This is a genomic window from Streptomyces sp. NPDC001744 (assembly GCF_042892575.1).
Classification (GTDB): Bacteria; Actinomycetota; Actinomycetes; order Streptomycetales; family Streptomycetaceae; genus Streptomyces.
This window is the reverse complement of sequence record NZ_JBIAUG010000005.1, coordinates 170,041-227,711: the sequence shown is the minus strand read 5'-3', so window position 1 is coordinate 227,711 and position 57,671 is coordinate 170,041. Positions and strand designations below refer to the sequence as shown.

Below are 57,671 nucleotides of genomic sequence, written 5' to 3'. Positions count from 1 at the left end.
GGGAACGCCCGCCCCGGACCGGGGCGGGCGTTCCCGCACGGCGTGCCGCCGGGCCTCAGTCCTCGCTGGAGGCGGCCGGCAGCTGGGTCTGGATGAGGGACATGACCGAGGAATCGGTCAGCGTGGTGACGTCGCCCAGCTCCCGGTTCTCCGCCACGTCGCGCAGCAGACGGCGCATGATCTTGCCCGAGCGGGTCTTCGGGAGTTCCGCCACCGGCAGGATGCGCTTCGGCTTGGCGATCGGGCCGAGGGTCGCGCCGACGTGGTCGCGCAGTTCGCCCACGAGGCCGTCGGCCTGGTTCGCCGTACCGCGCAGGATCACGAAGGCGACGATCGCCTGGCCGGTCGTCTCGTCGGCGGCGCCGACGACGGCCGCCTCGGCCACCGCCGGGTGGGAGACGAGCGCCGACTCGACCTCGGTGGTCGAGATGTTGTGGCCCGAGACGAGCATGACGTCGTCGACCCGGCCGAGCAGCCAGATGTCGCCGTCCTCGTCCTTCTTGGCGCCGTCGCCCGCGAAGTACTTGCCCTCGAAACGGGACCAGTACGTGTCCACGTAGCGCTGGTCGTCGCCCCAGATGGTGCGGAGCATCGACGGCCACGGCTCGGTGAGGACCAGGTAACCGCCACCGCCGTTCGGCACCTCGTTGGCCTCGTCGTCCACGACGGTGGCGGAGATGCCCGGCAGCGGGCGCTGGGCGGAACCCGGCTTGGCCTCGGTGACGCCCGGCAGCGGCGAGATCATCATCGCGCCGGTCTCGGTCTGCCACCAGGTGTCCACGACCGGGGTCCTGCCCGCGCCGATGTGCTCGCGGTACCAGACCCACGCCTCGGGGTTGATCGGCTCGCCGACCGAGCCGAGCACGCGGAGGCTGGACAGGTCGAACTTCGCGGGGATGTCGTCGCCCCACTTCATGAACGTGCGGATCGCGGTGGGCGCCGTGTAGAGGATGGTGACGCCGTACTTCTGCACGATCTCCCAGAACCGGCCCTGGTGCGGGGTGTCCGGGGTGCCCTCGTACATGACCTGCGTCGCGCCGTTGGCCAGCGGGCCGTAGACGATGTACGAGTGGCCGGTGACCCAGCCGATGTCGGCGGTGCACCAGTAGACGTCGGTCTCCGGCTTGAGGTCGAAGACGGCGTGGTGGGTGTAGGCGGCCTGGGTGAGGTAGCCGCCGGAGGTGTGCAGGATGCCCTTCGGCTTCCCCGTGGTGCCCGAGGTGTAGAGGATGAAGAGCGGGTGCTCCGCCGGGAACGCCTCCGGGGCGTGCTCGGCGGACTGGCGGGCGACGATGTCGTCCCACCAGACGTCGCGGCCCTCGGTGAAGGCGGTGTCCTGGCCCGTTCGACGGACCACGAGGACGTGCTCGACCTGCGGGCACTTGGCAACGGCCTCGTCGATGGCCGGCTTGAGGGCGCTCGGCTTGCCGCGCCGGTAGCCGCCGTCGGCGGTGACGACCAGCTTGGCGTCGGCGTCCTGGATGCGGGAGGCCACCGCGTCGGCCGAGAAGCCGCCGAAGACCACCGAGTGGGCGGCGCCGACACGGGCGCAGGCCAGCATCGTGATGGCCGCCTCGGGGATCATCGGCAGGTAGACGGCGACCCGGTCGCCCTTGCGGACGCCCAGCTCGATCAGGGCGTTGGCGGCCCTGGAGACCTCGTCCTTGAGTTCGGCGTAGGTGATCGCGCGGCTGTCGCCCGGCTCGCCCTCGAAGTGGATGGCGACCCGGTCGCCGTGACCGGCCTCGACGTGCCGGTCGACGCAGTTGTACGCCACGTTCAGCTCGCCGTCCGCGAACCACTTGGCGAACGGCGGGTTCGACCAGTCGAGGGTCTCGGTCGGCGCGGTGGCCCAGGTCAGGCGCTTGGCCTGCTCGGCCCAGAAGCCCAGCCTGTCCGCCTTGGCCTGCTCGTACGCCTCCGCCGTCACATTGGCGTTCGCCGCCAGCTCGGCGGGCGGCGCGAAGCGGCGCTCCTCGCGAAGCAGATTGGCCAGGCTTTCGTTGCTCACGACATCTCCCTTTCCCAGGGCGTCCTCATGTGCGTATGTGTCCCGCGTCATAGCTCATCAGTCAGATGCCCGGGTGACAAGAGCAACCAGGAAATTGGTTTAGACCTATGAGTGCCTGGCGTGGGTGGCCCCTTCTGCCCGAGCGGGGGGAGAAGGGGCCACACGGTTCCACGGACGGACGGAGCCGATGGTTCAGGGCGCGTGCCCCGGGGCGCGCGCCCCGGAGGGGGCGCCCGCTCAGGAGGCGCGCGTCGTCTCCAGCCGGACCGCCGGGTCGGCCGGGGGGGCGACCAGGGGGCCGGCCGGGGGGCGGGCAGTCGGTCCGGCCTCCGGTGCGGCCGGGAGCGCGGTCGGCATGACGCGCGTGAAGACGTCGTCGTAGGCGTCGTGGCCGTGCGGCCCGTCCGCGCCGTCGAGCAGATACGCCTGCGCCTCGCCCACATGGAAGTACATCCCGTGCAGCGTGAGACTGCCGTCGGCGAGCCGGCGCGCCACCGACTCGTACGCCCGCAGGTGCTCCAGCTGCTGCACCACGTTGGTCAGGCAGAGCTGCTCGACCGCGTCGGCCGGGAGGCGTCCCGCGATCCGGGCCCAGACGTGACGTCTGCTCGCCATCCGTTCCAGGCTGGGTCTGCCGTGCCGGAGCCAGCGGCGGAGCGGGGACGGAGGGTCGTCCGGACCGCCGTTCAGGAGGGCCTGCATCGCGCCGCACCCCGAGTGGCCGCAGACGGTGATCGACTCGACCCGCAGCACGTCCACCGCGTACTCGATGGCCGCCGCCACGGAGTCGTCCCCGCTCTCCTCGCCGGGGAGCGGGACGAGGTTGCCGACGTTGCGCACCGTGAAGAGGTCGCCGGGTCCGCTCGCCGTGATCATGCTGGTGACCAGGCGGGAGTCGGCGCAGGTCAGGAAGAGCTGCGAGGGGCGCTGGCCCTCCCGGGCGAGCCGGGCGAGCTCGTCCCGTACGAGCGGGGCGGTGTTCCGCTGGAAGTTGCCGATGCCGCTCGCCAGCTTCAGACCCGGCGCGGCCCGGGACGCGGACCGCTCGCCACCGGAGCCGGCCCCCTCGCCCTCCTCCCCCGGTCGCTGCCCGCACTGGTGGTTGTGCCACGGGTTCCAGGGACGGCAGCAGGGGTGCGGGGCGGTGCCGGGGGAGGGAGCGGCGATCCGGGTGCCGGAGGGGCCGGTCGTCTCGACCGTGCCCCCGTGGGCGAGGTGCCCGGCCGTCCAGTCGCTCAGCGCCTCGTAGGCCGCGTGGTCCATGAAGGAACCGTCCAGTTCGACCACCACGTCGGAACCCTGCGGCAGTTGGTGCAGCGCCCGGCTCAGCCGGGGTACGGCGAGGAAGGTCAGCTGGCCCCGGACGCGCAGCAGTTGGCGTCCGTCCCGTTCCTCACGGGTGATCCGGGTGCGGGAGAGCCGGTGGAGGGCGACCGCGACCGCCACGGCGATGCCGAGGGCGACGCCTTCCAGGATGCCGACGAGGACGACTCCGGAGAGCGTCACGGCGTAGACGACGGCCTCGCGATGGCGGGTGACGGTGCGAATGTGGGTGATGCTGACCATCTGGATGCCGACGACCATGACGAGCGCGGCGAGCGCGGGCAGCGGGATCAGGTCGAGCACGGGCACGAGCAACAGGGCCGCGAGCACGATCCACAGGCCGTGCAGCATGGTGGAGGCGCGGCTCACCGCGCCTGCCGAGACGTTGGCGACGCTGCGGACCGCGACTCCGGCCACCGGCAGTCCGCCGAGCGCGCCGGAGACCACGTTGGCCGCGCCCTGGCCCGCGAGTTCCCGGTCGAGAGCGGTGCGGGGGATGCCCAGGCCGTGGTCGGGGCGGGCGGCGACGAGCTTGTCGACCGCGACGGCGGAGAGCAACGACTGCACGCTGGTGACCAGGGTGATCGTGAGGACGCCGGCGGCGATGCCGAGGACCGGCCCCTCGGGCGTTCCGGGCAGGGCGTGGCTGCTCCAGGACGGCAGGTCGACGCGGGGCACGGCGAGTCCGGCGAGCGTCGCCACGGCGGTCGCACCCGCCACCGCGACGAGTGCTGCCGGGGCCTTCCGTGCGTATCTCCCCGTCCGGCCCGGCAGTCGGGGCCAGCACAGGAGTACGGCCACGGTGAACGCGCTGACGGTGAGGGCGGCGGGCTGGACGCGCGCCAACTGGGCGGGCAGTCCGAGGACGTTGTCCACGGCGGAACTCTGGGGGGTGCCGCCGAGCACGATGTGCAGCTGGGCCAGGGCGATGGTGACGCCGATGCCGCCCAGCATGCCGTGCACGATCGCGGGTGAGACGGCGAGCGCCGAACGGGCCACGCGCAGTGCGGAGAGGCCGAGTTGGGCGAGGCCGGCGAGAACGGTGATGACGCAGGTGGTGCGCCAGCCGTAGAGCTGGATGAGTTCGGCGGTCACGACGGTGAGTCCGGCGGCGGGGCCGCTCACCTGGAGCGGGGAGCCGCCGAAGCGGCCGGCGACGAGGCCGCCGACGGCGGCGGCGACCAGACCGGCCTGGAGCGGGGCTCCGGTGGCGAGTGCGATGCCGAGCGAGAGCGGCAGCGCGATCAGGAAGACGGCGACGGACGCGGACAGGTCGGCGCCGGCGACACGGAAGCGGCGCGGCCCGCCCGGGGGGCTGTGGGGCCGCTGGACGCGGGGCCTGGTGGTCGTGCGGTCAGGGGGGCAGAGAGTCATGTTCCCGTCTCCTCCGGGGCAGCGCGGTCGCGGCTCGTGCGGGACGAGCGCGGGGGGCTCGCGGCCGTGGGATCACGGCGTACAGCGGCGGGATTCCCGGCGGGATCTCTCGAATGGAAGATCAACGCTCGGTAAATGAATCGTAATGGAGAGTAAAGATCCGGGTGCGACTTTACGGGCAAATAGGGCAACGGTTCACCCGATCCGGTGGTAGGTGGCCGTTCTTCAGCTTGTCGTTTCATCTCTCCGGCTGTCGCGGTGCGACGTTGACGCCGCTCGCACGGAATCGAGGAGAGGTGGGCGGATGACAGCCGCCGGGAGAAGGACCACTGCTCAGAAGAGGACGCTCGCCGCCGGTGCCCTCACCGTCGCCCTGATCACCGGTCTCGCCGGGTGCTCGGGCTCCGACGACGCCGCGCGGGGCACACCCGCCGGTGGCGCGGGCGCCAAGAAGGGCCAGGCCGCGGCCCCGCGAACGGCGCCCCGTCTGATCGGCGACGGATCGACCGCCTTCACCGGCGCCCAGCCCCGCCAGCCGGTGTGGCAACGCCTCAAGCCGGGGGAGACGCCACCGCAGTTCGTGGTCTTCTCGTGGGACGGCGCGGGCGAGGACAGCCAGAAACTGTTCTCCCACTTCCGCGAGGTGGGCAAGAAGTACAACGCCACCATGACCTACTTCCTCAGCGGCGTGTACCTGCTGCCCGAGGAGAAGCGGAACCTCTACGACCCGCCCCAGCACGGCGCGGGCCGCTCGGACATCGGATTCAACGATGTCGAGGGCATCCGCGCCACCGTCCACGAACTCCGCGGGGCGTGGCAGGACGGCAACGAGATCGGCACCCACTTCAACGGACACTTCTGCGGCGCCGACGGCGGTGTGGGCACGTGGTCCGTCGAGGAGTGGAAGAGCGAGATCAACCAGGCCAAGTCCTTCGTCAAGACCTGGAAGACGAACGCGGGCCTGCGTACCGAGCCGCCGCTGCCCTTCGACTACGACAAGGAACTCGTCGGCGCCCGCACCCCCTGTCTGGAGGGGCGGAAGAACTTCGTCCGGGCGGCGGCACAGATGGGCTTCCGCTACGACACCAGCGGCGTCAACGACCAGATCTGGCCCAAGAAGGACATGGGTCTCTGGGACCTGTCGCTGCAGCTCGTGCCCGTCCCGGGCCGCGCCTTCCAGACGCTGTCCATGGACTACAACTTCCTGGTCAACCAGTCGCCCGGCACCACCCAGGGCGACCCCTCCCAGCACCGGTACTGGGGGGACCAGATGCGGGACGGCCTGGTCCAGGCGTTCGAGCGCTCCTACCGGGGCAACCGCGCGCCGCTGATCATCGGCAACCACTTCGAGTCCTGGAACGGCGGCACGTACATGCGGGCCGTCGAGGAGACGATCGCCAAGGTCTGCGGGCAGAAGGACGTCAAGTGCGTCTCCTTCCGCCAGCTCGCCGACTGGCTCGACGCCCAGGACCCCGACGTCATCGCCAAGATGCGGACCCTCAAGGTCGGCGAGGCCCCGGCGGCCGGCTGGAAGAACTTCCTCGCCCCCCAGCCGGCGAAGCCCGTCTCACCCGCGTCGCCCGCGGTCCCGGCGGGTGCTCCGGCGGGCACGGCCCCCCGGTCGGAGGGCTGACCGGCGCCGCACCCCCGGGCGGAAGCCGTCAGCCGGACTGCGGGACGGCCACCGGCTCGCCGAGCACGAAACCGGGGTCGACCTGCGCCGCCAGGTCGGCCCCGGTCCTGGCGTTGCCCCAGCTCTCCGCGTTGCGCAGGTGGAAATGGACCATCTGGCGCGTGTAGCGCTCCCAGTCGCGGTGGGCGTACGAGTCGTCCGCCGCGTCCTGGAGGGCCTGGAGGGCCATGCGGTTCTCCGCCTCCAGGAGTTCGAAGCGGGGCGGGCGGCCCTTCTCCATCGCGCGGACCCAGTCCGAGTGGCCCACGGTCACGAGCAGGTCCTCGCCGACCTCCTCGCGCAGGAAGTCGAGGTCGTCCTGGCCCTGCACCTTGTTGCCGACGACCCTGAGCGCGACGCCGAAGTCCCGCGCGTACTCCTTGTACTGGCGGTAGACCGAGACCCCCTTGCGGGTCGGTTCGGCGACCAGGAAGGTCATGTCGAAGCGGGTGAAGAGACCGGACGCGAAGGAGTCCGAGCCCGCCGTCATGTCGACGACCACGTACTCGTCGACGCCGTCGACCAGGTGGTTGAGGCAGAGTTCCACCGCTCCCACCTTCGAGTGGTAGCAGGCGACCCCGAGGTCCGACTCCGTGAAGGGGCCGGTCGCCATCAGCCGGACCTCGCCGTCGTCGAGGGGGACCGGACGTGCGCACGCCTCGTAGACCGGGTTGTCCTCGCGGACCCGCAGCAGCCGCGATCCCTCCCCGGGCGGCGTCGTCTTGATCATCGTGTCGGCGGAGACGATCCGCGGGTTCGTGCCCCGGAGGTACTCCTTGATGAGGGGCAGGTGCGCGCCCATCGCGGGCAGTGCGGCGGCTTCCGCCTCGGAGAGGCCGAGGGCGGCCCCCAGGTGCTGGTTGATGTCGGCGTCCACGGCGACGACGGGGGCTTCGTTGGCGGCGAGGTGGCGGATGAAGAGCGAGGACAGCGTGGTCTTGCCGCTGCCGCCCTTCCCCACGAAAGCGATCTTCATGTTCACCTAGGGTAGCGGCATGGTCGCGCCTCGTGGTCGGTATGCGTGAAGAAGACCACTCCATCGTGGGGCGGGGCCCCGGGGCGCGTAGCCTCCCTCCTTATGAGTACGCACGCCTCTGACCCCTTGGCCGCCCTCGGTTCCCTGCCGGGCGTCGCCGAAGCGGTGGACTCGGTACGCAAGGCCGTCGACCGGGTCTACGGCCACCGCGTGATGCGCCGCCGCAGCAACGAGATCTCCTCCGAGGCGGCGCTGCGCGGGGCGCGCGGTTCGGCGGCCCTGTCCGGTGCCGACTGGGCGCTGGAGGAGGTCCGGCGGCGCACGGACTTCAGTGGTGATCCCGAGGCCCGCGCGGTCGGCGCCGCCCTGCGCCTGGGGGCCGAGGCCGGGCAGCTCCTCTCCATCTGGCGCCAGTCGCCCCTGCGGGTGCTCGCCCGGCTCCACCTGGTCGCCGCCGGTGATCCGGGCGACTCGGTGGGCCGGCCCCGGCTGGACGGCGAGACGGTCGACGAACCGCTGCTCGAAGGCCCCGTTCCGACGCCCGCGGAGGTGGCCGGGCGACTCGACGGCCTCGCGGAGCTGATCGTCGCGGGCGGCGAGGCCCCGGCGCTCGTGACGGCCGCCGTGGTGCACGGCGAGCTGCTCGCGCTGCGTCCCTTCACCTCGTACAACGGCCTGGTCGCCCGGGCCGCGGAGCGGATCGTGCTGGTCGGCAGCGGTCTCGACCCCAAGGCGATCTGCCCGGCCGAGGTCGGTCACGCGGAGCAGGGGCGGGCGGCGTACCTCGCCGCGTTCGAGGGGTACCTGTCGGGGACCCCGGATGGCGTGGGCGGCTGGATCGCGCACTGCGGGCGCTCGGTCGGGCTGGGGGTCCGGGAGTCGACTGCCGTCTGCGAGGCGCTCCAGCGCGGCGCGGCCTGAGGAACCCTCACGGACCTTCCGGTCAGGGGCCCCGGGTCCGCTCCGGGTCCGTCCCCGGAAAGGGGTGCGGCGGTACCCCTTCAGGTACCGCCGCCGGCACGTCCGTCCGGTTACCAAGCGTCCTCGATGGATGCCCATCAGGCCGGGTGCTTTGCCCGTGGCCTGGTGCGGCTGGCCCGTAATCGACGGGTCGACGTCGCGTGGGTGCCGGATTTCCGTGCTAGGTCCGTGGGGCCTTCTTGCTCAACAGGAGATCCTCTCGGATGCCTCAGGTCTCGCGGGCCTGATTCCTTTTTACTCCTCCCGAGGTAGAAGCGAAAGTGCTGGTTCCGCTTCTCTTCCTCAGGGTCGGATCCGGGCGGAAGCGGCGGCTCGGTGGGCGGCGGGGACGGCCCGCCGGCGCCGGGCGGCGTACCAGACGATCCCGGCCCCGACCGCCGCCGCCCCCACGGCCGCCGCGGCGACCAGGGTGGGCCGGGGCGGCATCCGGAACGTGGGAAGCCGCTGCTTGAGCCGGACCGGCTTGTCGAAGACAAGGATCGGCCACTCCCGGGCGACGGCCTCGCGGCGCAGGGTCCGGTCGGGATTGACCGCGTGCGGGTGGCCCACGGCCTCCAGCATGGGGATGTCGGTCGCCGAGTCGCTGTAGGCGTAGCAGTGCGACAGGTCGTAGCCCTCCGACTCCGCCAGTCCCCGGACCGCCTCGGCCTTCGTCGGCCCGTAGGCGTAGTACTCCACCTCACCCGTGAAGCACCCGTCCTCGCCGACCACCATCCGGGTGGCGACGACCCGGTCGGCGCCGAGCATCTCGCCGATGGGCTCGACCACCTCGGCGCCGGAGGTCGAGACGATGACCACGTCCCGGCCGGCGGCGTGATGGGCCTCGATGAGGGAGGCCGCCTCGTCGTAGATGATCGGGTCGATCAGTGCGTGAAGGGTCTCGGCGACGAGTTCCTTCACCTGGGCGACGTTCCAGCCTTTGCAGAGCGCGGAAAGATATTCGCGCATCCGCTCCATCTGGTCGTGATCGGCCCCGCCCACCAGGAAGACGAACTGGATGTAGGCCGTCCGCAGGGCGGCGCGGCGGCTGATCAGCCCGCCCCGGTAGAAGGACTTGCTGAAGGTCAGCGTCGAGGACTTCGCAATGACCGTCTTGTCCAGGTCGAAGAAGGCGGCCGTGCGTGGCAAGGAGTGGTTTTCCACGACCCCGAGCATAGGTGCCCGCCATTCGGCGTACGCTGGAGCGCGTGGGTTTGCCTGAGAAGCCTCTCGGGTACACCATGGAAGTCACGGATCGTTCGCGACCGTGCTACCCCGGTCCGACTCCTCCCCCCCCCCGAGTCGGCCGGAGAAGACGACCCCCGCTCTCCCCCCCGGCGGGGGTCGTCGCATGTCCGGAGCCGTTTCCGGCCGGTACGGCATCGCCTTCTCCCTTCTTTCCACCTCCTGGCCGTGGATCGGCCTGTAGGGCGACATGGCTCTGATTTCTCACTCAGAGTAACTGTTGTGCTGCGTTCCGGACAGGCTCCGGCAGGGTGGCGAAGTTATTCACAGGGCCGCCCTTATCCACAGTTTTTCGGTGGGGCCCCCATGATTTCCGCGGTGACCCCACGGTGATTCCTGTCGCGCGTTCGCGGACGGCAGGAATCACGAGAGGAGCATGTGCCATGGGGGCATCCAGGACTTCCGGCGTCGGGACCACGGGGACCGAGGGCGCGAGGTGGGGCTCTCCACCGGGCCCGGCGCCCGGCGGGGCGTCCTCGGCGAGGAGGCACGGCACGGCGGAGGGAAGCCCGGGAGCCCGGCACACGGGAGCGCGCGGGGAGCCCCGGGCCGACGAGACGCACCGGGCCGGGCCGCTGATCGTCACCGAGGATCTCGAACTGCTCGACGACCTTCTCCGGCTGTGCGCGGCGGCCGGGGTCGATCCCGAGGTGCACCACCGGGTGCCCGAACGACGGGCGAACTGGACGGACCCGCCCCTCGTCCTGATCGGCGACGACTCCGCGGCCCGGTGCCGGGGAGCCGTGCGGCGGCCCGGGATCGTCCTCGTCGGCCGTGAACGGGACGATCCGGAGATGTGGCGGCTGGCCGTCGAGATCGGCGCGGAGTGCGTGCTGCGGCTTCCGGACGCCGAGAGCCTTCTCGTCGACCGCATCGCCGACGCCGCCGAGGGTGCGGGCCGACAGGCGCTGACGGTCGGCGTCGCCGGCGGCCGGGGAGGAGCGGGCGCCTCCACCCTGGCCTGCGCCCTCGCTCTCGCCGCCGCTCGGGCCGGGCAGCGCACCCTGCTCGTCGACGGCGACCCGCTGGGCGGCGGTCTCGACGTGCTGCTCGGCGGCGAACGCGAGGAGGGCAGGCGCTGGCCCGACTTCGCGGCGTCGAAGGGCCGGCTGGCGGGAGGCGCCCTGGAGGAGTCCCTGCCGTCGGTGCGGGGGGTCCGGATGCTCAGCTGGGGAAGGGAGCCCACGGCACCGGTGCCGCCCGCGGCCGTACGGTCCGTGCTCGCCGCCGCACGACGCCGTGGCGGGGTCGTCGTGGTCGACCTGCCGCGCGGGGGCGGCGAGCCGACCGCCGAGGCCCTCGCCCAGCTCGACCTCGGACTGCTCGTGGTCCCCGGGGAGCTGAGGGCCGTCGCGGCGGCCCACCGGACGGCCTCCGCCCTCGGCGTGACCGTGCGCGACCTGCGGGTCGTGGCGCGCGGTCCGTACGCGGCGGGACTCGACGAGCGGTGGATCGCCGACGCGCTGCGGCTGCCCCTCGCCGGCGAGCTTCCCTACGACCCGGGGGCCGTGGCGGACCAGGACGCGGGGGTGCCCCCGGGCGCCGAGCCCCGGGGACCGCTCGGTCGGTTCTGCGCCGCCTTCTGGGAGCGCGTGCTCACGCCCGGCGGTGCGGCGTGACCGGGGTCTGGGGCGAGGGCGGTGGCGCGGGGCTCCTTGACGCCGTGCGGCAGCGGCTCGCGGCGAGTGGGGCCGAGCCCACCCCGGCCCGGGTCGCGGCGGCGCTGCGGGCCCAGGGCCGGTTGCTCGGTGACGCGGAGGTCCTCGGAGCCGCCGAGGAGCTGAGGTGCGAGCTGATCGGTACCGGACCGCTGGAACCCCTGCTAGCCGACCCGGCGGTCACCGACGTCCTGGTCTCCGCGCCCGACCTGGTGTGGGTGGACCGGGGGACCGGCCTCGAACGGGCCCCGGTGTCCTTCCCCGACGCCGCCGCCGTGCGCAGACTCGCGCAACGGCTCGCGGCCGTCGCCGGACGGAGGCTCGACGATGCCCGGCCCTGGGTGGACGCCCGGCTCCCCGACGGCACCCGCATGCACGCGGTGCTGCCGCCGGTGGCGGTCGGCTCCACCTGCCTGTCGCTCCGGGTGGTGCGCCCGCGCGCCTTCACCCTGGAGGAGCTGGCCGAGGCGGGCACGGTGCCGCCCGGAGGAGCTCCGGTCCTGCGAGGCCTGATCGACTCCCGTGTGTCGTACCTGGTCAGCGGCGGTACGGGAACGGGGAAGACCACGCTCCTCGCCTCCCTCCTTGGCCTGGTCGGGGAGCGGGAGCGGATCGTGCTCGCCGAGGACTCGGCCGAGTTGCGACCGGACCATCCGCACGTGGTCCGTCTTGAGGCGCGGCCCGCCAACCAGGAGGGCGCCGGTTAGCTCAAGGGTTTGTAGATGTCTCGGTGTCTCAGCGGTACACCACGGGTGGCTGTTAGGTTCAAGTGACTGTTGATGTCTCAGGTGTGGGGGCTTCGTGGAGTACTTCTTCGTGTCGCACGCCAAGGTGCGCCGGTATGCGGGTGCCGTGGACGGTGTGGATCTGGACTGGATCGAGTACGTGACCCGCAAGGGTGCTCTGAAGGAGGGCGCGCCGTTCTTCCTGGGGGCGGACATGCGTCCGCTGGAGCCGCTTACCTCGTTCTTCTTTGAGCTGGCCAAGCGTCTGGATGCAGGGTCGCTCCAGGACTACACGTACGACCTCATGGATCTGGCTGACTTCCTTGGGCAGTTGGACCCACCGACTGATCTGTTGTCGGCTACGGAGGATGACCTCGTTGCCTACCGGGACGAGCTCATGGAGTACCAGGACGAGCCGGTGTCGGCGGCCACGTGGATGCGGCGGCGGGCTGCGATCAACAACTTCTACGACTGGGCTGTCGAGGACGCGAAGCTGCTGGAAGGGCGCCCATATCTCCGACGCAAGAACGGTAAGGACGTTCTGTCCGTGTCCGTCGTCAACGACCTCGATGTTCGTCATCTGACCTACTCGCAGTGGCGGTTCCTGAAGCAGGTGGGGCTTCGTGGCCTATTGCCGGACGAGCGGGCGGACCGGTCGTTCCGTGGGGCGGCGCCGTTGCGCAACAGCGCGGCGGCGGAGCTGGCGGTGACGACCGGGATGCGCCTGCGGGAGTTCAGCACCCTGCTCGATATCGAGGTCGGGAGGCCGCGCCGGGACGGCTCGGCGGCGCTGGTGGACCTGGGGGAGATGGCCAAGTACAAGCTGCCTCGCACGGTGGAGATCCAGCACGACACCTTGCGGGAGATCGACTTCTACCGGCGCACAGAGCGGGCGAAGATCGTGCATGCGGCCGCCCGCACACTGCACCGTCACCGGTCGGAGCTCTTCGTCGTCGACGACATCAACTCCCGGCAGGGCAAGCTCAGCGGAGTCCTGTACGGCCGCCGGCGGACCTTCACGATCAAGGACATGGACGTGGCCACGCGCCGGATCGCGGTCATCGAGGGCGACCAGGGTCTGGAACCGATGGCGCTGTTCGTCGGACGCGGCGGGCGCATGCTCTCCGCGCAGCGCTGGCATCAGATCTTCGAGGACGCCCACGTGCGGGCCCTGCGGATCAGCAAGGAGCACAAGCTCGAGACGGTGGTGCCGCGGGCATTCAAGATCCACGACCTGCGTCACACGTTCGCGATCTTCATGCTCCAGTTGCTGACCGAGCTGGTGGCGGAGCAGGAGGCGGAGCTGCGGCAGCTGGGCGGGCACACCGCGTACCTGGCCGATCACATCAGCAGGTCGCCGCAGCTGACGGTTCAGCGTTTGCTCGGCCATCGCCAGGCGACGTCGACCATGCGTTACCTGCGCTACATCCGCAAGACGAACCTGCTGGTCGCCCGGGCGATCGCGGATTGGAATGCCCGGGACACCACCTACGCCGACTACGCGGCCCGGCTGACGCAGGGGAGGGCTGCCTGATGCCCCGCCGGGGAGAACGCAGGAGCCGGCAGCGTCCGGCCGCTACCGTCGCGCCGCCGGCGCCGCCTGGACGGATCGGGGTCCGGGAACTCGTCTACGTCTACCGGCACCAGCGGATGACCCACCGGATCGATCCGGCGGAGTACCAGTGCTCACTGCTGGCGGGCCAGCTGGCTGATGCCTGGCTGGACTATCACCGCAAGGCGGGTCTGGCCTTCAGCGGCAACTACGTCACCGCGATCCGCAGCTTCCTGACGTTCGCCGGCACGCATCTGGCGGCCACCGGCCTCGATCCGGATGAAGCCCGGCTGGATGGCGGTCCCATCGACTTGGCCGAGGTGATCTACCAGTGGGAGGAAGATCTCGTCACCCGCTACGAGCCGACTTCGAACCAGCCGAACGTGTTGGCCGGTTTGCTGCTGACTCTGGTGGAGCACAGGGCGGTCCGGGACGCGAAGGTGCCCGAGCGCCTGCGGCGGCGGGCGGAAGGGCCGCCGACGTTCCGGGGTGGCTCGAGCGAGCCGTTGGACGAGTTCGCCAATCACGAGCGTCTGCTTCTGCTGGACGGCGCCAAGGCTGATGTCCGGGCCCTGGAGAAGCGGCTCGCCGTGGGCCGGGCTCTGCTGGCTGAGGGCCAGGACCCGCGCAGTGGAGGCTGGCGGTCGCTGCCCAATCTGGTCTGGGCGGCCCGGCACGGCGTGCTCGACATGCCCGCCCTGCTGACGCATCTCCCGGCGCACTTCAAGTGGTGGCCGAAGCCGGTAAGGGACATAGTGGCCGACCCCCTCTACATGGCCCGCTTCGGCGGGAAGTACGGCGTGATGACCACCGTCAGTGGCCTGCTGTTCCCCAACGAACTCGACCTGCAGCCGTTCCGGGTCCTGCTCCTGCTGGCCATGGGCGATGCCACCTCCGAGGAAGTGCACGATCTTTGTCTGGACGACCTTGAGTTCAGCGATGAAGGGGTCCGGGTGCTGCAGACCAAACTGCGGGCCCAGCGGGTCCGTCCGCATCTGCACGGCAACGATGGGCCGCGGGAGAGCGAGCGGCCTCTGGACGAGGACGAGGCACCTGGAGAGTCCATCTACCCCGGCACCGGCAACTGGGACGTCCCCGGACTCCTGCGCCGCCTGATCGCGGTGAACACCCTGACCCGGGAGGTATTCGAGACCGATCCGTGGCTGTTCACTGCCGTCGAGTCCACCGACTACCGGCGTCGCATGGCCGCGGGGCGGGCGATCTTCAAGCGCCCGGGGCGCCGGTTCACCGACTGGATCGCCACCCATCCGGATATGGAAGGCGACCCGGCGAAGATCTCCGAGCCGCACGACGTGCGGCGGCTGCGGAAGACGTCGAAGACCACGCGCGTCGCCGCTCTGGGCGGCAGCCTGAGCGACCTGGCCGGGGACGACCACCACATCGAAGTGTTCCGGGGCCACTACGCGCACGGCACGACCGCGCACGTCCTGGCAGGCCGGGCGGTCAACCGGGCCCAGCGCGGAGTTTTCAACAAGATCAAGCCTGGCAAGCCCGTGCTGGTCACCGAGGGGGCCGAGGCCATGCTTGCGGAGCCGGAGACGGCCGCTGAGCTGGGCATCTCGCCTGAGCAGGGAAAAGCCTTGCAGCACGGAGAGCTCGACATGGGTGTCGTCAACTGCCGTGATCCCCACGACTCCCCGCACACCCCCAAGGGCAGGCTCTGCCACGTCGCGCCGGCGATGTGCATGATCTGCCCGAACGCGATCGTGTTCACCTCGCAGCTGCCCCGGCTGCTGATGCTCGACGACCACATCACCCACATGCGCAAGGTGCTGACCCCACCGGTCTGGCAGGCCACCTGGGCCGTTCAGGCAGCCGCACTGAAGGAAGTGTTCGCCGAGTGCGCGGAACAGCTTCCAGAGGCCCGCCGGCAGATCGAGGAGGGCAAGTTCCGCCTCGACCTGCCGCTCGGAATGCGAACGGAGTACGACCGATGACAACCGCCGCCGCCTTCCAGGTTCTGCCCTCGCAGACCATCCCCGACGACACGCCTGTCCTCGGCGGTCGCCGCAACCTCATCCCCGGAGCGGAGGTCCCGCTCTTCGGGCAGAGCGGGTACTGGCCCGGCGACTGCCTTCGACGGCCGGCGAACCGGGTGAAGAGCGCCTGGCGGGCGTCGTTTCCCACGGACCCGCTCTGGAATCTGCGGACCCGCGAGATCGCCTTCGGGATGCTCAACTCCAGCCACAAGATCCTCCGGGATGCCGGCCTGTTCTTCCGGGCCGAGAACTGGAGCCTGCCTTCGGTCAGGCAGATGTGCGACAAGATGCGGCTCATCGCCGCATGGGCGGTCGAACAGCAGATGCCCCACGATCTGGCCGCGTGGGCGGCGGAGGACTGGCAGGACTACCTCGACCATCACGCGCTGACGTCCGGAACGTCGACCCTGGCCAACGACGTTCTCACCATTCGCCGACTGCTGGACTTCGCCCCGCTGCTGACCGGAGGCGGCCTGAGTGAGGACCCGTGGCCGGGGAAGTCGGCTGCGGAGGTGGCCGAGCGGACATACACCGGTGAGCTGTCCACCCCCTCGATTCCGCCGGCCATCTGGTGGCCGCTCCTGCGGGCCGCCTGGTTCTACATCGATGACATGGCCCCGCAGATCCTTGAACGCCGCGACCAGCAGGCCGCCGCCGTGGCGGCCTCTGCCGGGACACGGCGCCAGACCCATCGGGCTCGGGACATCGACGTGAAGCTCGCCGCCTGGGTGCAGGACCCTGCTTCCCTGGTGCCCGTCCACGCCAGGGACTTCCGCGGATACCCGGCGGGCACGGTGATGTGGTCAACGCTGAGCCTGTGGCTGACGGGCGGCGTCAGCCAGGGCGTGTTCAAAACCGGCCGGGACTCGGACCGGCACCAGATGAGGCGGAGGATGGTGCAGCAGCTGGCCGATGCAGGCCGGGTCCGGCCCCTCACGGCTAAGGAAGGCCGGGCCGCTCTGGGCGTCGTTGACCAGCCCGTCCGCGGCCGCAACCGGCGGCCCGATGACCTTGATGCCCAGGTCAAGAAATGGCTGGCCGACCCAGCCAACCGCATACCTGTCCGCCGGGAGTCCAGCGTCCACGGGCCGGCCGGAGAGCCGGTCTGGCTGACCCTGGAAAGCCGCGTATTCGGCACGGTGACCCGGGCGAACGTCTTCACCAGCGGCACCGCCCGCACCCGGCAGCGACAGCGGTGGGTGCGTGAGGCGATCACCGAGGACCGCACCGACTACATCGAGGACGGCGACCTCGAGCACGCCCTGCGAATGGTCAGAGCCGCCTGCTACGTCTTCATCGCCGCCCTCACGCTGATGCGCGACAGTGAACTGCAGGAGATCGAACGGAACTCCATCGTCGAGCACTACGGATCCCCCGCGATCGCCTCGAGGAAGGTCAAGCACGACGAATCCCGGCCCCGCCTCAAGTGGTGGATCACCGAACCGGTCGCACAGGCCGTGGCAGTCGCCGAACGCCTGTCCTGGCACGACAGCCACATCTTCGCCACCCTGGCCCCGCCCAGCGGGTTCCTGCCGGAGGGAACCCGCGGCCGCGCGGGCTTCGATGCCTTCCGCGACATCGATTTCTTCATTGAGAACATCAACAAGACGCTGGAGAGGACCGGACTGGAGCCCATCCCCGATGGGCTGGTGCGACCGCACATGTTCCGCAAGACCATGGCGATCATCACCGCCCAGCAGCCCGACGGGGAGATCGCGCTCGGAATCCAGCTCAAGCACGCCGCCCGACGAGCCCTGGCCAACCGGGTCACCGCTGGCTACGGAAGAATGGATGCGAACTGGAGCAAGGAGTTCGACAACCAGCTCGAACTGGCCGCCGCCCGCAAGCTCGTCGAACTCCTCAAGGCCCGTCGGCAGGGTGATCCGGTCGCCGTCGGCCCCGGCGCCGCCAGGCTCCACGCCGGCCTGGACAAGGTCATCAAGGCCATGGACAGCGATCCGCACCTCCAAGCACAGATCGCGGACGAGCGGATGCAGGTGAGCTTGCTGCGGGACGAGTTCGCCCAGCTCCATTTCGGCACGATCAACCACTGTCTGTGGCAGGCATCGACCGCCGAGTGCCAAAACCAGCTCCCGCCCGAGCAACGGGGCAAGCAGCCGTTGCTCGGCGCGTGCCAGCCCGGCAAATGCCGCAACTCGGTGTTGACCTTGAAGAACGCCCCCTACTGGATCGCCGAAGAGGGCGACCTGCAAGACACCCTGCGACGCGAACGACTCTCCCCACCGCGGCGCGAATCCATAGAGATCCGTCTCACCGAGGTGCAGTCGGTCACCGCACAATTCGCCAACCTGGAAGGTGCCCACTGATGCCGGTATCCGCCGCGACCGCAACGAAACTCCGTGAAGCCATGGCCCGGCTGTTGGCCGGTGAGCCCTTGCACACCAACGGCGCCCTGACCAAGGAGAACCTCGCCCGCGAGGCCCAGGTCAGCCACGCAACCGTCCACCGGGCCGAGGAGATCCTGGCCGAGTGGGACGCCAAAGTCGCCCGGCCGGTGCTTCGCACCCCCGGCGAAGTGCAGCGCGACGAGACGATCACCGACCTGCGTAAGCAGCTGCGGGAGGCTAAGGCCCAAGTCACCGAGGCCCAGGGCAAGCTCGACGCGCTGGCCGCGGTGACCGCGAACCTCTACCACGAGAACATCGCGCTGAAGAAGAAACTCGGCACCAGCCGACGCCTGGCCTCGATCCCTGCTCCCGCCACGGAACACGGTCCTGTTCGAACGGACGGCTGAGCACATAGGTCCGTACGCGATGGTGCACGACGTTCGTCTGTACCCCCTCGAGAAGGGGGGAAGTACAGCGATACGTGCTCAGGCCGCGGCTTCGAGCGAGTCCGGGGCTCCGGTGAGGGCCCGGAGTCGGGCGGAGAGGCCGGTGGGGCCGAGGTGGGCCAGGGCCCACAGGGCGGTGACGCGCCGGGCGGAGGTCCAGATCCCGTCGGCCGGGGGTAGGAACGGGGCGACGGCGATGCCGTGGGCGGTGAACGGGGCCGGGTTGAGATACGTCATCCCACCGGTCCCGCACAGATACGCGCCGGCACCAGTTGCGGCGGTGAGGTCGGCGAGCCGCTCGGATCGCTCGGTCCGGGCGGACAGCCTGCCGGAGGTCAGGACGCGGCCTGACCAGCCGAGGAGGTCCAGCAGGATGCGGGTGGAGGTCTCGGCGACGGTGGCGGTCCGGCCGGTGTCGAACGCGGCCCAAACGGGTTCCAGAGCCGTCTGGAGAGCGGACCAGTGGGGGCTGGTCCGGTATTCCTGCCGGATCATCGCCTCGGTCCGCCGCCGAGCTGCGGCGGGGTCGGCGATCAGAGCGTCCCGGATGGCGGTCTGACGGCCCTGGGGCAGGTGGGTGGGGATGGACAGCCACTTGGTTCGGTCCGGGTCCTCCAGGGCCGCGAGGCGGGTGCGGTGCTGGTAGTCGCGGCGGGTGAACTGGACGTCGTCGAGGACGATCCAGGCGTCCGCCGCGAACAGCTTGGCCAGGGTGGTCAGCCTCGGGAACAGGTTGGGCTGGTGGATCGCACACAGCCCGCCAGAGGCGGGCTGGTCAGGAGATGAGGCGGCTGGTGAAGCCGTCACGGATGAGGGACTCGTATGCGGCATGCACGTCCTCCGGGACGTCCTGGGCGATGGCGAAGCCCTGCTTCGGATACTCGATCACTCGCTGGAGGTCGCCGACGAGCATGTCCACCACGAGTTTCTCGTCGCCGATGCTCTTGAAGTAGTCGTCCAGTTCCAGGGGTTCCGACGCGCACACGATCTCGACGTCGGGCCACAGCTTCCGGGCGGTGGCGAAGGACCGCCTCTCCATATAGGGCTTGGAGACCAGCATCACCCTCGCCGGGACGATGCCGACGGATGTCAGCAGGTCGCGGGTGAGGGTGATGTTCTGGCCGGTGTTCGCGGCGTTCGGCTCGACGAGGATCGCGGAGTCAGGGACACCGAGTTCGAGAGCGTGCTCACGGAAGTGGACAGCCTCGCCGCGCGGGAAGCGGGCCTTCGTTGTGGGGCTGTTGCCACCGGTGAACACCAGTTTCGGGAACAGGCCGCGGTGATAGAGGTCGGCCGCGGCCGCGGCGACGCCGAGGTCGTGGCTGCCCAGGCCGATCGCCACGTCGGTGGGCCGCAGTGGCTGGCCCATGAGGTGGTAGTCCCAGATCAGCTTGGTCCGGCGCCACTGGTCTTCGGTGATGGTCTGCTGGTTGTCGCCCACGCCTGTTCTCTCCCTGGTCACCGGCTGGCGGGGCCGGACGGCCCCGTGCTCATGGCCTTGATGTTCTCGATGCTGGCCAGCTGATGGGACAGCCCGAAGCGGGCGGCCATGGTCGCGGCCTTGTCGAGGACCTGAAGGCCATCATCGCGGGTCGCGGGGTCGCTCAGCAGGATGTGTCCGTGGGCGGTGTCCAGACGGACCCGCTGCATGGGGGCGTCAGTGGTGGCGGTGCCGCGGGCGACGGTGATGAAGTGCAGGGCGGAGGAGAGGTCGCCGGCCCCTCGGTGGGCCAGGGCGATCTTCTGATGGGCCACCGACCAGTCCTCCGGTTCGGCGAGGTCCTCGAAGTCGCGGGTCGCGGCCAGCATCACGCGGGTCGCATAGTCGTGCTGACCGTCCTTGCTCAGCGCGGTCCCCACCCACAGCCGCGATCGGGCCCGGTCGCGGCGGGAGAGACGGTCGTCGACGGCTAGGTGCTCGTACTGGCGGGCGGCCATCTCCAGCTTCCCGGACATCTCAGCGACCACGGCCAGGGACAGGTCAAGCTGGGCGATCCGGCGAGGGATGTCGAGCTGCGTGAACAGCGACTTGGCGGTGACATAGGAGCGCTGGGCGGACAGCGGTCCGACCACACTGCCCTGGTCGCGCTGGAGGTCGCCGAGGAGGGCGGTCGAGCGGGCGAAGAGATACAGGCCTCGGTCATCGAGCCGCAGCGGAGTGAAGCGGCTGGTCCACCGGCTGATGAGGCTCTCGGCGAAGGTGAAGTCCTGCCGGGACAGGGCGACCACTGCCCGGTCGAGGTCGTCGGTCCACGACTCGTACTCCCAGGCCAGCGGACCGGCGGGCGTCACCCGTTGGCCAGCGGTCTCCGTCCCGGGCCGTCCGGCCTCGGACAGGAACGTCTCGAACCGCAGATGGGCGGCGGCGTCCGCGCGGGCCAGGGCCGTGTCGAGGATCGCCTGGGTGTCCGGGCGGGGCTCGGTTAACGCCTGGAGTTTCTCCCACTTGGAGACGGTCCGCACGCCGACACCGAGGTGTTCGGCGAACGCCCGGACGCTCAGCCGCAGCGCGAGCCGGAGTGCCTTGGCCTCCAGCCCAGTCCAGTGGTGCACGGTCGCCACACGTCGCTCCCTTCCCGCCGTCATCGAAGCACGTCGGGCCCAGGTGGGGAGACGCAAGTGCCACGGAAGTGCAACAGGCGGTCATTCCCTGGAGGTTGGGGCGGGGCCAGGCTGACCGGTGACACCAGTTATCGGACCTTTGGATGGTTGCGGACGATGGAGCCCCTCACCGAGCATCGCGGCGTCAGCGGCCCGGTCGTCTACGGCTTTCTGAGGCTGGTGCGGGTCTCCCGGGCCCGTCAGGACGCTTTGCACGACGCTCTGGCCGAGTACTGCCGTCGGCACGAACTCGCCCTGCACGGCGTCTTCACCGAACGGACGGTCGGCACCGAGCGGTCGGCCGCGTTCACCGGCCTGCTGGACGTCTTGGAGCTGCACGTCACCTACGGCGTCGTCCTGCCCGCCCTCTCGCACCTTGGGCCGAAGGCGATAGCCGTCCCCCGCCAAGCCCGGATCACCGCTGCCGGCGCCCGGCTGCTGCTGGTCCGGGGCCCCCACAAGGCCGCCTCGGGCCCTGCCGGGGCCATGCCCGAACGAGCCCGCCGCAGTCCCGCCCCCGCCTTGGACCACGACATGTGAGGCACCCATGCCTGAAGCGACACAGAGGTTCTTCGACCACCAGCCCGAATCGGTCAAAGCGGCACGTGACTTCACCACCCGGACGCTGAGGGACTGGGGCGTGGACGGCACCGGCGACATCCGCTTGGTCGTCTCGGAACTCGCCACCAATGCGCTTGCCCACGGCAGCGACGCCGACCACGGCTTCCTCGTCCGTCTGGAGCCCGACGACGGCGGAATCCGCCTGGAGGTCCACGACAGCCGTGACCCGCACCAGCCCCTGACCGAGCTCGCCTGCCCTGACCCGGCGGCGGACGAGACCGGCCGGGGCCTGGTGATCGTCACCGCCCTCGCCGCCCGCTGGGGCATCGCTCCCCGCCAGCCGTACGGAAAGATCGTCTGGTCCCACTTCCCTACCGCCCCGTCGGCCACAACCTTCCGGGCCGTTGAAGAGGTTCGGACGTGCTGACCCGCACCGCCCCCACGAACGGCCCGGAAACCGGTCTGCCGGCCTCGCTGGGCGCCTGGACCTGGCCCGGCACCGCCGCCGACGGGCAGCAGGTCGCTCACCTCCTGCTGGCCCACCGGCTCGGCCGCACCAGCCACGACACCCCCGCCGCCATCGAGGCCCGCATGCGCCACCTTGGCGAGACCTTGGGCGGTCTTGCCCGGGCCGAGGACCCGGCCCCCGACACCCTCGGAAGTTTGGTGACCGTCGGCTCGCACGTCGTGCTGAGGTTCCCCGGCGCCCGCTGGGGCCTGAAGCTGCCCTCCCACCCGCAGTGGACCCGCATGGTCCGTGACCACGGTCGGGCCGCCCTGGTCCTCGGGCTCGACCCGCTCGCCCAGTGCGCCGACGCACCCCGCGTCGACGCCTACCTCGACGCCGCTCTCGCCCGCGGCCGACTGCTGTTCGGCTTCGCCTGCCGCACCTCCCGCACCGCCTGAACCACCCAGCCCCATGCACCGCCCGACTCATCACCGGAGAGGGACATCGCCATGGAAATCTTCGAGCGCGCCCGGCTGGACGCCTACTTCACCAAGATCTCCACCACCTTCGCCCCCGACGAGAAGACTGCCGCCTTCCTGATCACGCACCTGCTGCCTGAGCGGCCCTCCTTCGTCCGTGCCGTCGCGGCGATGACCGCTCTGAAGGCGGTGCTGCCCAAGCCGAAGTCCATCAACGCCGCCGCCCGGCGCGAGGTTGAGCACACCACGGTCGTCGACACGCTCACCCGCGAGCTGTTCGCCGACTCCGACACCGCCCTGGACTACATCGAGTCCCGGGCCGCCGGGGAGGCAACCTGCCTGCTGGACGTCGGCGGCTACTTCGCACCCACCCTCGAGACGGTCCACAGCCGCTTCACCGGCCGGCTCGCCGGGGTCATCGAGGACACCGAGAACGGGCACCGGCGCTACGAGGACCTCGACAAACTGCCCTGCCCGGTCATCTCGGTCGCCCGGTCCCCGCTGAAGGACCCCGAGGACTTCCTCGTCGGCCAGTCCGTCGTCTTCTCCACCGAGGCCGTCATGCGCGGTCGCGGCGACATCCTCCACGGCCGGCCCGCCCTGGTGATCGGCTTCGGCAAGCTCGGCTCCTCCATCGCCCGGCTCCTGCACGCCAAGGGAGTCCAGGTCACCGTCTTCGACATCGACCCCGTCCGCCGCACCCAGGCCCTCTCCCAGGGCTTCGTCGTCGCCCGTGACCGCGAGGCCGCCCTGGCCGTCGCCGGGCTGGTCCTCTGCGCGACCGGAGCGCTTTCCCTGCGGGGAGAGGACTTCGCCCACCTCCGCAACGGCACCTACATCGCCACCGTCACCAGCAGCGAGGACGAACTCGACCTCGCTGGCCTGCCCGACGTCTACACCCGCACGCAGGTCGGCGACCACGTCACCCGCTACCAGACCACCGGCCACTACTTCTATCTGGCGAACGGCGGCAACGCCGTCAACTTCATCCACGGCGCCAGCGTTGGGCCGTTCATCTTCCTGGTCCAGGCCGAGATCCTCGCCGCGATCAGGATGCTCACCCGCGAAGACCTCGCCCCCGGCATCCATGAGGTCCCCGCGGCCGACCGCGCCGCGATCGCGGCGACCTGGCTCAACTACTTCAATAGGTGATCACCATGGCCATCACGGCAGACCACATCCGCAACACCCTCGCCGACTACCTCGACCAGCACCCCGAAGCGAAGACCGAGCTCGGCGTCGTCCTCGGCCTCCTGGACGACGGCGACGACCTCACCAGCCGCAAGACACTGCCCGGCCACGTCACCGCCGGCGCGATCCTCATCGGCCCCGACGGCCGCATCCTGCACATCCTCCACAACGCCACCCAGAAGTGGCTGCTGCCCGGCGGCCACCTCGAAGCCTCCGACGACACCCTCCTCCAGGCTGCCGGCCGTGAGCTCACCGAGGAGACCGGCATCCCGCCGCACGTGATCAACCCGCACAGCCAGACCCCCCTCCACATCGACGTCCACCCCATCGGCGCGAACCCCGCCAAGGACGAGCCTGCCCACCAGCACTTCGACTTCCGCTTCCTCTTCCGCACCAACGCCGACATCGGCGAACTCCAGACCGACGAAGTGTCCGATGCCGCGTGGCGTGACGTTGACGCTCTCAGCGATAGCAGCCTTCGCGATCGGATTGCTCAGGCAATCCACTAGTCACTTCCGGCCAGCCGCCCTCGCGCTCTAGTTCTCAGAGCTGCGGGGGCGGCTGGCCTTGAGGTGTCGCCGACTGCTGTTGGCACCGTTTGCCGTAAGCGGCCCGGAGTGTCAGTGGCTGGCGCTAGCCTTCGAGCCGTCAGTTATGGCCTGCAGAGGGGAAGTACAGCTCTCGTGGTCGATCTTGATCCTCGCCGGTTCTTCAGCTCGTCGCAACGGCAGCGACTCTACGAGAACGCCGAGGGCCGCTGTCAGCGATGCCTTCAGCTGTTGGACGAGGGATGGCATGCGGATCACCGCATCCCATGGGCCGACGGCGGACGGACAGAGGTGGAGAACGGGCAAGCCCTCTGTAATCCATGCAATTTGAGCAAAGGACGTGATATGCACTTCCGTGACACCTTCGTCCCCCGCCCGTTCCAGGCCAACCTGATTGACCGCGTTCTGGAGCGGATCTCCGCCGGCGAGGACCGCACGGTGGTGCTTGCGTCTCCTGGATCAGGTAAAACCCTCGCGTACCAGTCATTGGCCACCCGGCTGATCAGGGAGGGGATGATCGACCACATCGCGGTCTTCGCCCCTCGAACGGCGCTTGCAGAGCAGTGCGAGATCGGCTGGATGACAACAGATGCCAGTGGCAACGTCACTGGAGGCCTGTGCGATCTCTTTGACGCCACCAAGAGGCTCGGAAAGATCCGGCATCGCGTCAACGAGGTGCCGCTCATCCCCGGCGGCGAGCGCAACAGCGGCTTCGTCGCTACCTACAGTGCGCTAGTCACGAACGAAGAGACGTTCACCCGGTGGGCCACCCGCAATCGCGGACGGTTCCTCCTGATCGCCGACGAGGCCCAGTTCTGCGGTGACGACACCGATGGCGGCGGTACCCGAGCAGGCGAGTTGATCAAGAAGCTGCACGAGTACGCCCTGCACACGTTGCTGCTGACCGGCACGCCGTACCGCGCGGACAACCAGAAGCTGATTCTTGCCGACTACGAGCCCCATCGGGACTCTGGGAAGGAGCGGCTAGTCCGCCACGCCGAAGCCACCTACGTCGACGGCATCGCTGAGGGCTACCTTCGTACCTTCGAGATGAAGCTCACCGACGCCCGTATCTCCAAGCGCACCATGAGTGACCCGGAGACCGGTCGCGGCGACACTCTCTTGGAGTTCAACCTCTCCGACGACGGCAGTGAGCTGAGGGCGGCGCTGAAGGACGAGCGGACCTGGAAGCCGCTGGTGGACCTGGTGGTCAAGTCCATCCGGGACAAGCAGAAGTTCAACCGGGCCTACCGCGGCTTGATCTCCTGTATGCAGCAAGCTGAGGCGAAGAAGGTCGTCAAGTACCTCCATGAGACCTACCCCGACCTGAGGGTCGGGCTGGCGGTCTCGGCCGACGGCGGAGCTGCGGGCCAGGCACTAGCCGACTTCAAGTTCAAGCCGATGGACCTGCTGGTGACGGTCCGCATGGCGTTCATCGGCTATGACTGCCCGGAGATCACGGTGGTTGGCGTGCTGACGAACTACCGCGACGAGGGGCACCTGCAGCAGCTGGTCGGCCGCGGACTGCGAGTTTGGAAGGAGGGCCCGCGTCCCCGCCAACAGTCCTGCATCATCGTCGCGCCCGACGATCCCAAGATGCAGAACTTCCTCAATGTTCTGCGCGACGAGGAGATGCAGGGTCTTCGAATCATCCAGGAGCGCGACGACGACACGCGCGAACCGGGAGAGTTTGTTCAGGAAGCCTTCTCCTACGTGGAGGCCTCCGTGGCAACCACGACTCGGGCAGCCAGCAACGACACCGATGTCGAAGCGGACGAGTTCCTCCTGATCGAGGGTTACAAGGTGATGGCGGACTCCGGCGAGGACGCCACCAAGCTGAAGAAGATCCTCGAGTTCGCTGGTGTCAGCGTCCAGAGTGAGACGATTCCGCCCCCGCGGTCGGAGGCTTCAGCAGCCACAGCTGCTGCAGCTCCGAGGACGGATCGAGCCCAGATCGAGATCCTCAAGTCGAAGGCTGCTGACGCGGTCAAGAGCGAACTTGCACGGCGCGGCGTGACACCGGACAAGCCCGGATACGCCGATGCCATGACCAGGGCGAACTTCGCGTTGAAGCAGGCTTGCGGATTCAGTGCGGACGAGGCGAATACGCTTCAGAGGGCGGAGAAGCGGCTCCAGGTGGCTCTCAACATCAGTAAGCACCTGGCTTAGGAGACCTAGATGACCGTGCGAGTCGAGTCCAACAGTTATCTCACAGAGGACCAGCAGCGGGTCTACCAGCTCCGCACCAGCCTTGAGCGAAACGGCGGCACCCCCGGAGGGTTCCTCGACTTGCTTGCGGCGGTCGTCGAGGAGGGGACCTGGCAGCAGGTTCCCTCCGACGTCAATGTCGACCAGCCCTTCGCCTCATTCAAGGAGTTCATCGAGGCCAAGCCCCCCTTCGGCCTCGGGCACAAGCCCGAGTACGTGCTGAAGGTTCTCCAGGTTCCTCACCCTAATGAGGGCGTCCCTGAGATTCGCCGGCGCATGGACAAGATGCGGGGCGCGGTCCGCACGATGCTCGCTGCGGACGGGGTCACCGGGTACAGCGAGGACCAGCGAGACCGGGACATCAAGGCATGGGCAGCGCTGGACCGTTCAGGAGGCTGGTGGCTTGCGTTCTTCGTGGCCTGCCAGGTGTCCAAGGGCGCCGACGGCAAGCAGGCGGCTTCCAGCCGTCCTGCGAAGATTTCCGCTGCCGAGTTTGCGCGCCGGTCAGGCACCTCGTCCGAGCGTGTCCTTCGCTATCTGCATGCCTGGGAATCGGCAAAGGAGGCTGGCGTAGTCCAGTTCGGAGGTGCCGATCTGTTCCCCGGACACGAACCCGTCGCTCTTCCTGACGAGGAAATCTGGGGCCAGTTTTACAGCTCCCGGAGAAACTCCACCTCGGAGCGAAGCGCCTTGGTCGCAGCGGCAGCCGAGGTCGCCGGTATCCGCCCCACCAAAGCGCTGGAGGTCAAGGAGAACCCCACTGCGCTGAAGGTTGCGATCATCGCAGACCAGCGAACCGCTGAGGCGGCCAAGCAGGCACTCGAAGTTCGAGCAGCCGAAGTTCGTAAGGCCGAGCGCGTCGAGTACATTCGGCGGGTTGCTGACCAAGGCAAGGCCAAGACACCGGCCGGCCTGCCAGTTGACCTACCTGCCCAAGCCAAGGAGAAGGCCGCATCCTACGTAGCGGTCGTCCAAGACGAGAAGGCCACGCCAGAAGCGGTGGCCGAAGCCTACGAAGCGGTTCAGGCACTCATCGTCGAGACGGTCACCTCTGACCCAGAGATCTCGATCCGGGAACAGCGGACGCGCTTCACCAAGACGATCAGCTCCACGATGAAGTCCATCGAATCCATTGATCCCGACGACCTCATCGCGGTCGCTGACGACGATCTCCGGGCTATCGTTGCCGCCGCCCAGAAGCGGATCAACGAGCTGGCTGATCGAATCTCGCGCCCGTGAAAGATCCCGGCACTAGCTAGACCGCGGAGGCTGCGGGTCCCGCGTGCATCATGCGGGACCCGGCACGTATTCCACGACTACAGCTACTTGGCCTCTAAAGCAGCCTGGTTCCTTACCATGTCAGGTTACTTAGCTCCAGTACAGGTGCGGGACATTACGCTCATCTTGAGTGAGGGTGCGGGGGCCGGCTTCCCTTGCCGCTGAAGTCTCGAAGAAAGGGAGATGAGCTTTCCATAGGTCGGGATAGAAATTCCGGAAGATGAAGTCGGTGAACCGTCCGATGTGCATCGGTGCAGCGCAGGCGATTCGGCAGTTCGCAGAATTGATAGTCAAGTGTGCTGCTGGATGCCCTGGAGCCGCAGCAACCGGGTCAAAGTCGAATCGGATCGCGGAGTGCAGGACCATGTTCGTTGGCTCGGTCTCGATGTGGAGATCAATTACATCGACGATCGGATCTTGGCGCACGAGTTCGCTGTCCAGCCGATAGGGGCAGGGAATGTAGGCGAGTCGGTGTCCGGCGATTTCTCCCCCTTCGACCTCGTAGGTGATCTGCAGCAACGCGCCATCGAGCAGGAGAGCCGAATAGGCGCCGGCTTGAGCCCATCGCCGGTAGTCCTGAAGGGTTGGGTCCCCTCGATTGACCAGGAAAGGGATTCCAGGGTCTGTCGCATGCCAGGAGACGCGCGTTCCGCTGACAGAGACCGTGTTGACGTAAGCGGCTATTTCCGCGTTGAGAAGGTAGTCGAGGAGGTTTCGGACCTCCTCGGCGACCGTTCTAGTTGTCGTCACGCGGCATGTCTTCCTTGAGCTTCATCACCAGCCGTGTCCGCATTGCGGGCGGAAGGTCATAGAGATCGATCTGATCGGTCTCGTAGGCTTCAAGGAAGGCCTGAAGTCCGTCCGTGGCCTTCTGCACCACAGCATGGTCATCCTCAGAGCGGTCGCGGTGAAGGTGGCGAAGCTGGGCCAGCTCCTCGCGTGAGGGGATAGTGAAGCCGAGTCGGAAGTTCTTCTCCCGCACCGTGTCGATCTCGCGGGAGATCGCGTCCATTCGGTCGCCCCAACCCACAACGCGGACCCACGCTCTGCTGCGGGTGATGGCGGTGAAGAGGGTGTTTCGACGGGTGACAACCTGATGATCACTGTTCGCATATTGAGCATCGACGACGTAGACCATAGGAGCCTCGTTGCCCTTGGCCCGGTAAATGTGGGCCAAGGCGACGGAGTCCCGTTTGAAAACCTCGTCGACACTTGTGCCGACGCCCACCAGATGCGAGGGGATCCCGTGTTGCAGGAGTGTCTGCATTAGCCGCGGGGCTCGGGACTTGGCACGGTAGACGTCGGGCAAGACGATCAGGATGTCGTCGTGCTCAAGTTCGTCCTCGGTCAAGTTCTTCTTGATCTGCTGAGCTACCCAGATGTCCTGGGCAGCCTGATCGTCGAAACGCTTCATTATGACCGCGTCGTCCGAGTTGAGCAGTTCACGGAAGTAGGGCGGGGAGCTCGACTCTGCCCGCTCCAACGTTACCGCTGAGCCGAGAGTAAGACTGCCGTGGACCGTGTTGTAGCCGATGTCCCCCCACAGCTCGGGGGCGTCGAAGTGCTGCAGCAGACCATCTTCGCGGTAAACACCGATTCCCAAGGCATGAGCCGTGGCCAGTGCCCAGGGAGTGTTGCGGTAGCAGACCGGCAGCACAATGTCGCGCCGCGGCTGCTTGTCCTGCTGAGCGAGACTGACGAGGCTTTCCCCTGAAGGGCCTGTTCCGAATAGCTCATCTGTCCCGGGCATAGCCGACTCCGACAGCTTCTGAAGCTCGTCGTATCCCCAGACGATGCGCTTGGGATCCTTCGTCAGTAGATAGACGAGCTGGAAGAACTCCGGTGGAAGATCCTGGGCTTCGTCGATGAGGACCGCATCGAAGACCGGCTCGGGCGAGCCGGCACGTACCACCGCGAGGAGTTCCTGGCACACCCCCTGGAAGGCGTTGTCCATGCCATAGGTGGCGCGCGCGTAGCTCCAGTCCCGCGGCGTCACCCCAACAGCACGGGCCATCTCGCTATACATGCCCGCCTTGGAGCTTGACCCCCAGGAGTGCATGATCTGCAGAAACTGCTCGTCGTAACGGTCATTGCTGTATTCAAACGTGAAGCGTTCCACCAGGTCCTGGATCTGCTGATACAGGGCTCGGGAGTGGAAGGTGACTGCGATGCGCCACTCGGGGTGCTGGGTATGCAAGTAGGCAGCCTTAAGAGCCAGAACCACCGTCTTGCCCGACCCGGCCAGACCGCGGATCCGCTGCGGCCCCTCAGGCGTCTCGATTGCGGCAGCCTTCTGCCACTGGTCTAGGTTCGCAATGCCCCGTTCGATCACCTTCAAGGCGGCGCCGCGGGAGGATGCATCTTGGACCGATGAGCGCTTTTTGACCGGCTTGATCGTTGTTACTCGCTGCAGTGCCGCTTGCAGTGCCCGCTCGGTGTCCTCGTCGATACCGTCAAGACCCGCCACTTCCGTGGCGACGTCTAGTAGGTCGCAATAGATGCCCTCGACGTCGGAGGGCTGATCGCCTACCGGGCCCGGGAAGACGGTGGCCGTGGAGATCTCCAGGGCCAGCTGCCGACGCCGACGCAGCCCGCTGTGCTTGCCGAGCGTGCTCTCCAGGACGTTGTACAGACGATCCTGGGCCGAGGAGACGGCCTCCCATCCGTCCGCATCGCGTGGAATGGTGTCTTCGAGGAGGAAAGCTACGAGTCCGTGGCTCCTACTGACCAGTAGAGCATCCACCTCAACACGGTCGTCAGCCGTGGCCAGCACCGGGTATCCGAGATACACCGTGCCATCGGAGACCACGTCACGCAGCTTTTCCGCCAGCTGCGATGCGGTGCTCCGGTCTCGGCTCTCGCCGTATACAACCTCCAGCGGCACTACGGCGCTCTCTTCCCTCTTGATGCAGCCAGGCGTAGCCGTGGCACACATGCGTACCGGTCATCGCTCATCCTAGGGATCCAGGTCTGCCTCCATCGCAGAGTCGACGCGGCGATCTCCAGAAGCTGGAGGTCTTCGTGTGGCGATGCACAGCGCAACGAGCGCCCTGACCCGGCCGGCTCCAAGCCTGTTCGATGTGGCGGGCGCGAGGTGCTTGCACGGCGACCGCTCGACTCGTGTGCATAACGAATTCGTAACGTTCGGGGGTGGTGGTGAGACAGATGCTGGGTCTCAACTCCCGAGTCGGATCGCTTCCTGGGGCCTGTATTGGTGAGACAGGAGACGTCATGAGACAGGCGAACTGTTCCTAAGTCCAGGCTCGTCACCCTGCGGGACCTGGTCCGGCAGGCGCTGCGGATGAGGCCCGACCGGCTGGTGGTCGGCGAGGTGCGAGGAGGGGAGGCCGTGGACCTCCTCGCGGCCCTCAACACGGGTCACGAGGGAGGGTGCGGAACGCTTCACGCCAACACGGCGGCGGACGTTCCGGCGCGGCTCGAAGCACTGGGAACGGCAGCCGGACTCGACAGGGCCGCCCTGCACAGCCAGTTGGGCGCCGGGCTCTCGGCCGTGCTCCACCTCGCCCGGAACCGGGACGGCCGGCGGCGGATCGCCGAGATCCACGTTCTGGAGCGCGACCGGGACGGGCTGGTCCGGACGGTTCCCGCGCTGCGCTGGGGCACGTCCGGATTCGAGCGGGAGCGGGGCTGGGCGCGGCTGGACGCGCTGATCGGAAGGGGGTCGCGGTGACGGGGGTACTGGAGCCGGCGCGCTGTGCGGCGGTGCTCTGCGCGGGACTCGCCCTGTGGCGGACGGTCGAGCGGCGGCGCGGGGCCGCCCGCGCGCGGACGGTGCTGAGGGGCGGAGCGTCCGAAGGGCGCGGCCGGGCCGCGGCGTGGCGGGCGACGGTCGCACGACGGTGGGTCCTGTCGCGGGAGCGGCGCGCGTGGCTGTGCCTGCCGGCGGCCGGGCTCCTCGCCCTGCTCGGCGAGTCGCCGCTGCCACTGGTGGCGGGAGCGCTCGCGGTGCCCCTGGTCGCACGGCGCCTGCGGGCCGCCGGACGGCGGAGGGAGCGCGAGGCACGGGCCGAACGGGTGGTCGCCCTGTGCGGGGCGGTCGTCGGAGAGCTGGGGGCCGGGTGGCAGCCCGCACAGGCGTTGTCCTTCGCGGCCCGGGAGACGGGCGCCCTGGACGGTGACGAGGCGGGGGTGCTCGCGGCGGCGCGATTCGGCGGGGACGTACCGGAGGCGCTGCGGAGAGCGGCCCGGCAGGACGGGGCCGACGGTCTCGCGGGCATGGCGGCCTGCTGGCAGGTGGCCGTGGACGGCGGCGCGGGCCTGGCTGCCGGACTCGACCGTCTGGAGGGGGCCCTGCGGGGCCACCACGAGCAGCGGGAGCGGCTGCGGGCCGAGCTGGCCGGCGCCTGGGCCACGGTGACCGTCCTCGCGTTGCTCCCGGCGGCGGGACTCGCCCTCGGCGCGGCGCTCGGTGCCGAACCGCTGCGCGTACTGCTCCACACCCCGGCGGGACTGGGCTGCCTGGCCCTGGGCGGGTCCCTGGAGGCGGCCGGGCTGTGGTGGGCCGCGCGGATCGTGCGAGGAGGGGAACGGGCATGACGGCGAACGGCTTCGGAACGGCGGTGCTCGTGACGGTCGCGGTGTACCTGTGCGGGCGGATCGTCCGGGAGGCCCTGCGCGAGGTGCGGGCACGTCGGACGCGCCGACGGGCGAGAAGCCTCACGGGGACGTCGCCCCCGCGTCGGCGGCGGATCCGGAGAGGATCACCACCGTGGGTGAACCTCTGGGCGGTGCCGTTCGCGGTGGCCGGACTCGGCTGGGCTCTCTTCGGCGGGATCGCCGGCCTGGGCGCCGGGGCTCTGCTGGCCTGCGGGGTACGCGGGCGGATTCCTCGACGGCGGGCACCGGAGGCGCCGGACGGCGAAGAGGCGGTACGCCACCTTCCACTGGCGGCGGACCTGTTGGCGGCGTGCGCCGCTTCGGGGGCCGGCCCCGGCGAGGCGGCGGAGGCAGTGGGCCGGTCGCTGGGCGGCCCGCTCGGAGGGCGCCTCGCCCGCACGGCCGCCGAACTGCGCCTGGGGGGCGATCCGGCCGAGGTGTGGAGAAGGTTCGGCGCGATACAGGGCGCCGCGGGACTCGCCCGCTGCATGGAGCGGGCCGGTTCCTCGGGAGCTCCTTCGGTGGAGGCCGTGGCCCGGTACGCCGCCGCGCTGCGGGCTGCTCGCTCCCGTACGGCGGCCGCGAGAGCGCGCAGGGCACAGGTCCTGATCAGCGCACCTGTGGGGCTCTGCTTCCTGCCGGCCTTCCTGGCGGTGGGGGTGGCCCCGGTGGTGATCGGCCTCGCGACGGGGCTGCTGGGCCGATGAGCAGGGGGGCGTGCGCGGCGACGGACACCGTGTCCGGAAACGACGTCCGGACACGACAAACGCGACAAACACGATGAGCACGACAAACACGATGAACGCGACAAGGCGAAACGGAACTAGGAGAACGACATGGCAACGGTGACGGCGGCGGGAACTGCGGGAACGGCAGTGACGGCGGTCAGGGCACGGGTCGGCGAGTGGTGGCGGGCGCGGCGGGAAGCGTCGCGTCGTGACACGGGAATGACCACGTCCGAATACGCGGTGGGGACGATCGCCGCGGCCGCGTTCGCCGCAGTGCTCTACAAGATCGTGACCAGCGGGGCGGTCTCGGGGGCCCTGGAATCGGTGATCGGAAGGGCCCTCGATGCGCCGTTCTGACCGGAGCCCGTCCGACCGGGGCTTCGTGACCGTGGAGGCGGCGCTGGTCCTCCCCGTCCTGGCGCTGTTCACGGTGACCCTGCTCTGGGGACTGGCCGCGGCCGCCGCGCAGATCCGGTGCGTGGACGCGGCGCGGGCGGGAGCGCGGATGGCGGCCCGCTCGGAACCGGTGGCCTCCGCCGAGGGAGCCGCGCGGGCCGCCGCGCCCGAGGGCGCCCGGGTGTCGGTGATCCGGACGGGGGAGCTGTGGCGGGTGACCGTGGAGGTGGCGGCCCCGGGTCCCCGGGGCCTGGGACTCACCCTGCGGGCGGACGCGGCGGCGCTCGCGGAGGACACGGAACCGGTGATGCCCGAGGAGGGCGAAGGCGTGGATTTCCGGGCTTCGCGGCCCGGTGACCCCGACGGCGGGGACCGCTCGTGACGCCCGGCGAACGGGACGGCGGACGTGTCCGGGCTCGGGCCCGGGCCCCCGGCCGTGGCCAGGTCCGTACCGGCGCGGGCGACCGGGGCGCGGCGACCGTGTGGGCGGCGTTCGCGGCCTGTGCGCTGTGCGTGGTGTTCGGGGCGGTGCTCGCGCTGGGCCAGGCGACGGCGGCCAGGCACCGGGCGGGTGGGGCAGCCGACATGGCCGCTCTCGCCGCCGCCGACCGGGCCCTCCGGGGCGAGGAAGAGGCGTGCGCCGCCGCTTCCCGGGTGGCCGGCGCCCAGGGTGTCGAGCTGGTGCGGTGCGCGGTGCGGGGTGAGCTGGCCGAGGTGACCGCGCGGGTCGTACGCGGCCCGTACCGGCCGGAGGTCAGATCCCGGGCGGGCCCGTCCGAACCTCGTCCGGCGACGCTTCCCGCTCCGGTGGAACTCCCTGATCCGGCGGCGCCTCTCGATCCGGCGGCACTCCTGGAGCCCCCGGGTTCTACGGGACTCCCGGAAGCTCCGGGCTCCCCGGAACTTCCGGGCCCCCCGGTTCCTCCGTGGGGTCCGGGGCCTCCCGGAGGAACTCCGTGAGGAGGCGGACCGCGCCGCGCTTGTGGAGGGGGTCGTTGCCGTTGCCGCACTTCGGGGACTGGATGCAGGAGGGACAGCCCGCCTCGCACTCGCAGGAGGCGATGGCCTCCCGGGTGGCGGTCAGCCAGGCGCGGGCCGTGTGGAAGGCCCGCTCGGCGAAGCCCGCGCCGCCCGGATGCCCGTCGTACACGAAGACGGTGGGCAGCAGGGTGTCGGGGTGGAGCGGTACGGAGACGCCTCCGATGTCCCAGCGGTCGCAGGTGGCGAAGAGCGGCAGCATGCCGATGGAGGCGTGCTCGGCGGCGTGCAGGGCGCCGCCGAGGATCTCCGGCGTGATCCGGGCGGCGTCGAGCTGGTCCTCGGTGACCGTCCACCACACGGCCCGGGTGCGCAGGGTGCGGGGCGGCAGGTCGAGCTTGGTCTCGCCCAGCACCTCGCCCGTGATCAGCCGGCGGCGGAGGAAGGAGACGACCTGGTTGGTGACCTCGACGGAGCCGTAGCAGAGGCGGCCGGCCCCCCAGGGGACCTCGGTCTCGGTGTCGAGCACGGTGAGGGAGGTGGTGTCGCGGGCGGTGGTGGAGTACGGCGGGACGGCCTCTTCCACGAGGGCGACGGAGTCCTTGAGGTCGAGTTCCCGCACCAGGTAGGTGCGGCCCTGGTGGAGGTGCACGGCGCCCTCGTGGACGGCGGCGTGGGAGGCCGCCTCGTCGACCGTGCCGAGGAGGCGGCCGGTCCCGGCCTCCACGATCCGGACGGGGCTGCCTCCGCCGCCCCGGATGTCGGTGAGGTCGGCGGCCCGTTCGCGGCGGGTCCAGTACCAGCCGGTGGAGCGGCGGCGCAGCAGGCCCGCCGTCTCCAGCTGGGGCAGCAGGTCGGGGACGGCCGGGCCGAAGAGGGCCAGGTCCGGCTCGGTCAGCGGCAGCTCGGCGGCCGCGGCGCACAGATGGGGGGCGAGGACGTAGGGATTGTCGGGATCCAGGACGGTCGACTCGACCGGCTGATCGAAGATCGCCTCCGGGTGGTGGACCAGGAAGGTGTCCAGCGGGTCGTCCCGGGCGACCATGATCGCGAGGGCACCCTCGCCGGAACGGCCGGCGCGGCCCGCCTGCTGCCACAGGGAGGCCCGGGTGCCCGGGTAGCCGGAGATCAGGACGGCGTCCAGGCCGGAGACGTCCACGCCCAGCTCCAGGGCGGTCGTGGCGGCCAGACCGAGGAGTTCCCCGGAGTGCAGGGCCCGCTCCAGGGCGCGGCGCTCCTCGGGCAGGTAACCGCCGCGGTAGGCGGCGACGCGGCGGGAGAGGGCACGGTCGGTCTCGGCCAGCCGTTCCTGGGCGATCACCGAGATCAGTTCGGCGCCGCGCCGGGACCGGACGAAGGCGACCGAGCGGACGCCCTGCCGGGTCAGGTCGGTCAGCAGGTCCGCGGTCTCGGCGGTGGCGGTGCGGCGCACGGGCGCGCCGCGTTCGCCGCGCAGCTCGGTCAGCGGCGGCTCCCACAGGGCGAAGACCAGTTCGCCGCGGGGCGAGGCGTCGTCGGAGACCTCGGTGACCGGGAGGCCGGTGAGGCGGCCGGCGGCCCGGGCGGGGTCGGCGGAGGTGGCCGAGGCGAGGAGGAAGACCGGCTCGGAGCCGTACCGGGCGCAGATCCGGCGCAGGCGCCGCAGTACCTGGGCGACGTGGGAGCCGAAGACGCCCCGGTAGGTGTGGCACTCGTCGATCACGACGTAGCGGAGGGCGCGCAGGAAGGAGGACCACCGGGGGTGGGAGGGGAGGACGCTCCGGTGCAGCATGTCGGGGTTGGTCAGCGCGTAGTTCGCGTACTGCCGGATCCACTCGCGTTCCTCCACCGGCGTGTCGCCGTCGTGGACGGCGGGGCGGATCCGGTTGCCGAGGGGGGCGGACAGCTCCCGCACGGCGCGTCGCTGGTCGGCGGCGAGGGCCTTGGTGGGCGCGAGGTACAGGGCGGTCGCCCCTCGGCCGTTGGGGGCCTCGGAGCCGTCCAGGAGGGTCGTGAGGACCGGGGCGAGGTAGGCGAGCGACTTGCCCGAGGCGGTGCCGGTGGCGATCACCACGGATTCGCCGTCGAGGGCGTGCTCGGCGGCCTCCGCCTGATGGGCCCAGGGGTGCTCGATCCCGGCCGCCTGGATCGCGGCGATCACCTCCGGACGGATACGGTCCGGCCAGACCGCATGACGGCCCGCCCGGGCGGGCATGTGCTCCGTATGAGTGATGCGCGCGGCCCGGCTCTCACCCGAGGAGAGCCGGTCGAGGACCAGGCCGGGAGAAGGGCGGCCGCCTTTGTCCTCGGCGGGACGAGTGGGTCGGTGATTCCTGGGCATTGGCATCGAGTGTGTCACTGCCATGACGGACAATGCTTCCAAGGCGTCGTGCATGGCTGCTGGTAAGTGATTGAATGCCATCGCGGCTGGCGATCCGTTCCTCGGCTCCGTCCGGGAGACCCGAGAGAATGATCGCCCGATAGCAAGGTGCTGGAGGATCCGTGGACCTGTCCCTGTCGACTCGCAATGTGACCGGTGCTGGCGGTGACCGTACGGTCGTCGAGGTCGGTGGCGAGATTGATGTGTATACCGCGCCCAAGCTGCGCGAGCAGTTGGTCGAGTTGGTGAACGACGGCAGTTACCACCTGGTCGTCGACATGGAGGGCGTGGACTTCCTCGACTCCACCGGCCTCGGCGTGCTCGTCGGCGGCCTGAAGCGCGTTCGCGCCCATGAGGGCTCGCTGCGTCTGGTCTGCAACCAGGAGCGCATTCTGAAGATTTTCCGGATCACGGGTCTCACCAAGGTGTTCCCGATCCACACCTCGGTCGACGAGGCCGTCAACGCCGTCGACTGAGCCCAGGGGGTTCGCATGGCCACCGTTGAACTCCGTTTCAGCGCTCAGCCCGAGCACGTCCGGACGGCCCGCCTGGTGGCGGCCGCGGTGGCGCGCCGGGCGGGGGTGGACGAGGCGGCCCTCGACGAGGTGCGCCTCGCCGTGGGCGAGGCGTGTTCCCGTGCCGTCGGACTGCATCGCAGCAACGACGTCACGACCCCCATCCGGGTCGTTCTGACCGAGGAGGAGAAGACGTTCTCCATCGAGGTCGGCGACGAGGTGCCGGGCGCGGGGGTGGCGGCGGCCGACGCCGTCGGGGTTCCCGGCGCGCGGTCCGCGGCGCCGGTCGAGGAATTCGACGACGCCGACGGTGAGGACGAGATGGGCCTCGCGGTGATCCGCGGGCTCGTCGACGACGTCGAGGTGAGCGCCGGCGCGGACGGCGGCACCATTCGGATGACCTGGCCGGTGAGCCCGGTGAGCGTCCTGTCCTGACCGGGATCGCCACGCGGTTCCGGGAGTGACGGCAGCAGAGACGGAGGGGCCCCGCCGAGCGGGGCCCCTTCCGTTCGTCCCGGGTCCCGGCGCACGTTTCCTTCCGGGGGCGGCGAGACCGCTGTCATGCCCCTCCCCAAGCCGCTTCCCGTGAAGGTCCCCTGACGTGGCGTCCGTCTCACTCCCCAGGACCACGAGGAGCCTGTGAGGGGTCTCTCCCTTGGTTCAAAAGGCTTCAATACGGCGGTAACCAGTCGTACGAAAGGTGGAAGTAGCCCGTTCGGCGTGTATGTTCCGGGGCCGAGAGCCTTGGAAGGGACCGATCCGGTGAACAAGAAGCTTGCGGCCGCACTGTCCGGCGGCGCGGTACTGATGCTCGCGCTGTCGGGTTGCGGCGACGACGAGGGCAACAAGGTGGACGACTGGGCGAAGTCGTTCTGCGACCAGGCGAAGCCCCAGATCCAGAAGCGGGCCGACGCCCACCAGATCATCATCTCGACGGCGGCCGACAGCAAGCCGGCCGACATCCAGGCCGCCGACTCGAAGGCGTTCCAGGACATCGCCGACGCCGACCGGGCCCTCGCCAAGGCCGTCGAGAGCTCCGGCGCCCCGCCCGTCGAGAACGGCGAGAAGGTCAAGCAGGACGCCATGAAGGAGCTCAACGACACCGCCGTGGCGTACGAGGGGCTGAAGAAGCAGGTCGACGCGCTCGACCCGACGAACCAGCAGAAGTTCGCGGACGGCCTCCAGGGCGTCGCCAACGGCCTGACGAAGATCGAGAAGATGGACCAGAACGCCCTGTCCAAGCTGGAGGGGGGCGACCTGGGCAAGGCGATGGCCAAGCAGCCGGGCTGCCAGAAGCCCACGGCCTCCACCCCGCCGAAGACCTCCGGTTCCGCCGCCCCGGGAGCCGACGCCACCGCGGACGCCGGGGCTTCCCGGCCCGCCGAGGGGGAGTCCGCGAAGCCGGACGGGGAGAGCACGGCCGCCAAGACCGAGTAGGGGACCGTCGGGCGACTGCCCTCGCCCCCCCGGCACCGACCCTCCCGGCCCCGGCCCCGATCCCGGTTCCGTGGACCCGACGGCGGTACGAAGGCCGGCCGGTCTCCGCCGTCGGGCCCGGTCGCCGGGCCCGGTGACGATCCGCTCCCGCCGCCGGGTCGCCCGCCCGGATGTCGGTGGCGGCCGTCACAATGGAGCGGTGAGTACGACCAGCCTGTCTTCCCGCCTCCCGGTGCCCACGCACGCCGCCCGTCTGCGCGAGGCCCTGCTCGCCTCCGCCTTCACGGCGGACGGCCTGCTCGACCTGCTCGGCGCCCCCGCCTACGCGGCACTCGCCCGCAGCGAGACCGTGCCGGCCCTGCGCGCCACCCGCGGCGACTCCCCGCTGGAGACCCTCGTCCGGCTCTTCCTGCTCCAAGAACCCGTCGAGCGGGTCCGGGCGGCCGCCGCGCTCCCGCTGGACGAGGCCGTCGCCGACGGCTGGGTGGTCCGTGAGGACGACACCGTGCACGCCACCGTCGACATCCGGCCGTACGGCGGACCCGGCGGCGAGGACTGGTTCATCGTCTCCGACCTGGGCTGCGCCGTGGGCGGTGCCGGGGGCATCGGGAAGAAGGACGAGGGCGTCGTCCTCGGCGTCGGCGGCGCCTCCACCACCCTCGCCGGCATCACCGTCCGTACGCCGGTCTCCTCCGCGCTCGACCTCGGCACCGGCTCGGGCATCCAGGCGCTGCACGCCGCCCAGCACGCCACCCGGGTCACCGCCACCGACCTCAACCCGCGCGCCCTGGACTTCACCCGGCTCACCCTCGCGCTCTCCGGGGCCCAGGAGGCCGAGCTGGTCGCGGGCTCCCTCTTCGATCCGGTCGAGGGCGAGACGTACGACCTGATCGTCTCCAACCCGCCGTTCGTGATCTCCCCCGGCGCCCGGCTCACCTACCGGGACGGCGGGATGGGCGGCGACGACCTGTGCCGGACGCTCGTCCAGGAGACGGGGGAGCGGCTCAACGACGGCGGGTACGCCCAGTTCCTCGCCAACTGGCAGCACGTGGACGGCGAGGAGTGGCAGGACCGGCTGCGTTCCTGGGTGCCGCGCGGCTGCGACGCCTGGATCGTGCAGCGCGAGGTCCAGGACGTCACCCAGTACGCCGAGCTGTGGCTGCGGGACAGCGGCGACCACCGGGGCGACCCGGCGGCGTACCGGGCCGCGTACGACCGCTGGCTCGACGAGTTCGAGGCCCGGGGGACGCGCGCGGTCGGGTTCGGCTGGATCACGATCCGGCGGAACGGAGCCGTGGCCTCCGGCGAGATCGAGCCCTCGATCGTCATCGAGGAGTGGCCGCACCCGGTCGAGCAGCCCCTCGGCCCCACCGTCCGCGCCCACTTCGAGCGCCAGGACTACCTGCGGACCCACGACGACGCCGCCCTCCTCGCGGGCCGGTTCACGCTCGCGCCCGAGGTGGTCCAGGAGCAGGTCGGGCTGCCGGGCGCGGAGGACCCGGAGCACGTCGTGCTCCGGCAGAACCGGGGCATGCGCCGGGCGACCCGGGTGGACCACGTGGGCGCCGGATTCGCCGGGGTCTGCGACGGGACCCTCAGCGCGGGCCGCATCCTCGACGCCATCGGGCAGTTGACGGGTGAGGATCCGGTCCTGCTGCGGGACCGCACCCCGCAGGCGATCCGGCTCCTCGTGGAGGAGGGCTTCCTGCTGCCCGTCGGCGGAGGGGACGGGGACGGGGAGGGGGACGAGGAGGTCTGACCCCGGCCGGACCCGACGAGGAGATCGACGTTCGACGGAGGAGGCCCGCGTCCGACACGGACGGATCCGGGCGCTGTTCGCCGCCCCGGATCGGGGGTCCGGGCAGGCGCGTTCCGTTTCCCCTGCGGTTCCCCGGTGGCGTCCGGCTCGTGGCCGTCGCCGGGGCGGCTTCCCGCCGTGCGCCGCCCGACGGGCCCGGCCCGCCGACAGGGGCAGGAATGCCGCTGGTCGGACCGCCCCCCCTGGTTTCCCTCCTCGTCCGTCCGGGCAGGAAGGAGGGAGCCGCCGACAAGCACCGTGATCCCGCCCGGAACGGCGCTTCCCGCAGCTTCCGCCTCCTGCGGGTACTGCACGCCACGGCACCCGGCGCCGCCGGACGCCGACGCGGCACCCCGGCTCGTACCGCCGCCGTTCCGCCACCGAACGCCGCCCCGGAACGGACGGGTCCTCCCGTACGCCCCGGCCCCCGTCTCCGTTCCCGCTCCACGGGCCGTTCCCGCCCTCGACGGAACGCTCCACGGTGTCTTCGTGCTCGCCGCCACCACCGCCTCACCTGTCCCCGGGCCCCGCCGTGCGGCACAGGAGGCGCCCGCCGGGTTCGCGACGGGAGCCGCGAAGGGCGAGAAGGCGCCACGGGCGCGACGGTCACGGCAGAGGCGTGACATGAGCGACAGAGGGCGGCGGGAGCGGAGGCGGTCGGGCCGAGCGAAGGAGGCGGGGGCGGACGGCCCGGGCGAAGGAGGCGCCGCGCGGGGCGCAGGTCGGGGAGAAGGCCACTACCGGCCATCTTCGGGAAGCTCCCGGGGAAGGGTCCGCGCCGTTCATCCGGAATTCGCGCCCACGACTTCCGGGGGTGTCAGCCTCGCCCCCGGGGAGGCGGAACACCGCACGCGAACGGAACGGGGTACGGGGATGGAGAGCGGGCCGGCGATCTTCGCGGGGACGGCGTTCACGCTGTTCGGAGGCGCGCTGCTGCTGTGGACCACCGTGCGGTCCCTCCACCGCGAACCCGTCGCGCACGGGGTCGCCCCGCGCGCCGCGGTCGTGCTGACGAGCCTTTTCGGCGCCCTCTCCCTCGTCCTCGGCGTCTGGTGCTTCGGCCGCCTCTGACCTTTCCGCCCGGTCCCGACGGCCACGCCTCCGGAACCCTTCGGTTCCCCTGCCGCGCCCTCCCGGGTTTCGTTTCCACGCCTTCTCCGGACCCCGCCCCCGGGCCCGTCCCGCACGTGTCCGGGCCCCCTCCGGCCGGGAGGCGCGCGGCCCCCGCCCCGCCGGACCGGGAGTCCGGGCGGCAGGAATGCCAGGACTCGGGTTACCGTTCGAGTGGCCGTTGCGGGCTTTCGCCGTTTGACACGGGGGCGGGTTGTACCGTCACACTCCGCAGCGACGGGAGCGACACCGTCCGTGCCGTTGCCGTGCGTGTCGGCGCCGTACGTGCCCGATGCGCGTCCCGTACGTGCGCCCCGTACGTGTCCAGAGAGTGCCGAACCGGAGAGAAGAGCGAAGTTGTCCCCGACCAGCGAGACCGCACACGGCGGCCGCCGACTCGTCATCGTCGAGTCGCCTGCCAAGGCGAAGACGATCAAGGGCTACCTCGGCCCCGGCTACGTCGTCGAGGCGAGCGTCGGGCACATCCGCGACCTCCCCAGCGGCGCTGCCGAGGTGCCCGAGAAGTACACCGGCGAGGTGCGCCGCCTCGGAGTCGACGTCGAGCACGACTTCCAGCCCATCTACGTCGTCAATGCCGACAAGAAGGCGCAGGTCAGGAAGCTCAAGGAGCTGCTCGCCGACTCCGACGAGCTCTACCTCGCCACCGATGAGGACCGCGAGGGCGAGGCCATCGCGTGGCATCTCCGGGAAGTCCTGAAGCCCAAGGTCCCGGTCCACCGGATGGTCTTCCACGAGATCACCAAGGACGCCATCCGCGAGGCCGTCGCCAACCCGCGCGAGCTCAACCAGCGCATGGTCGACGCCCAGGAGACCCGCCGCATCCTCGACCGCCTGTACGGCTACGAGGTCTCGCCGGTGCTGTGGAAGAAGGTCATGCCCCGGCTCTCCGCCGGCCGCGTGCAGTCCGTCGCCACCCGGCTCGTCGTCGAGCGCGAGCGCGAGCGCATCGCCTTCCGCTCCGCCGAGTACTGGGACCTCACCGGCACCTTCGGCACGGGCCGCGCCGGTGACGCCTCCGACCCGTCCTCGCTGGTCGCGCGCCTCGCGACGGTCGACGGCAGGCGCGTCGCGCAGGGCCGTGACTTCGGCTCCGACGGGCAGCTCAAGAGCGCGAACGTGCTCCACCTGGACGAGCGGAACGCGCGGGCGCTCGCCGCCGCGCTCGCCGACACCGCCTTCTCCGTGCGCTCGGTCGAGTCGAAGCCGTACCGCCGCTCCCCGTACGCGCCCTTCCGCACCACCACCCTCCAGCAGGAGGCGAGCCGCAAGCTGGGCTTCGGTGCGAAGGCGACCATGCAGGTGGCGCAGAAGCTGTACGAGAACGGCTTCATCACCTACATGCGTACGGACTCCACGATCCTCTCCGACACCGCCGTCTCGGCGGCCCGGGCGCAGGTCACGCAGTTGTACGGCGCCGACTACCTGCCGGACAAGCCGCGCGTCTACGCGGGCAAGGTCAAGAACGCGCAGGAGGCGCACGAGGCGATCCGGCCTTCGGGCGACCGCTTCCGCACCCCGGCGGAGACCGGCCTGACCGGCGACCAGTTCAAGCTGTACGAGCTGATCTGGAAGCGGACCGTCGCCTCCCAGATGAAGGACGCGACCGGGAACTCGGTCACCGTGAAGATCGGCGGCCGGACGTCCGACGGCCGTGACGCCGAGTTCAGCGCGTCCGGCAAGACGATCACCTTCCACGGCTTCATGAAGGCGTACGTGGAGGGGGCCGACGACCCGAACGCCGAGCTGGACGACCGCGAGCGGCGCCTGCCGCAGGTCGCCGAGGGCGACGCGCTGACCGCCGAGGAGATCACGGCGGACGGCCACGCGACCAAGCCGCCGGCCCGCTACACCGAAGCCTCGCTGGTCAAGGAGCTGGAAGAGCGCGAGATCGGCCGCCCGTCGACGTACGCCTCGATCATCGGCACCATCCTCGACCGCGGCTACGTCTTCAAGAAGGGCACGGCACTCGTCCCGTCCTTCCTGAGCTTCGCCGTCGTCAACCTCCTGGAGAAGCACTTCGGGCGGCTCGTCGACTACGACTTCACCGCCCGCATGGAGGACGACCTCGACCGCATCGCGCGCGGCGAGGCCCGGTCCGTGCCGTGGCTGCGGCGCTTCTACTTCGGCGAGGGCGAGGCCACCCACGCGGGCGGCGCGGCGGACGCCGGGAACGGCGACGGCGACCACCTGGGCGGCCTCAAGGAACTCGTCACCGACCTCGGCGCCATCGACGCGCGGGAGATCTCCTCCTTCCCCGTCGGCAACGGCATCGTGCTCCGCGTCGGCCGCTACGGGCCGTACATCGAGCGCGGCGAGAAGGACGCCGAGGGCCACCAGCGCGCCGACGTCCCCGAGGACCTCGCGCCCGACGAGCTGACCGTCGAGCTGGCGGAGGAGCTGCTCGCCAGGCCGAGCGGCGACTTCGAGCTGGGCACCGACCCGGCCAGCGGCCACCAGATCGTCGCCAAGGACGGCCGCTACGGCCCGTACGTCACCGAGATCCTGCCCGAGGGCACCCCGAAGACCGGCAAGAACGCGGTGAAGCCGCGCACGGCCTCCCTCTTCAAGTCGATGTCCCTCGACACGGTGACCCTCGAGGACGCGCTCCGGCTGATGTCCCTGCCCCGGGTCGTCGGTACGGACGCCGAGGGCGTCGAGATCACCGCGCAGAACGGCCGCTACGGCCCGTACCTGAAGAAGGGCACGGACTCGCGGTCGCTCACCGACGAGGAGCAGCTCTTCACGATCACGTTGGAAGAGGCCCTGGCGATCTACGCCCAGCCGAAGCAGCGGGGCCGGGCCGCGGCCAAGCCGCCGCTGAAGGAGCTGGGCACCGACCCGGTCAGCGAGAAGCCCGTGGTCGTCAAGGACGGACGGTTCGGCCCATACGTGACGGACGGCGAGACGAACGCGACGCTGCGGACCGACGACAGCGTGGAGACGATCACGCCCGAGCGCGGCTACGAGCTGCTCGCCGAGAAGCGGGCCAAGGGGCCGGCGAAGAAGACCGCCAAGAAGGCCCCGGCGAAGAAGGCGCCCGCGAAGAAGGCCACCACCGCCAAGAAGACGGCGGCGAAGAAGACCGCCGCGAAGAAGACGGCGACGGCCAAGACGGCGACGGCGAAGAAGACCGCGGCGAAGAAGACGTCGGCGTCGGCGGCGACGAAGGCCGAGTAGGCGGGAAGACCCGGAAAGGCCGGGCGGACCGGGGAGATCCGCGAAGGCCGGAGGGTGCGGTGAAGGGGCGGGGGCGGACGGCCTCCGCCCCTTCGCCGTGTCCGTTCTTCCCTGCCGTATCCGCCCCTTCGCCGTGTCGGCCCTTCCTGCCGTATCCGCCCCTTCGCCGTGTCGGCCCTTCCTGCCGTACCCGCCCCCTCGTCGCGTCCGCTCCTCCCCTCCGCGCCCCGCCCCCTCGCCGGGTCCGCCGTGTCGCCGCTCCTCCTCCCATCACGGCCTCGTCCGGATGTTCGGGCGCAGGCCGCGGGGAGGAAGGCCGTCCGGATAGGGTGGACGGATGACGCGAGCAGAGCAGCCAGACCGTCTCGGCGATTCCGACGCCGCACTCGTCGCGGATTCACAGGAGCGGGCCGTACGCGCCCTCTTGCGCCACCAGCCGTTGCGCCGGCTGTGGAGCGCCCACCTGCTCGGCAGTACCGGCGACGCCCTCGCCCTCCTCGTCCTGGTCCTCCTGGGTTTCCAGGCGGCCGTCGTGGAGGGCGCGCTCGGGGGCGGCGAACGGGGGGCGGCGTTCGCCGTGGCCGCCGTCGTCGGTACGCGCCTGCTGGCCTCGGTCCTGTTCGGGGCCGTCCTCCTGGGTCCGCTGACCGCGCTCACCGGGCCCGGCGGGAAACTCGACCGGCGCTGGACCATGATCGGCGCCGACGGCGTACGGATCGCGCTCCTCGTCGTCGCGCCCCTGTGGATCGACTGGACCCCCGGCAACGCCCTCTGGTACCTGCTCGGCACCGTCTTCGTCACCGGCGCCGCCGAACGGCTCTGGACGATCAGCCGCGAGGGCGCCGCGCCCGCGCTGCTGCCCGCCCCGCCGCTGGAGGGCGCCGCCGTGCGGCCGCTCCCGGACCACCTCGGCGCGCTGCGCAAGCTGTCCCTGCGCACCGGCTTCCTCGCCGTCCCGGCGGCGGCCGCGGTCCTGCTCGTCGCCACCCTGATCGGTGACCTGCTCGGCGTCGGACTCGACTGGTTCACGCTGCACCAGGCCGCCCTCGGCTCGTACGTCGCCGCCGGGCTGTTCGCCGCCTCCGTCACCGTCCTGTACGCGATGGCGCTCCCCGGCGGGGAGACGCCCCGGCCCCGCTCGCCCCTGGAGGGCCTGCGCCGGCCCTCCACCGGGAAGCCCGGGAAGCCCGGCAGGAACGGGAAGCCCGGCAGGGACGCGGACCGGGGCCGTACCGGCATCCTCCCCCTGCTCGTCCTGGCCTGCGCCGTCGTCGCCGGGGCCGTCGCGGCCGCCGCGTCCGTCGCCGTGCTCCACGCGTACGACCTGGGCGGCGGCCCCGTCACGTACGCCCTCCTGATCCTGGCCCTCGGCGGTGCCACCGCCGTCGGCATCCGCACGGCGGGCTCGGTCCTGCCCGCCCTGTCCCGGCGCCGGCTGCTCGCCCTCGCGATCGCCGTGACCGGTGTCGCCCTGATCGCGGTCGGCCTGGTCCCGGACACGGCGACCGTGCTGTTCCTCGCCGTCCTCACCGGATACGCGGCCGGCGTGGCCGCCCACACCGGCCACGCCCTGATCGACCAGGAGACCGAGGAGCCCCGCCGGGCCCGGACCACCGAGCACCTGCAGGCCGCCGCCCGGGTCGCGATGGGCGCGGGGGCGCTCGCCGCGCCGCTGTTCGCCGCCGCGATCGGGCCGCACCGGATCGCCCCCGGCGACTCCGTCCTCGCGCACGGCGGCGCCGCCTTCACGCTCGCCCTGGCCGGCGCCCTGCTGCTCCCCGTCGCCGCGCTCGTCCTCGCGAAGACCGACGACCGGGCGGGCGTTCCGCTCCGGCGCGACCTGCGCGACGCGCTGCGCGGCTCCGACCCGGCCCAGCGGCCGTCCCCGACCGGCTTCTTCATCGCCCTGGAGGGCGGCGACGGCGCCGGGAAGTCGACCCAGGTCCAGGCGCTCGCCGAGTGGATCCGCGCCAAGGGCCACGAGGTCGTCGTCACCCGCGAACCCGGTGCCACCCCGATCGGCAAGCGGCTCCGCTCGATCCTCCTCGACGTGTCGTCGGCGGGGCTCTCGAACCGGGCCGAGGCCCTGCTCTACGCGGCCGACCGCGCCGAACACGTCGACTCCCTGGTCCGGCCCGCCCTGGAGCGGGGCGCGATCGTCCTCTCCGACCGGTACATCGACTCGTCCGTGGCCTACCAGGGCGCGGGCCGGGACCTGTCCCCGACCGAGATCGCCCGCATCTCCCGCTGGGCGACCGGCGGCCTCGTCCCGCACCTGACCGTCGTGCTCGACGTCTCCCCGGAGACCGCGAGGGAACGGTTCACCGAGGCGCCCGACCGGCTCGAGTCCGAGCCGCCGGAGTTCCACGCGCGCGTACGGGCCGGTTTCCTCGCCCTCGCCGCCGCCGATCCCGGCCGTTACCTCGTCGTCGACGCCGGTCAGGAACCGGAGGCCGTCACCACCGTCGTGCGCCACCGGCTCGACCGGATGCTGCCGCTCTCCGAGGCCGAGGTGAAGGCCGCCGAGGAGGCCCGCCGCAGGGCGGAGGAGGAAGCACGGCGCAAGGCCGAGGAGGAGGCCGCCCGCAAGGCCGAGGAGGAGCGCTTGGAGCGCGAGCGCCAGGAGCAGCTCGCCCGGCTGCGGGCCGAGGAGGAGGAGCGCAAGCGCCGCGAGGAGGAGGAGGCGCGCCGCCTGGAGGCCGAGCGGCAGGCGGAGGAGGCCCGTCGCAGGGCCGAGGAGGCCCGGATCGCCGCCGAGGAGGAGCGCAGGCGCCGCGAGGCGGAGGAGAAGGCCCGCCAGGAGGAGCAGGAGCGGCTCCGCCGGCAGGCCGAGGAAGAGGCCCGGCTGCGCGCCGAGGCCGAGTCCCGCCGCCTGGAGAAGCAGCGCAAGGCCGAGGAGGCCCTGCTCCGCGCGGAGGAGGCCCGCAGGGCGGCCGAGGCCGCCGCGGCGGCGAAGGCGGCCGAGGAGGCCGCGGCGAAGGAGGCGGCGGAGAGGCTCGCGGCCGAGGCCGCGGCGAAGGCCGCCGCCGAGCGCGCCGCCGCCGAACGCGCGGCGGCGGAGCAGGCGGCCGCCCAGCGCGCGGCCGAGGCGAAGGAGGCCCGGGGACGGGAGAACCGGGAGCGGGAGGCCCGGGAGCGTGCCGAGGCCGAGCGGGCGGCGGCGGAGGCGCGCGCGGCCGCCGGACGGGAGTCCCGGGCGAGGGCTGCCGCCGAGACCGAGGGGCTGGAGCGGCGGAAGGCCGAGGCCGCGCGGAAGGCCCGCGCCACCGAGGTCTCGGCGAACGAGGTCACCGTTCCCACCCCGGTCGTGAAGCCGGGCGGAGAGCCCGGCGGAGCACGAGAAGCCGGAGCCGCCGGGACCGGGAAGCGGAACCGTCCGGAACCGGACGCCCCGACCGTCTCGCCCGACGAGGTCACCGTGGTCACGCCGATCGTGCGGCCCGAGGCGGAGACCGCCGCCCTGCCGAAGGTCCGCGAGGAGCGGAACGCGCAGGTCCGCGAGGAGAGGGACGCCGACGAGACCGCCGTCCTGCCCGTCGTGGAGGACCCCAGGACGTCGTCCGGTCCGGCGGCCGTACGGGGCCCCCGGACGTCCGGCCCGGCCGCGCGGGACGCCCGGGAGTCCGGGCCGGGCACCCGGGTGCCGAAGGGGTTCTTCCGCGACGAACGGGCCGGAGGGCCCGGCGGTACGCGGCGGGAGGAGCCGGACGGCGCGAACGACCGGACCCGGGAACTGCCCCAGCTCGACGAGAACGGCCGCCCGCGCCGGCGCTCCGACTGGGCGGAGGAGACCCCGCTCGACGACCTGCCGACGCTGGCCGACGAACTGTTCGGCCCGCACGGGGACGAGGACGAGGGCTTCCGGCGCCACGGCTGACGCGCGGGCCCCGGGGCCGGAGCGGAGCATCCCGCGCCGCGACACCGGGCCGCCGGTTTCCGGCGCGGGGGCGGCTTGCGGTCCGGACAGGGCCGGAAGCCGCCCCCGCGCGCTTGCGGTCCGGGCTTTCCCGGTGCCGTCGGCACGGTGGTGACGGGCAGGAGCCGCCGTCGCCCGCGCCCCGGATCGGCCGGGCGGGACGGCCGGAGCGCCCGGCGGGGACTGTCGGACCCCTGCCCCACAATGGAGGGCGTACCTGAGGAGGGGCAGACATGGCCGTATGGGACGACCTGGTCGGACAGACCCGGGTCGAGGAGCAGCTCGCCGCCGCCGCGCGCGACGCCGACGCGCTCGTGACCGCCCACTCGGCCGGCGCGCCCGATCCCGAGACCTCGAAGATGACCCACGCCTGGCTCTTCACCGGTCCTCCCGGGGCCGGGCGGGCGACGGCGGCGCGGGCGTTCGCCGCCGCCCTCCAGTGCGTGAGCCCCGACCGGGCCCTCGGCGGCGCACCGGGCTGCGGCTTCTGCGACGGCTGCCACACGACCCTCGTCGGCACGCACGCGGACGTCGAGATCATCCGTACGGACCTGCTGTCCATCGGTGTGAAGGAGACCCGCGAACTCGTCCGGCGGGCCCAGCTCTCCCCGGCGGGCGGACGCTGGCAGGTCATCGTCCTGGAGGACGCCGACCGGCTCACCGAGGGCGCGGGCAACGTCCTCCTGAAGGCCATCGAGGAGCCCGCGCCGCGCACGGTGTGGCTGCTCTGCGCGCCCTCCCTGGAGGACGTGCTGCCCACGATCCGCTCCCGCTGTCGGCACCTGACCCTGCGGACCCCGCCGGTCGAGGCGGTCGCCGACGCGCTCGTACGGCGCGACGGCATCGAACCGGAGACGGCGCGGGCCGCCGCCCGCGCCACCCAGGGACACATCGACCGGGCCCGGCGGCTCGCCACCGACGAGCGGGCCCGCGCGCGCCGGTCCGTCGTCCTCAAGCTGCCGTCGCGGGTCGGGGACGTCGGCGGCTGCCTCCGGGCCGCCCAGGAGCTGGTCGACGCGGCGGCCGAGGACGCGAAGCAGGCCGCGGAGGAGATCGACGTCAAGGAGACCGACGAGCTGAAGACGGCCCTCGGCGCGGCCCAGGGCGGGCGGATGCCGCGCGGCACGGCGGGGGCGATGAAGGAGCTGGAGGAGCGGCAGAAGCGGCGCAGGACGCGTACCCAGCGCGACAGCCTGGACCTCGCCCTCACCGACCTGACCGGCTTCTACCGCGACGTCCTGGCCCTCCAGCTCCGCGCCCGCACGGCCCTGGCCAACGAGGACGTGCGGGACGCCCTGGAGCGGATCGCCCGCGACACCACCCCCGAGCGCACCCTCCGCCGCATCGAGGCCGTCCTCGCCTGCCGCAAGGCCCTCGACCGGAACGTGGCGCCGCTCCTCGCGGTGGAGGCGATGACGATGGCGCTGCGGTAGGAAGGACGGGGGAGCGACGGGGCTCGGCGCGACGGATCCCGCGCGCGACGGCCCCGGCGGGCGACCGGTCGGTCCTCTGAGCGACCCGTCACGATTGGACACGTTACGTACCGGTCCCGATACGCTCCGGGGATGGACTCCAGGCGTTTGCTCCGCACGTCCGCCACGGCCCTGGCCGCCGTCGGACTGATCCTTTCCGGCTGCTCGGGCGGGAGCGACGCCGCCGCGCCCCGCACGACGACCCGCGGGCAGGTGGCGCCCGCCCCCGTCCCCGCCGCCCTCGGGAAGTACTACGCGCAGAGGCTGAAGTGGCGCGACTGCGGAGTGGCGGGCTTCCAGTGCGCCACCCTGCGCGCCCCGCTGGACTACGCGAAGCCGGACGCGGGGGAGGTGAAGCTGGCCGTCTCCCGGGTACGGGCCACGGGCCCCGGCAAGCGGATCGGTTCGCTCCTGGTCAACCCCGGCGGTCCGGGCGGCTCCGCCGTCGGCTACCTCCAGGGGTACGCGGGCGTCGGCTACCCGGCGCCCGTCCGCGCCCGCTACGACATGGTGGCCGTCGATCCGCGCGGAGTCGCCCGCAGCGAGCCGGTCGAGTGCCTGACGGGCCCGCAGATGGACACGTTCACCCAGATCGACCAGACGCCCGACGACCCCGCCGAGACCAAGGCGCTCGGCGCGGCCTTCAAGAACTTCGCGGACGGCTGCGCACGGCGCTCGGGCACGATCCTCCCCCACGTCTCCACGGTCGACGCGGCCCGCGACATGGACGTCCTCCGGGCGGTCCTCGGCGACGAGGAGCTCACCTACGTGGGGGCCTCGTACGGCACCTTCCTCGGCGCCACCTACGCCGAACTCTTCCCGGGCCGGGTCGGCCGCCTGGTCCTCGACGGCGCGATGGACCCCTCGCTCTCCGCGCGCGACCTCAACCGCGACCAGACCGCCGGCTTCGAGACCGCCTTCCGGGCCTTCGCCGCCGACTGCGTCCGCGAGAAGGACTGCCCCCTGGGCACGGGGTCCGTCGCGGCGGCCGGGACGGCGCTGAAGAAGTTCTTCCGCGCCGTGGACGCCGAGCCGCTGCCCACCGGGGAGAGCCGGAAGCTCGGCGAGTCGCTCGCCACCACCGGCGTGATCGCGGCGATGTACGACGAGGGCGCCTGGCCCCAGCTGCGCGAGGCCCTCACCCGGGCGGTCGGCGGCGACGGCTCGGGCCTGCTGGCCCTCGCGGACAGCTACTACGAGCGCGGCGCGGACGGCACGTACGCCAACCTGATGTACGCCAACGCCGCCGTGAACTGCCTCGACCTGCCGCCCGCCTACACGGGCCCCGCCGACGCGGCGAAGGCCGTCCCGTCCTTCGAGAAGGCGTCCCCGGTCTTCGGCGCGGGCCTCGCCTGGGCCGCCCTCAACTGCACGTACTGGCCCACCCCCGCCACCGGCCGCCCGCACCGCGTCACCGCCGGGGGCGCCGCCCCGATCCTCGTCGTCGGCACCACCCGGGACCCGGCCACTCCGTACAAGTGGGCCCGTTCCCTCGCCTCCCAGCTCTCCTCCGGCACCCTCCTGACCTACGAGGGCGACGGCCACACCGCGTACGGCCGGGGCAGCGACTGCGTCGACACGGCGATCAACGCCTACCTCCTGGAAGGCACCCCTCCCAAGGACGGAAAGCGCTGCTCGTAGGTCCTCTCCGGGGGTGGTCGGACCACCCCCGGAAACTGTGTAGACTTGGCGAGGCCGCCGCACCCACCATGGGAGCGCACGGCATGCCGCCTTAGCTCAGTTGGCCAGAGCAACGCACTCGTAATGCGTAGGTCTCGGGTTCGAATCCCGAAGGCGGCTCGGAATTACCCCAGGACTCACTCGCCGTGACCTGGGGTTTTTTCATGCCCGGACAGCACGGCCGCCGGATCGGTGGCCGTGAGTCGTTTCCGCACGTCCTTCGGGCTCGGCGATCCTCAGCCGCAGCGCTGCCGCACGGACGCGTGCCCATTCCGTCCTCTGGCAACAGAAGTCACCGATGACCACGGCCGCGAGGACGAGAACCCGCCCGTGCGCAAACAGGCACTGCGCGATGGTGGCGATCAAGCCGGCCATCGCCATGGCACTGAGAGACAGAAAGATCTGTTCGTTCTGTCTCTGGAACGGCGGACCCGCCGGCGCCGGGCAGTAGGCCGCGCCGGCCGGCGGCTCATGAAGTCTCGCCCAGCCGCGTCGAGGTGGTGGAAGCGGGCAGGCGCGCCGTGTGTGGCACCGCCTGCTGCGGCTGACACCGCATGTCACCGTGTCTGCGCCCACACCGGGACGTCACCCCGAGCGTGGTCCGCGCGCGTCGCCTCCCCCTCGCCCTCGATGACACGAGCGATCTCCGGCCACGGAGCGTGCAAGGCACCGAAAAGCGACCAGTAGTCATAGGCGGCTCGAACCATGGCGCTGACGCCGAGGTGGGTGGCTTCGGGATCGATGGCGCCTATGACGCGCCGTGTGATTCCGCCGGCACCCCGAGCTGCTGGGGCGATCCCGTTGCCGAGCAGGAGCGTGGCGGTACGGAGGGCGTCCAGCGTCGGTGGTGTCGCCATCTGTGCGAAGCGCCCAAAGATCAGGGGGCGCCAGCTCGCCCCGGTACGCGCCCAGGCCAGGCGTTCCAGCCCAGTACCGAGGTCAACGGCCATCCGGTCCGGGTGATCCGTGTTCCACAGGAGGACGATGTCGCCAAGGGTGAGGTCCAGGTGGCGGAAGCGCAGTGTGATGCCTTCGACCTGCCGTCGGCGCCACGGGGTGAGCGCTCCGTAGATGCTCAGGTGCCTTGCATGAAAGCCGAGTTGGGAGAGGACGGTCAGCCAGCCGTCGAGGATGGCGCCGTACTCGTCCAGCCCGACTATGGGTTGGACTCGGGAGACGTTGACGAAGGAGGTTAGGAAGCCGTCCATCAGCTGGCCGTCCGCGTCCCTTCGGCCGGTGAAACGGACGACCGGCTGCGGAATGAATCCGCTTCGATACGTACGCAGTTGGCCGTCCTTGAGGACCGGGTCCAGGGCCTGGACGGCGGAGATCGTCAGTTCAGTCTCCCTGCCCCACCGGAGTGGGAGGCAGGCGTCACGTGGGGCGCCGACCCGCGCGAAGCCGGCTTCCAGGGAGTCGAGGATCTCCCTCCACGTGGGTGATCTGCGCGGCGGCTGGTAGGGGCTTCCCCGGTGCGGGTGAAGAATCTCGATGTGGGGGCCGTCGGCGGTGAACTCCCAGTGGGGGCCTAACGCGGCGCTCAGTACACCGGGTATCCGCTGGGCCAGGTCGTCTCCGACGGTGCCGGCGGTGCGGGTCAGCACGATCGGGCCGACATCGCCTGGAAATGGCGCGCCGGGTCGAAGCGCTGCATTCCGATCGCCTGGACACGCTGGTGGTCGAGGCTTTCCGCCTGTTCGATCACATCGGCGAGCCTTCGCGCTGCGGTCTCGTCCTCCTCCCTGGGGTCGACGACCGCGACCGCACCCGTTTCGTCGCACAGGGCGGCGTCGGCGCAGGTTCCTTCGCGCCAGGTCAGGGCGGCCATGGGGGTGCCGGCGCGGAGGGATTCTCCGAAGATCGCAGCACCGGCTTCCACGTACGTGCGGGCGTACGTGTAGACGAAGACCGAGGCGTCGGCGATGGCTGCGGTCTTGGCAGGACCGCCGAGTTCGCCGATCCACTTCACGTGGTCGGCGCTGAAGAGCCGTTCGTGGCGTCGCACGTACGCCTCGTCGAAGACGGGGCCGACGATCCGAATGCGACGCCCAAGGATCTGGGCCGCCCGCACGGCGATGTGCGGTGCCTTCTCCTCGTCGATCCGGCCGAGCCAGACGAGATCGGTGCCCGCGGTGGCCGGCGGTTCCTCCTCGTCGAGGCCGAGATGGACAGCGAGCTCGGGGATCGGCCGGTGATCCGCGTACCTCTCCATCATCTCGGGCGAGTAGCAGTACAGCCGCGAACGCTGGCCGTCGAAGGCGGTGGAGCTGTGCTGGAAGACCGGCGAGTGCTGGAAGGTGGCGACGTCGCAGTCCAGCTCGCCCCACGTGCGCGTCCACGCGGGAAGCGACGGGTACTCGTGGCCGACGACCAGGAGGTCGTACCCCGTGTCGCGCAGCTCGCGCTCGGCGAGCGATCCGGTGGAGATGTCCTCCAGGCGGACCGGCTTGCGGACCCAGTCGTGCTCCAGGTCCGTGAGCCAGCCCGGCCCGAGGAGGTGCACGTCGGCGCCTGCCGTACGGGCGCCTACGGCGACCGCCCACAGCCATCGTTCGATCCCGCCGTATCCGGCGGGGGGAAAGGCGTAGCTACCAGGGAAGTCGCAGACGCCGACGAGCACGTTATGCCTCCGGTGTTCCGTCCGCCGAGATACGGCGGAAGCCGAGATACGGGAAGAGTGATTCGGGCAGGACGATCGAGCCGTCCTGCTGCTGGCACTGCTCAAGGAGCGCGGCCAGGGTGCGGCCGACAGGCAGACCGGAGCCGTTGAGGGTGGCGACGAGCTTGGGCTTGCCGTCCTCGCCGCGGGTCCGGATGTTCGCCCGGCGGGCCTGGAAGGTTCCGAAGTTGGAGACCGAGGAGATCTCGCGGTACGTGTTCTGACTCGGGATCCAGACCTCGAGGTCGTACGTGAGCTGGGCGGAGAAGCCCGTGTCGCCGGCGGGCAGCTTGATGACCCGGTAGGCGAGGCCGAGCTCCTTGAGGCACGCCTCGGCGTGGCCGACCATCCCCTCCAGCTCGGCGTCCGCCGTCTCCGGATCGACGATCTTGACCATCTCGACCTTGGCGAACTGGTGCTGGCGGATGAGACCGCGGGTGTCGCGGCCGTACGAGCCGGCCTCGGAACGGAAGCACGGAGTGTGCGCCGTGAACGCGAGCGGGAGCTCGGCGGGCGGGATGATTTCGTCCGCGTAGAGGTTGGTCAGCGGAACCTCGGCCGTCGGGATGAGGAAGAGCTCCCGGTCGGCGACACCGGTCTTGAACAGGTCCTCCTCGAACTTCGGCAGCTGGCCGGTGCCGGTCATGGTCTTGCGGGTGACCAGGTAGGGGACCGCGTACTCGATGTACCCGTGTCGGCGGGTGTGGATGTCGAGGAAGAGCGTGGCCAGGGCCCGCTCCAGAGCGGCGCCGGCGCCGCGGGAGACCGCGAAGCGCGGACCGGACAGCTTCGTCGCGCGGCCGAAGTCGAGGATGCCCGTGGCCTCTCCGAGATCGACGTGGTCCTTCGGCTCGAACGGAAACGCGGGAGGCGTGCCGACGCGCCGGATCTCGATGGCGAACTCCTCGGAGTCGCCGTCAGGTGCGGAGTCGTCCGGCAGGTTCGGGATGCTCAGAAGCAGATCACGGAGCTGGGCCTCGATCTCTTCCTGCCCTGCTTCGATGTCGCGGACCTGCTCCTTGATCTCGCGGGCGCGCTCCTTCAGCTTGCTGATGTCGCCGCCCTGCTTGGCCGTCTGCTGAACCTCACTCGCCACCCGCTTGGACTCGGCCCGCAGCTCATCGGCCGAGCGGATGTTCTGGTTGCGACGAGACTGGAGGGACTCCAGCTCGGACAGGTCCAGGGAGTAACCGCGACGAGCGAGCCGACGAACCGCTTCGGCACCCATTTCAATCAGGGCGCGGGCATCATGCATGAGGAAGATCCTTCTGATCCGGCGAGTGGTGGGATACGGGATCGACGGTAGCAACCGCGGCCCCTTTGCCGATCCGCATTACCTCCCTGCCGCCGGAGCCAACCGCGTGATCGAGAACGCCAGTTTCAAGATCGCTCACCAGGGCCCCGACGAACGCCGGCAACTCGTCATCGGGGATGGCGAGGGGCTCGATGTACGGGGCTTCCGGGAAGAAGAGGGGCATGGCCCGGTCAGGAGTCCGTTCGCGGTGCCACAGAAGCACGGAGACCAGCAGGCCATGGGCCACCAGGACGCGGGGGCCGGGGTGCTCCAGAGCCGCGAGCACCCCGGTGAGCATCCTGCGGATGCCCTCGCGCTGCGACTCGCTGCCGCCGGGCGGCCGCTCGTGGGCGCCGTGCCCGTCGAGCCAGACGGCGTATTCCAGGAACGGGCTTCCCTCGAATTCCCCGTAGTCGAGTTCGTTCAGCCGAGGATCGGTGATCAGTTCCGGCCCGGGGGCTCCCATCAGGAGGTTGGCGGTCTGCTGAGCGCGGGGGAATTCGCTGGCCAGCCACGTTTTCACGCTGTGGAGGGGGACGCTGCTCCATCCCCTGTTCAGCGACCGGCGGCCTTCCTCGCTCAGGCGGATGGGCTTGGTCGGATCACCGTTGACGAGATAGCGCCGGCTGTAGTTCGTCTGTCCGTGACGGAGGACGTAGGTCGTCATGATCGGTTCCTTGGGGTCGGCGCCGACAGCCACGCGAGGACGTCGGCCATCCTCGGCGCGCGCGGATCACCGGTGTCGAGGTAGAAGAGCAGGCCGTCCAGGGCCAGGGCCCTGCACCATGGCGCCAGGACGGGCACGGGGATGCGGGAGATCCGGGCGGCTGTGGCCAAGCGAGCGTCCGTGCCGTGCCCGAGGTCGTAGTACACGGTCCAGAAGGCCCAGTCGAAGGCCGCGTCGCCCACCATCGGGAGGGGATCGATCAGGCGGGGGTGGCCCAGCCAGTCGAAGAGGACGTTCTCTCGGTAGAGATCCGCGTGCAGGACGGTGGATCGAGCGGGGTCCTCCTCCAGGGCCACGAGGGTCAGGAGGGCCGCCTCGACGTGCTCATGCCACGGGCCGACGTCGACCGATTCCAGTCGGTGCCGCACCCGGGGGCGTACCTCCTGGTGCAGGTACGTGGTCAGGGAAGGAAGGTCACGCGGCCGGCGCCGACGGCGGCCGAAGGTGTGGAGGTCCTGGAGGGCGGCGGCCACGGTCGGAAGCTCGCGAGGCGGTCGTTCACCACCACCGGGGCTCCCTCCGATCATTTCCAGGGCCGCCACGGCCAGGTCGTCCGCCGCCTCGACGACGCCCGCCGTTGGCCCGCCCGCCCACAGGCGTAGGGCATTGACCTCGTTGCGGAACCGGGCGGGATCGGCCCACACCTTGAGAAGCAGCGGACGCCCGTCGAAGGTTCCGGCCGTGACGACCACCGAGGCGTGTCCGGCGTCGTGGTAAGCCCCTAGCGTGAGCTTCCAGCGCTCCGCCGCGCGCTCCATCAAGGTGGGCACGGCGTCGAGCCAGCCGGAGACTCCCGGGCCGTAGTGCGTGACCAGCCGCCGCCGGCATTCCTCGGAGACCTCGCCGAGCGTCCGCTTCTCCATCAGCTCAGCACGATCCCGTCGGAGACCAGCTCGTCCGTGAGGGCGGGGAAGCCCTCCAAGGATTCGGCGACGAGCGCCTGGACCTTGTCAGTCTCGACCTCCGGGGAGGACAGCCGGACCAGGATCCGCCACGGCTGGTCGAGGCGCTGGCCGGTGGTGCTGACGAGGTGCACCTCCGCGTGCCCGTCGGTGGCCTCGTGCAGCCGCTGGGCCAGGCGCTGGGCGGCGATGTTGTAGAGCTTGCCGACGTGGTAGACGGGGTTCTTGCCGTTGGCACCCTCCAAGTTCATCGGCCGCAGTGGCGTGATCAGTCCGTTGAC

44 protein-coding genes, 1 tRNA gene and 2 pseudogenes (1 of these 47 running past the window's edge) are annotated in these 57,671 nt (G+C 70.8%); 31 read left to right on the top strand and 16 right to left on the bottom strand.

The features are described from left to right. Window positions 1–55 precede the first annotated feature (55 nt). Both acs and ACFYZY_RS08960 read right to left on the bottom strand, forming a co-directional pair. The gene (gene acs, locus ACFYZY_RS08965; RefSeq protein WP_388691110.1) at window positions 56–2,062 is read right to left on the bottom strand and encodes an acetate--CoA ligase; all 2,007 of its coding nucleotides are present in this window, start codon (window positions 2,060–2,062) and stop codon (window positions 56–58) included. Window positions 2,063–2,248: 186 nt separating this feature from the next. Further along, a complete protein-coding gene (locus ACFYZY_RS08960; protein ID WP_388691107.1) occupies window positions 2,249–4,708 on the bottom strand; it encodes a SulP family inorganic anion transporter in 2,460 nt (819 codons plus the stop codon). 304 nt (window positions 4,709–5,012) lie between these two features. Here ACFYZY_RS08960 and ACFYZY_RS08955 point away from each other — a divergent pair, with 304 nt between their 5' ends. Beyond that, window positions 5,013–6,341 (top strand): hypothetical protein, encoded by a 1,329-nt coding sequence (locus tag ACFYZY_RS08955; protein ID WP_388691105.1) that lies wholly within the window; start codon window positions 5,013–5,015, stop codon window positions 6,339–6,341. Window positions 6,342–6,369: 28 nt separating this feature from the next. Here the strand turns inward: ACFYZY_RS08955 and ACFYZY_RS08950 are convergent, their stop codons facing one another. Further along, the gene (locus tag ACFYZY_RS08950; protein ID WP_388691103.1) at window positions 6,370–7,356 is read right to left on the bottom strand and encodes an ATP-binding protein; all 987 of its coding nucleotides are present in this window, start codon (window positions 7,354–7,356) and stop codon (window positions 6,370–6,372) included. A gap of 102 nt (window positions 7,357–7,458) precedes the next feature. Here ACFYZY_RS08950 and ACFYZY_RS08945 point away from each other — a divergent pair, with 102 nt between their 5' ends. After that, window positions 7,459–8,277: an oxidoreductase gene (locus tag ACFYZY_RS08945; protein WP_388691102.1), complete on the top strand. Its 819-nt coding sequence runs from the start codon at window positions 7,459–7,461 to the stop codon at window positions 8,275–8,277. A 342-nt stretch (window positions 8,278–8,619) separates the two neighbouring features. On the opposite strand, the gene ACFYZY_RS08940 is transcribed toward ACFYZY_RS08945, so the two are convergent. Continuing rightward, window positions 8,620–9,492 (bottom strand): HAD family hydrolase, encoded by an 873-nt coding sequence (locus ACFYZY_RS08940; protein ID WP_388691099.1) that lies wholly within the window; start codon window positions 9,490–9,492, stop codon window positions 8,620–8,622. 452 nt (window positions 9,493–9,944) lie between these two features. On the opposite strand from ACFYZY_RS08940, the gene ssd reads away from it, so the two are divergent. The 6 genes and pseudogenes from ssd (at window position 9,945) to ACFYZY_RS08910 (ending at window position 18,251) form a co-directional block, all read left to right on the top strand. After that, a complete protein-coding gene (ssd, locus tag ACFYZY_RS08935; protein WP_388691096.1) occupies window positions 9,945–11,180 on the top strand; it encodes a septum site-determining protein Ssd in 1,236 nt (411 codons plus the stop codon). Then, a pseudogene (locus ACFYZY_RS08930) lies at window positions 11,177–11,923 on the top strand (CpaF family protein); the annotation flags it as partial. The gene ssd and the pseudogene ACFYZY_RS08930, both read left to right, overlap by 4 nt. A gap of 97 nt (window positions 11,924–12,020) precedes the next feature. Then, complete coding sequence (locus tag ACFYZY_RS08925; protein ID WP_388691094.1) at window positions 12,021–13,478, top strand: site-specific integrase; 1,458 nt, start codon at window positions 12,021–12,023, stop codon at window positions 13,476–13,478. Between the two features lie 116 nt (window positions 13,479–13,594). Then, window positions 13,595–15,454 carry a hypothetical protein gene (locus ACFYZY_RS08920; RefSeq protein WP_388691091.1) on the top strand — a complete coding sequence of 620 codons (1,860 nt, stop codon included), beginning with the start codon at window positions 13,595–13,597 and terminating at the stop codon, window positions 15,452–15,454. Beyond that, on the top strand, window positions 15,451–17,823 hold the full coding sequence (locus ACFYZY_RS08915) for a hypothetical protein (protein ID WP_388691089.1): 2,373 nt from the start codon (window positions 15,451–15,453) through the stop codon (window positions 17,821–17,823). The genes ACFYZY_RS08920 and ACFYZY_RS08915 overlap by 4 nt, the downstream gene beginning before the upstream one ends. Beyond that, window positions 17,823–18,251 carry a hypothetical protein gene (locus ACFYZY_RS08910; RefSeq protein ID WP_388691086.1) on the top strand — a complete coding sequence of 143 codons (429 nt, stop codon included), beginning with the start codon at window positions 17,823–17,825 and terminating at the stop codon, window positions 18,249–18,251. Before ACFYZY_RS08915 ends, ACFYZY_RS08910 begins: the two co-directional genes overlap by 1 nt. A 78-nt stretch (window positions 18,252–18,329) precedes the next feature. Here the strand turns inward: ACFYZY_RS08910 and ACFYZY_RS08905 are convergent, their stop codons facing one another. The 3 genes from ACFYZY_RS08905 to ACFYZY_RS08895 are packed head-to-tail and all read right to left on the bottom strand — an operon-like array spanning window position 18,330 to window position 20,852. Then, the gene (locus ACFYZY_RS08905) at window positions 18,330–19,121 is read right to left on the bottom strand and encodes a WbqC family protein (RefSeq protein WP_388691085.1); all 792 of its coding nucleotides are present in this window, start codon (window positions 19,119–19,121) and stop codon (window positions 18,330–18,332) included. Continuing rightward, window positions 19,066–19,731, bottom strand: a complete 666-nt coding sequence (locus ACFYZY_RS08900) for a YdcF family protein (RefSeq protein WP_388691342.1) — start codon at window positions 19,729–19,731, stop codon at window positions 19,066–19,068. The genes ACFYZY_RS08905 and ACFYZY_RS08900 overlap by 56 nt, the downstream gene beginning before the upstream one ends. Before the next feature lie 17 nt (window positions 19,732–19,748). Then, on the bottom strand, window positions 19,749–20,852 hold the full coding sequence (locus tag ACFYZY_RS08895; RefSeq protein ID WP_388691082.1) for a helix-turn-helix domain-containing protein: 1,104 nt from the start codon (window positions 20,850–20,852) through the stop codon (window positions 19,749–19,751). 156 nt (window positions 20,853–21,008) lie between these two features. Here ACFYZY_RS08895 and ACFYZY_RS08890 point away from each other — a divergent pair, with 156 nt between their 5' ends. From ACFYZY_RS08890 to ACFYZY_RS08860, 7 genes are all read left to right on the top strand, one after another. Beyond that, window positions 21,009–21,431 carry a hypothetical protein gene (locus ACFYZY_RS08890; protein ID WP_388691079.1) on the top strand — a complete coding sequence of 141 codons (423 nt, stop codon included), beginning with the start codon at window positions 21,009–21,011 and terminating at the stop codon, window positions 21,429–21,431. Window positions 21,432–21,438: 7 nt separating this feature from the next. Beyond that, entirely contained in the window at window positions 21,439–21,879 is a 441-nt protein-coding gene (locus ACFYZY_RS08885) for an ATP-binding protein (protein ID WP_388691077.1), read from the top strand. Next, the gene (locus tag ACFYZY_RS08880) at window positions 21,873–22,358 is read left to right on the top strand and encodes a DUF5949 family protein (protein ID WP_388691074.1); all 486 of its coding nucleotides are present in this window, start codon (window positions 21,873–21,875) and stop codon (window positions 22,356–22,358) included. Before ACFYZY_RS08885 ends, ACFYZY_RS08880 begins: the two co-directional genes overlap by 7 nt. A 51-nt stretch (window positions 22,359–22,409) precedes the next feature. Beyond that, window positions 22,410–23,531, top strand: coding sequence for an adenosylhomocysteinase (locus ACFYZY_RS08875; protein ID WP_388691071.1), 1,122 nt, complete (start codon window positions 22,410–22,412; stop codon window positions 23,529–23,531). A 5-nt stretch (window positions 23,532–23,536) separates the two neighbouring features. Then, window positions 23,537–24,079, top strand: a complete 543-nt coding sequence (locus tag ACFYZY_RS08870) for an NUDIX hydrolase (RefSeq protein ID WP_388691069.1) — start codon at window positions 23,537–23,539, stop codon at window positions 24,077–24,079. A 114-nt stretch (window positions 24,080–24,193) separates the two neighbouring features. Continuing rightward, a complete protein-coding gene (locus ACFYZY_RS08865) occupies window positions 24,194–26,287 on the top strand; it encodes an HNH endonuclease (RefSeq protein WP_388691066.1) in 2,094 nt (697 codons plus the stop codon). A gap of 9 nt (window positions 26,288–26,296) precedes the next feature. Continuing rightward, entirely contained in the window at window positions 26,297–27,565 is a 1,269-nt protein-coding gene (locus tag ACFYZY_RS08860) for a hypothetical protein (protein WP_388691063.1), read from the top strand. A gap of 129 nt (window positions 27,566–27,694) precedes the next feature. Here ACFYZY_RS08860 and ACFYZY_RS08855 read toward each other — a convergent pair whose 3' ends face one another. Beyond that, window positions 27,695–28,354, bottom strand: coding sequence for a DUF2290 domain-containing protein (locus ACFYZY_RS08855; protein ID WP_388691060.1), 660 nt, complete (start codon window positions 28,352–28,354; stop codon window positions 27,695–27,697). Next, a complete protein-coding gene (locus ACFYZY_RS08850; RefSeq protein WP_388691057.1) occupies window positions 28,341–30,488 on the bottom strand; it encodes a DEAD/DEAH box helicase in 2,148 nt (715 codons plus the stop codon). Before ACFYZY_RS08850 ends, ACFYZY_RS08855 begins: the two co-directional genes overlap by 14 nt. Before the next feature lie 378 nt (window positions 30,489–30,866). Between ACFYZY_RS08850 and ACFYZY_RS08845 the strand changes: the two are divergent. From ACFYZY_RS08845 to ACFYZY_RS08820, 6 genes and pseudogenes are all read left to right on the top strand, one after another. After that, window positions 30,867–31,295: pseudogene (locus tag ACFYZY_RS08845) on the top strand (ATPase, T2SS/T4P/T4SS family); the annotation flags it as partial. Beyond that, entirely contained in the window at window positions 31,292–32,161 is an 870-nt protein-coding gene (locus ACFYZY_RS08840; protein WP_388691055.1) for a type II secretion system F family protein, read from the top strand. The pseudogene ACFYZY_RS08845 and the gene ACFYZY_RS08840, both read left to right, overlap by 4 nt. Beyond that, window positions 32,158–32,928 carry a type II secretion system F family protein gene (locus tag ACFYZY_RS08835; protein WP_388691052.1) on the top strand — a complete coding sequence of 257 codons (771 nt, stop codon included), beginning with the start codon at window positions 32,158–32,160 and terminating at the stop codon, window positions 32,926–32,928. The genes ACFYZY_RS08840 and ACFYZY_RS08835 overlap by 4 nt, the downstream gene beginning before the upstream one ends. A gap of 129 nt (window positions 32,929–33,057) precedes the next feature. Further along, the gene (locus ACFYZY_RS08830; RefSeq protein WP_388691049.1) at window positions 33,058–33,306 is read left to right on the top strand and encodes a DUF4244 domain-containing protein; all 249 of its coding nucleotides are present in this window, start codon (window positions 33,058–33,060) and stop codon (window positions 33,304–33,306) included. Beyond that, a complete protein-coding gene (locus ACFYZY_RS08825; protein WP_388691046.1) occupies window positions 33,293–33,727 on the top strand; it encodes a TadE family type IV pilus minor pilin in 435 nt (144 codons plus the stop codon). Before ACFYZY_RS08830 ends, ACFYZY_RS08825 begins: the two co-directional genes overlap by 14 nt. Further along, on the top strand, window positions 33,724–34,305 hold the full coding sequence (locus ACFYZY_RS08820; protein WP_388691044.1) for an Rv3654c family TadE-like protein: 582 nt from the start codon (window positions 33,724–33,726) through the stop codon (window positions 34,303–34,305). The genes ACFYZY_RS08825 and ACFYZY_RS08820 overlap by 4 nt, the downstream gene beginning before the upstream one ends. Here ACFYZY_RS08820 and ACFYZY_RS08815 read toward each other — a convergent pair. After that, on the bottom strand, window positions 34,214–36,724 hold the full coding sequence (locus tag ACFYZY_RS08815; RefSeq protein ID WP_388691041.1) for a DEAD/DEAH box helicase: 2,511 nt from the start codon (window positions 36,722–36,724) through the stop codon (window positions 34,214–34,216). The two genes, ACFYZY_RS08820 and ACFYZY_RS08815, sit on opposite strands and share 92 nt — an antisense overlap. A gap of 80 nt (window positions 36,725–36,804) precedes the next feature. Between ACFYZY_RS08815 and ACFYZY_RS08810 the strand changes: the two genes are divergently transcribed. The 10 genes from ACFYZY_RS08810 to ACFYZY_RS08765 all read left to right on the top strand — a co-directional run bounded on the left by ACFYZY_RS08810 (window position 36,805) and on the right by ACFYZY_RS08765 (window position 51,928). After that, window positions 36,805–37,158 (top strand): STAS domain-containing protein, encoded by a 354-nt coding sequence (locus ACFYZY_RS08810; RefSeq protein ID WP_056569340.1) that lies wholly within the window; start codon window positions 36,805–36,807, stop codon window positions 37,156–37,158. Between the two features lie 15 nt (window positions 37,159–37,173). Beyond that, the gene (locus tag ACFYZY_RS08805; protein WP_388691038.1) at window positions 37,174–37,632 is read left to right on the top strand and encodes an ATP-binding protein; all 459 of its coding nucleotides are present in this window, start codon (window positions 37,174–37,176) and stop codon (window positions 37,630–37,632) included. Window positions 37,633–37,959: 327 nt separating this feature from the next. Next, entirely contained in the window at window positions 37,960–38,634 is a 675-nt protein-coding gene (locus ACFYZY_RS08800; RefSeq protein WP_388691036.1) for a small secreted protein, read from the top strand. A gap of 199 nt (window positions 38,635–38,833) precedes the next feature. Beyond that, entirely contained in the window at window positions 38,834–40,393 is a 1,560-nt protein-coding gene (locus tag ACFYZY_RS08795) for a methyltransferase (RefSeq protein ID WP_388691034.1), read from the top strand. Window positions 40,394–41,305: 912 nt separating this feature from the next. Beyond that, window positions 41,306–41,503, top strand: a complete 198-nt coding sequence (locus ACFYZY_RS08790) for a hypothetical protein (protein WP_388691031.1) — start codon at window positions 41,306–41,308, stop codon at window positions 41,501–41,503. A gap of 396 nt (window positions 41,504–41,899) precedes the next feature. After that, entirely contained in the window at window positions 41,900–44,740 is a 2,841-nt protein-coding gene (topA, locus tag ACFYZY_RS08785; RefSeq protein WP_388691029.1) for a type I DNA topoisomerase, read from the top strand. A 337-nt stretch (window positions 44,741–45,077) separates the two neighbouring features. Beyond that, on the top strand, window positions 45,078–48,617 hold the full coding sequence (gene tmk, locus ACFYZY_RS08780) for a dTMP kinase (protein ID WP_388691027.1): 3,540 nt from the start codon (window positions 45,078–45,080) through the stop codon (window positions 48,615–48,617). Window positions 48,618–48,889: 272 nt separating this feature from the next. After that, on the top strand, window positions 48,890–50,089 hold the full coding sequence (locus ACFYZY_RS08775; RefSeq protein WP_388691024.1) for a DNA polymerase III subunit delta': 1,200 nt from the start codon (window positions 48,890–48,892) through the stop codon (window positions 50,087–50,089). 132 nt (window positions 50,090–50,221) lie between these two features. Continuing rightward, window positions 50,222–51,769 carry an alpha/beta hydrolase gene (locus ACFYZY_RS08770; RefSeq protein WP_388691022.1) on the top strand — a complete coding sequence of 516 codons (1,548 nt, stop codon included), beginning with the start codon at window positions 50,222–50,224 and terminating at the stop codon, window positions 51,767–51,769. Window positions 51,770–51,854: 85 nt separating this feature from the next. Continuing rightward, window positions 51,855–51,928 (top strand) — tRNA-Thr (locus tag ACFYZY_RS08765). Window positions 51,929–52,365: 437 nt separating this feature from the next. On the opposite strand, the gene ACFYZY_RS08760 is transcribed toward ACFYZY_RS08765, so the two are convergent. The 6 genes in view from ACFYZY_RS08760 to ACFYZY_RS08735 are tightly spaced (at most 1 nt apart) and all read right to left on the bottom strand, a layout consistent with a single transcriptional unit that may run on beyond the window. Further along, the gene (locus ACFYZY_RS08760) at window positions 52,366–53,412 is read right to left on the bottom strand and encodes a hypothetical protein (protein ID WP_388691019.1); all 1,047 of its coding nucleotides are present in this window, start codon (window positions 53,410–53,412) and stop codon (window positions 52,366–52,368) included. Further along, a complete protein-coding gene (locus ACFYZY_RS08755; protein WP_388691016.1) occupies window positions 53,406–54,428 on the bottom strand; it encodes a glycosyltransferase in 1,023 nt (340 codons plus the stop codon). The genes ACFYZY_RS08760 and ACFYZY_RS08755 overlap by 7 nt, the downstream gene beginning before the upstream one ends. A 1-nt stretch (window position 54,429) precedes the next feature. Next, window positions 54,430–55,722: a serine--tRNA ligase gene (gene serS / locus ACFYZY_RS08750; protein WP_388691015.1), complete on the bottom strand. Its 1,293-nt coding sequence runs from the start codon at window positions 55,720–55,722 to the stop codon at window positions 54,430–54,432. After that, window positions 55,715–56,428, bottom strand: a complete 714-nt coding sequence (locus ACFYZY_RS08745) for a histidine phosphatase family protein (protein ID WP_388691012.1) — start codon at window positions 56,426–56,428, stop codon at window positions 55,715–55,717. Before ACFYZY_RS08745 ends, serS begins: the two co-directional genes overlap by 8 nt. After that, a complete protein-coding gene (locus tag ACFYZY_RS08740; protein ID WP_388691009.1) occupies window positions 56,425–57,351 on the bottom strand; it encodes an aminoglycoside phosphotransferase family protein in 927 nt (308 codons plus the stop codon). The genes ACFYZY_RS08745 and ACFYZY_RS08740 overlap by 4 nt, the downstream gene beginning before the upstream one ends. After that, window positions 57,351–57,671: the end of a methionine adenosyltransferase gene (locus ACFYZY_RS08735; protein ID WP_388691006.1), read on the bottom strand. The gene runs 927 nt beyond the window's last position; the window shows 321 of its 1,248 coding nt (coding positions 928–1,248); its start codon lies beyond the right edge, outside the window — the gene reads right to left on this strand; the stop codon is at window positions 57,351–57,353. The genes ACFYZY_RS08740 and ACFYZY_RS08735 overlap by 1 nt, the downstream gene beginning before the upstream one ends.

Coding starts and splice junctions, on each gene's coding strand:
- acs (WP_388691110.1), bottom strand. CDS start 2,062: ATGACGCGGGACACATACGCACATGAGGACGCCCTGGGAAAGGGAGAT.
- ACFYZY_RS08960 (WP_388691107.1), bottom strand. CDS start 4,708: ATGACTCTCTGCCCCCCTGACCGCACGACCACCAGGCCCCGCGTCCAG.
- ACFYZY_RS08955 (WP_388691105.1), top strand. CDS start 5,013: ATGACAGCCGCCGGGAGAAGGACCACTGCTCAGAAGAGGACGCTCGCC.
- ACFYZY_RS08950 (WP_388691103.1), bottom strand. CDS start 7,356: ATGAAGATCGCTTTCGTGGGGAAGGGCGGCAGCGGCAAGACCACGCTG.
- ACFYZY_RS08945 (WP_388691102.1), top strand. CDS start 7,459: ATGAGTACGCACGCCTCTGACCCCTTGGCCGCCCTCGGTTCCCTGCCG.
- ACFYZY_RS08940 (WP_388691099.1), bottom strand. CDS start 9,492: ATGCTCGGGGTCGTGGAAAACCACTCCTTGCCACGCACGGCCGCCTTC.
- ssd (WP_388691096.1), top strand. CDS start 9,945: ATGGGGGCATCCAGGACTTCCGGCGTCGGGACCACGGGGACCGAGGGC.
- ACFYZY_RS08920 (WP_388691091.1), top strand. CDS start 13,595: ATGACCCACCGGATCGATCCGGCGGAGTACCAGTGCTCACTGCTGGCG.
- ACFYZY_RS08915 (WP_388691089.1), top strand. CDS start 15,451: ATGACAACCGCCGCCGCCTTCCAGGTTCTGCCCTCGCAGACCATCCCC.
- ACFYZY_RS08910 (WP_388691086.1), top strand. CDS start 17,823: ATGCCGGTATCCGCCGCGACCGCAACGAAACTCCGTGAAGCCATGGCC.
- ACFYZY_RS08905 (WP_388691085.1), bottom strand. CDS start 19,121: ATGCCGCATACGAGTCCCTCATCCGTGACGGCTTCACCAGCCGCCTCA.
- ACFYZY_RS08890 (WP_388691079.1), top strand. CDS start 21,009: ATGGAGCCCCTCACCGAGCATCGCGGCGTCAGCGGCCCGGTCGTCTAC.
- ACFYZY_RS08885 (WP_388691077.1), top strand. CDS start 21,439: ATGCCTGAAGCGACACAGAGGTTCTTCGACCACCAGCCCGAATCGGTC.
- ACFYZY_RS08875 (WP_388691071.1), top strand. CDS start 22,410: ATGGAAATCTTCGAGCGCGCCCGGCTGGACGCCTACTTCACCAAGATC.
- ACFYZY_RS08870 (WP_388691069.1), top strand. CDS start 23,537: ATGGCCATCACGGCAGACCACATCCGCAACACCCTCGCCGACTACCTC.
- ACFYZY_RS08860 (WP_388691063.1), top strand. CDS start 26,297: ATGACCGTGCGAGTCGAGTCCAACAGTTATCTCACAGAGGACCAGCAG.
- ACFYZY_RS08835 (WP_388691052.1), top strand. CDS start 32,158: ATGACGGCGAACGGCTTCGGAACGGCGGTGCTCGTGACGGTCGCGGTG.
- ACFYZY_RS08830 (WP_388691049.1), top strand. CDS start 33,058: ATGGCAACGGTGACGGCGGCGGGAACTGCGGGAACGGCAGTGACGGCG.
- ACFYZY_RS08825 (WP_388691046.1), top strand. CDS start 33,293: ATGCGCCGTTCTGACCGGAGCCCGTCCGACCGGGGCTTCGTGACCGTG.
- ACFYZY_RS08815 (WP_388691041.1), bottom strand. CDS start 36,724: ATGGCATTCAATCACTTACCAGCAGCCATGCACGACGCCTTGGAAGCA.
- ACFYZY_RS08805 (WP_388691038.1), top strand. CDS start 37,174: ATGGCCACCGTTGAACTCCGTTTCAGCGCTCAGCCCGAGCACGTCCGG.
- ACFYZY_RS08790 (WP_388691031.1), top strand. CDS start 41,306: ATGGAGAGCGGGCCGGCGATCTTCGCGGGGACGGCGTTCACGCTGTTC.
- tmk (WP_388691027.1), top strand. CDS start 45,078: ATGACGCGAGCAGAGCAGCCAGACCGTCTCGGCGATTCCGACGCCGCA.
- ACFYZY_RS08775 (WP_388691024.1), top strand. CDS start 48,890: ATGGCCGTATGGGACGACCTGGTCGGACAGACCCGGGTCGAGGAGCAG.
- ACFYZY_RS08770 (WP_388691022.1), top strand. CDS start 50,222: ATGGACTCCAGGCGTTTGCTCCGCACGTCCGCCACGGCCCTGGCCGCC.
- serS (WP_388691015.1), bottom strand. CDS start 55,722: ATGCATGATGCCCGCGCCCTGATTGAAATGGGTGCCGAAGCGGTTCGT.
- ACFYZY_RS08745 (WP_388691012.1), bottom strand. CDS start 56,428: ATGACGACCTACGTCCTCCGTCACGGACAGACGAACTACAGCCGGCGC.
- ACFYZY_RS08740 (WP_388691009.1), bottom strand. CDS start 57,351: ATGGAGAAGCGGACGCTCGGCGAGGTCTCCGAGGAATGCCGGCGGCGG.